At 67.8% G+C, this 48,520-nt stretch carries 43 protein-coding genes (1 of these 43 cut by a window edge); 29 read left to right on the top strand and 14 right to left on the bottom strand.

All coding sequences use genetic code 11. The features are described 5' to 3' along the window. The 3 genes from E0L93_RS00560 to rpiA form a co-directional block, all read left to right on the top strand. Nucleotides 1–621: the 3' portion of a LuxR C-terminal-related transcriptional regulator gene (locus E0L93_RS00560; RefSeq protein WP_132687202.1), read on the top strand. Its footprint begins 60 nt before the window's first position; only the last 621 of its 681 coding nucleotides appear in the window; its start codon lies beyond the left edge, outside the window; its stop codon occupies nt 619–621. A gap of 67 nt (nt 622–688) precedes the next feature. Next, nucleotides 689–898, top strand: a complete 210-nt coding sequence (locus tag E0L93_RS00565) for a cold-shock protein (protein WP_243638039.1) — start codon at nt 689–691, stop codon at nt 896–898. Beyond that, the gene (gene rpiA, locus E0L93_RS00570) at nt 895–1,578 is read left to right on the top strand and encodes a ribose-5-phosphate isomerase RpiA (protein WP_132687205.1); all 684 of its coding nucleotides are present in this window, start codon (nt 895–897) and stop codon (nt 1,576–1,578) included. Before E0L93_RS00565 ends, rpiA begins: the two co-directional genes overlap by 4 nt. A gap of 4 nt (nt 1,579–1,582) precedes the next feature. On the opposite strand, the gene E0L93_RS00575 is transcribed toward rpiA, so the two are convergent. Continuing rightward, nucleotides 1,583–1,849 (bottom strand): hypothetical protein, encoded by a 267-nt coding sequence (locus E0L93_RS00575; protein ID WP_132687207.1) that lies wholly within the window; start codon nt 1,847–1,849, stop codon nt 1,583–1,585. A 181-nt stretch (nt 1,850–2,030) separates the two neighbouring features. On the opposite strand from E0L93_RS00575, the gene E0L93_RS00580 reads away from it, so the two are divergent. The 4 genes from E0L93_RS00580 to E0L93_RS00595 are packed head-to-tail and all read left to right on the top strand — an operon-like array spanning nt 2,031 to nt 5,750. Beyond that, the gene (locus E0L93_RS00580) at nt 2,031–2,978 is read left to right on the top strand and encodes a metal ABC transporter solute-binding protein, Zn/Mn family (RefSeq protein ID WP_132687209.1); all 948 of its coding nucleotides are present in this window, start codon (nt 2,031–2,033) and stop codon (nt 2,976–2,978) included. Then, on the top strand, nt 2,975–3,739 hold the full coding sequence (locus tag E0L93_RS00585) for a metal ABC transporter ATP-binding protein (protein ID WP_279387428.1): 765 nt from the start codon (nt 2,975–2,977) through the stop codon (nt 3,737–3,739). Before E0L93_RS00580 ends, E0L93_RS00585 begins: the two co-directional genes overlap by 4 nt. Beyond that, nucleotides 3,739–4,635: a metal ABC transporter permease gene (locus E0L93_RS00590; RefSeq protein ID WP_243638041.1), complete on the top strand. Its 897-nt coding sequence runs from the start codon at nt 3,739–3,741 to the stop codon at nt 4,633–4,635. Before E0L93_RS00585 ends, E0L93_RS00590 begins: the two co-directional genes overlap by 1 nt. Further along, nucleotides 4,632–5,750 carry a metal ABC transporter permease gene (locus tag E0L93_RS00595; protein ID WP_132687211.1) on the top strand — a complete coding sequence of 373 codons (1,119 nt, stop codon included), beginning with the start codon at nt 4,632–4,634 and terminating at the stop codon, nt 5,748–5,750. Before E0L93_RS00590 ends, E0L93_RS00595 begins: the two co-directional genes overlap by 4 nt. Here E0L93_RS00595 and E0L93_RS00600 read toward each other — a convergent pair. Next, nucleotides 5,668–6,498 (bottom strand): ABC transporter permease, encoded by an 831-nt coding sequence (locus E0L93_RS00600; RefSeq protein ID WP_132687213.1) that lies wholly within the window; start codon nt 6,496–6,498, stop codon nt 5,668–5,670. The two genes, E0L93_RS00595 and E0L93_RS00600, sit on opposite strands and share 83 nt — an antisense overlap. After that, complete coding sequence (locus E0L93_RS00605; RefSeq protein ID WP_132687214.1) at nt 6,488–7,510, bottom strand: ABC transporter ATP-binding protein; 1,023 nt, start codon at nt 7,508–7,510, stop codon at nt 6,488–6,490. Before E0L93_RS00605 ends, E0L93_RS00600 begins: the two co-directional genes overlap by 11 nt. 122 nt (nt 7,511–7,632) lie before the next feature. Between E0L93_RS00605 and E0L93_RS00610 the strand changes: the two genes are divergently transcribed. Continuing rightward, nucleotides 7,633–8,157: a phosphatase PAP2 family protein gene (locus tag E0L93_RS00610; RefSeq protein WP_165874061.1), complete on the top strand. Its 525-nt coding sequence runs from the start codon at nt 7,633–7,635 to the stop codon at nt 8,155–8,157. A 45-nt stretch (nt 8,158–8,202) separates the two neighbouring features. After that, nucleotides 8,203–8,727 (top strand): hypothetical protein, encoded by a 525-nt coding sequence (locus E0L93_RS00615; RefSeq protein WP_132687218.1) that lies wholly within the window; start codon nt 8,203–8,205, stop codon nt 8,725–8,727. A 43-nt stretch (nt 8,728–8,770) separates the two neighbouring features. On the opposite strand, the gene E0L93_RS00620 is transcribed toward E0L93_RS00615, so the two are convergent. Together E0L93_RS00620 and E0L93_RS00625 are read right to left on the bottom strand one after the other, a co-directional pair. Beyond that, nucleotides 8,771–9,271 (bottom strand): Rieske (2Fe-2S) protein, encoded by a 501-nt coding sequence (locus E0L93_RS00620; RefSeq protein WP_132687219.1) that lies wholly within the window; start codon nt 9,269–9,271, stop codon nt 8,771–8,773. Nucleotides 9,272–9,424: 153 nt separating this feature from the next. Beyond that, nucleotides 9,425–10,114: a helix-turn-helix transcriptional regulator gene (locus E0L93_RS00625; RefSeq protein WP_243638042.1), complete on the bottom strand. Its 690-nt coding sequence runs from the start codon at nt 10,112–10,114 to the stop codon at nt 9,425–9,427. 156 nt (nt 10,115–10,270) lie between these two features. Between E0L93_RS00625 and E0L93_RS00630 the strand changes: the two genes are divergently transcribed. From E0L93_RS00630 to E0L93_RS00680, 11 genes are all read left to right on the top strand, one after another. Continuing rightward, a complete protein-coding gene (locus tag E0L93_RS00630; protein WP_132687221.1) occupies nt 10,271–11,545 on the top strand; it encodes an alpha-amylase family glycosyl hydrolase in 1,275 nt (424 codons plus the stop codon). 23 nt (nt 11,546–11,568) lie between these two features. Then, nucleotides 11,569–13,524 carry an alpha-1,4-glucan--maltose-1-phosphate maltosyltransferase gene (locus E0L93_RS00635; protein ID WP_132687223.1) on the top strand — a complete coding sequence of 652 codons (1,956 nt, stop codon included), beginning with the start codon at nt 11,569–11,571 and terminating at the stop codon, nt 13,522–13,524. A 10-nt stretch (nt 13,525–13,534) separates the two neighbouring features. Continuing rightward, nucleotides 13,535–16,819 (top strand): maltose alpha-D-glucosyltransferase, encoded by a 3,285-nt coding sequence (gene treS, locus E0L93_RS00640; protein WP_132687225.1) that lies wholly within the window; start codon nt 13,535–13,537, stop codon nt 16,817–16,819. After that, a complete protein-coding gene (gene glgB, locus E0L93_RS00645) occupies nt 16,816–18,993 on the top strand; it encodes a 1,4-alpha-glucan branching protein GlgB (protein WP_132687227.1) in 2,178 nt (725 codons plus the stop codon). Before treS ends, glgB begins: the two co-directional genes overlap by 4 nt. Before the next feature lie 78 nt (nt 18,994–19,071). Continuing rightward, nucleotides 19,072–21,243: a glycogen debranching protein GlgX gene (gene glgX, locus E0L93_RS00650; protein WP_132687229.1), complete on the top strand. Its 2,172-nt coding sequence runs from the start codon at nt 19,072–19,074 to the stop codon at nt 21,241–21,243. Beyond that, the gene (gene treZ, locus E0L93_RS00655) at nt 21,240–23,012 is read left to right on the top strand and encodes a malto-oligosyltrehalose trehalohydrolase (protein WP_132687231.1); all 1,773 of its coding nucleotides are present in this window, start codon (nt 21,240–21,242) and stop codon (nt 23,010–23,012) included. Before glgX ends, treZ begins: the two co-directional genes overlap by 4 nt. Further along, nucleotides 23,009–25,804 (top strand): malto-oligosyltrehalose synthase, encoded by a 2,796-nt coding sequence (gene treY, locus E0L93_RS00660; protein WP_132687233.1) that lies wholly within the window; start codon nt 23,009–23,011, stop codon nt 25,802–25,804. The genes treZ and treY overlap by 4 nt, the downstream gene beginning before the upstream one ends. A 32-nt stretch (nt 25,805–25,836) precedes the next feature. Next, entirely contained in the window at nt 25,837–26,895 is a 1,059-nt protein-coding gene (locus E0L93_RS00665) for a M42 family metallopeptidase (protein ID WP_132687235.1), read from the top strand. A 69-nt stretch (nt 26,896–26,964) separates the two neighbouring features. Next, nucleotides 26,965–27,606: a DUF5612 domain-containing protein gene (locus E0L93_RS00670; protein ID WP_132687270.1), complete on the top strand. Its 642-nt coding sequence runs from the start codon at nt 26,965–26,967 to the stop codon at nt 27,604–27,606. Nucleotides 27,607–27,669: 63 nt separating this feature from the next. Then, nucleotides 27,670–28,551: a DMT family transporter gene (locus E0L93_RS00675; RefSeq protein WP_132687236.1), complete on the top strand. Its 882-nt coding sequence runs from the start codon at nt 27,670–27,672 to the stop codon at nt 28,549–28,551. A 41-nt stretch (nt 28,552–28,592) separates the two neighbouring features. After that, on the top strand, nt 28,593–28,937 hold the full coding sequence (locus E0L93_RS00680) for a histidine triad nucleotide-binding protein (protein WP_132687237.1): 345 nt from the start codon (nt 28,593–28,595) through the stop codon (nt 28,935–28,937). A 1-nt stretch (nt 28,938) separates the two neighbouring features. On the opposite strand, the gene E0L93_RS00685 is transcribed toward E0L93_RS00680, so the two are convergent. The 6 genes from E0L93_RS00685 to E0L93_RS00710 form a co-directional block, all read right to left on the bottom strand. Then, on the bottom strand, nt 28,939–30,594 hold the full coding sequence (locus E0L93_RS00685; RefSeq protein WP_132687239.1) for an FAD-binding dehydrogenase: 1,656 nt from the start codon (nt 30,592–30,594) through the stop codon (nt 28,939–28,941). Nucleotides 30,595–30,634: 40 nt separating this feature from the next. After that, nucleotides 30,635–31,273, bottom strand: a complete 639-nt coding sequence (locus E0L93_RS00690; RefSeq protein WP_132687240.1) for a M23 family metallopeptidase — start codon at nt 31,271–31,273, stop codon at nt 30,635–30,637. A gap of 98 nt (nt 31,274–31,371) precedes the next feature. After that, nucleotides 31,372–32,559, bottom strand: a complete 1,188-nt coding sequence (gene moeB, locus E0L93_RS00695) for a molybdopterin-synthase adenylyltransferase MoeB (protein WP_165874062.1) — start codon at nt 32,557–32,559, stop codon at nt 31,372–31,374. 52 nt (nt 32,560–32,611) lie between these two features. After that, complete coding sequence (locus E0L93_RS00700; RefSeq protein WP_132687241.1) at nt 32,612–32,890, bottom strand: ubiquitin-like small modifier protein 1; 279 nt, start codon at nt 32,888–32,890, stop codon at nt 32,612–32,614. 26 nt (nt 32,891–32,916) lie between these two features. Beyond that, nucleotides 32,917–33,336, bottom strand: coding sequence for a M67 family metallopeptidase (locus tag E0L93_RS00705; RefSeq protein ID WP_165874063.1), 420 nt, complete (start codon nt 33,334–33,336; stop codon nt 32,917–32,919). A gap of 2 nt (nt 33,337–33,338) precedes the next feature. Further along, on the bottom strand, nt 33,339–34,220 hold the full coding sequence (locus tag E0L93_RS00710) for a PLP-dependent cysteine synthase family protein (protein WP_243638044.1): 882 nt from the start codon (nt 34,218–34,220) through the stop codon (nt 33,339–33,341). Nucleotides 34,221–34,442: 222 nt separating this feature from the next. On the opposite strand from E0L93_RS00710, the gene E0L93_RS00715 reads away from it, so the two are divergent. The 6 genes from E0L93_RS00715 to E0L93_RS00740 all read left to right on the top strand — a co-directional run bounded on the left by E0L93_RS00715 (nt 34,443) and on the right by E0L93_RS00740 (nt 42,891). Further along, nucleotides 34,443–36,977 carry a glycosyltransferase gene (locus E0L93_RS00715; RefSeq protein WP_165874064.1) on the top strand — a complete coding sequence of 845 codons (2,535 nt, stop codon included), beginning with the start codon at nt 34,443–34,445 and terminating at the stop codon, nt 36,975–36,977. Then, the gene (locus tag E0L93_RS00720; protein ID WP_132687247.1) at nt 36,977–38,743 is read left to right on the top strand and encodes an ABC transporter ATP-binding protein; all 1,767 of its coding nucleotides are present in this window, start codon (nt 36,977–36,979) and stop codon (nt 38,741–38,743) included. Before E0L93_RS00715 ends, E0L93_RS00720 begins: the two co-directional genes overlap by 1 nt. Beyond that, nucleotides 38,740–39,711 carry an aminoglycoside phosphotransferase family protein gene (locus E0L93_RS00725; protein WP_132687248.1) on the top strand — a complete coding sequence of 324 codons (972 nt, stop codon included), beginning with the start codon at nt 38,740–38,742 and terminating at the stop codon, nt 39,709–39,711. Before E0L93_RS00720 ends, E0L93_RS00725 begins: the two co-directional genes overlap by 4 nt. Then, on the top strand, nt 39,704–40,765 hold the full coding sequence (locus E0L93_RS00730; protein WP_132687250.1) for a glycosyltransferase family 4 protein: 1,062 nt from the start codon (nt 39,704–39,706) through the stop codon (nt 40,763–40,765). Before E0L93_RS00725 ends, E0L93_RS00730 begins: the two co-directional genes overlap by 8 nt. Before the next feature lie 165 nt (nt 40,766–40,930). Next, on the top strand, nt 40,931–42,124 hold the full coding sequence (locus E0L93_RS00735; RefSeq protein WP_132687251.1) for a glycosyltransferase family 1 protein: 1,194 nt from the start codon (nt 40,931–40,933) through the stop codon (nt 42,122–42,124). After that, the gene (locus tag E0L93_RS00740; RefSeq protein ID WP_132687252.1) at nt 42,121–42,891 is read left to right on the top strand and encodes a sulfotransferase family protein; all 771 of its coding nucleotides are present in this window, start codon (nt 42,121–42,123) and stop codon (nt 42,889–42,891) included. The genes E0L93_RS00735 and E0L93_RS00740 overlap by 4 nt, the downstream gene beginning before the upstream one ends. A 301-nt stretch (nt 42,892–43,192) precedes the next feature. On the opposite strand, the gene E0L93_RS00745 is transcribed toward E0L93_RS00740, so the two are convergent. Continuing rightward, nucleotides 43,193–43,915: a chlorite dismutase family protein gene (locus E0L93_RS00745; RefSeq protein WP_132687254.1), complete on the bottom strand. Its 723-nt coding sequence runs from the start codon at nt 43,913–43,915 to the stop codon at nt 43,193–43,195. A gap of 29 nt (nt 43,916–43,944) precedes the next feature. Continuing rightward, nucleotides 43,945–44,952, bottom strand: coding sequence for an aldo/keto reductase (locus tag E0L93_RS00750; protein ID WP_132687255.1), 1,008 nt, complete (start codon nt 44,950–44,952; stop codon nt 43,945–43,947). A 384-nt stretch (nt 44,953–45,336) separates the two neighbouring features. On the opposite strand from E0L93_RS00750, the gene E0L93_RS16385 reads away from it, so the two are divergent. Then, nucleotides 45,337–46,473 (top strand): septal ring lytic transglycosylase RlpA family protein, encoded by a 1,137-nt coding sequence (locus E0L93_RS16385; protein ID WP_279387429.1) that lies wholly within the window; start codon nt 45,337–45,339, stop codon nt 46,471–46,473. 66 nt (nt 46,474–46,539) lie between these two features. Here E0L93_RS16385 and E0L93_RS00760 read toward each other — a convergent pair whose 3' ends face one another. Next, nucleotides 46,540–47,157 (bottom strand): helix-turn-helix domain-containing protein, encoded by a 618-nt coding sequence (locus E0L93_RS00760; RefSeq protein WP_132687256.1) that lies wholly within the window; start codon nt 47,155–47,157, stop codon nt 46,540–46,542. Between the two features lie 246 nt (nt 47,158–47,403). On the opposite strand from E0L93_RS00760, the gene E0L93_RS15620 reads away from it, so the two are divergent. Further along, nucleotides 47,404–47,964, top strand: a complete 561-nt coding sequence (locus tag E0L93_RS15620) for a septal ring lytic transglycosylase RlpA family protein (RefSeq protein WP_243638045.1) — start codon at nt 47,404–47,406, stop codon at nt 47,962–47,964. A gap of 123 nt (nt 47,965–48,087) precedes the next feature. Beyond that, nucleotides 48,088–48,291, top strand: a complete 204-nt coding sequence (locus E0L93_RS00770) for a hypothetical protein (RefSeq protein ID WP_132687257.1) — start codon at nt 48,088–48,090, stop codon at nt 48,289–48,291. Nucleotides 48,292–48,520: the final 229 nt, after the last annotated feature.

Here is a 48,520-nt window from a genome sequence, read left to right on the forward strand (position 1 = left end):
GCCTACCTGATCGGCCAGGAGCCGGAGCTCGAGGTCGTCTGGCAGGCGGGCACCCTCGCCGAAGCCCGAGAGATCATAGATCTCGCCGCCGATGTGGCGCTGGTGGATCTGGGGCTGCCCGACGGCGAAGGGACCCCGCTCATCCGGAAACTGCGCGAGGTCAACCCCCGCATCACGATACTGGTCCTTACCGCGAGCGTGGACCGCGAGCGAATCGCCCGGGCCGTGGAGGCCGGAGCCGCGGGCGTCTTGCACAAGTCCTCCAGCCTGGAGGAGATCCTGGACGCCCTCCGGCGGCTGCTGGCAGGCGAGACCCTCATGCCGCCGAACGAGGTCGCGGAGCTCGTGCGGCTGGCCGGCAGGAGGCGCGACCAGGAATACGAGGCCCGGCTCGCCATCCGCAGGCTCACCCCGCGCGAGCGGGAGGTTCTTCAGGTGCTGGCCGAAGGGCTCTCCAACAGGGAGATCGCCCGGAGACTGCACATAACGGTCGAGACCGAACGTACCCACATGGTACACATACTGGAGAAGCTGGGAGTCCACTCCCGGCTGGAGGCCCTGGTCTTCGCCGTGCGCCACGGGCTGGTGGAGATCCCACGCTCCCCGGCCGACCCCCCTTAGTTGCCCCGCACCCCTCCGAATGCTACATTTCCCGCCTGTCCGGTGCTTATACCTTGCGGGAGGTGGCTTGGCACGCGGCAGGGTAAAGTGGTTCTCCGACGAGAAGGGGTACGGCTTCATCGAGAGCGAGAGCGGCGAGGCCCTCTTCGTCCACTACTCGCAGATCGTGGCCGACGGTTTTAAGACCCTCAGGGAGGGAGCCCCCGTGGAGTTCGAGGTCGTGGACGGCAGCCGGCGCCGGGAGGCGGCCAGGGTCCGGGAGCTGAAGCAGGACTGATCTTGGAGGAACTGAAGCGCAACGCGGCCTGCAAGGCCGTCGAGGAGTACGTCAAGAGCGGCATGGTGGTCGGACTGGGCACGGGCACCACGGCCTCCTGGGTGATCCGGCACCTCGGAGAGCTCCTTGCCCGCGGCGAACTGCAGAACATCCGGGGCATCTCCACCTCCCACCGCTCAACCTCCCTGGCCCTCGAGTCGGGCATCCCCCTCGTCACGCTCACCGAAGCCCGCCCGGATCTGACCATAGACGGGGCGGACGAGATCTCGCCGGACCTCGACCTCGTCAAAGGACGCGGCGGAGCCCTGCTGCGGGAGAAGATAGTAGCAGCCGCCAGCGACGCCCTCATAGTGGTCGCCGACGAGACCAAGCTCTTCGAGCAGCTCGGACATACCCGGCTCCCGGTAGAGGTGGAGCCGTTCGGCTGGGAAACCACCCTGGAAGCCCTGTCCTCCCTGGGCAGCGAACCCGAACTCCGCACCCTCGCCGGAGAGCCCGTCAGAACCGACGGCAACCACTACACGATAGACTGCGCCTTCGGCCTCATCGAAGACCCGGCCGCCCTGGAAGCGGAGATAAAACGTATCCCAGGCGCCCTGGAATGCGGCCTCTTCGTGAACATGGCCCGCGCCGCCGTGATCGGCAGCCGGGAGGGAACCCGCATCCTGAAACCGAGATAGCGCCCTACCCCTCGACCCGAACCCCGAACCCGGCCCGCGGACCGCTCTTCCGACCCCCCTTCTCCCGCTCTACCACCAGCTTGTAGATGTGGCCGTACTCCACATACACAACGGCCTTCCCATCCTCCATCTCCACCCTGAGATACTCGTCCTCCAGCGATACCTCAAACCCCGGCTCGATAACGAACGTGTCCCGCCGGTCCCAGATGACCAGATTCGCCTCCTGCTCCCGCGCCTCTCCCAGCGCCCGCTCCACGATCTCTCTCCTCATGACTCACACTCCTGATGGTGGCGGTCTTATGAAAACTCCAGCAGTTCTCCCCCGCCATTTTACTCGACGCGCAAACCAGGCGACCCGCAGAGATTTTAGACCTCCCAACCTTGTATTTGAGATCTGCCACAGGTATATTTTAGCCATGGCTAAAAAGTACGCGTATCGGATGGGGGTATCTATGGCATCTATTGGGGCGAGGTTGCGGTGGTTCTTTCTGGCGTTAACGGTGGTTGTAGCGCTGGCTCTGGCTGTGGGGTGTGGTGGGGACGGGGAGGCTGGGGCTTCTGAGGAGGGCCTCCGGGTTACGACGACGACGACCATGATCACGGACCTTGTGGAGAGGATTGGGGGCGATCGGGTAGAGGTGACCGGGCTCATGGGGCCGGGGGTGGATCCGCACCTCTACCGGGCCAGCCAGAGCGACGTGGAGGCGCTCGCTGAGGCGGACGTGGTCTTCTACAACGGGCTCTTTCTGGAGGGCCGGATGCAGGATGTCCTGATCCGCACCGGCCAGCAGACCCCGACCGTGCAGGTCACCGGCGCCATTCCGGAGGGGCGGCTATTGGAGAGTGAGGAGTACGAGGGGCAGTACGATCCGCACGTCTGGTTCGACGTGGAGCTGTGGGCGATGACCGTGGATCCGGTGGTGGAGAAGCTCTCCGAGCTGGATCCGGAGAACGCGTCCTTCTATGAGCAGAACGGCGAGGCGTACAAGCGCGAGCTTGCGGAGCTGGATAGCTGGGTTCGGGAGCAGATAGAGACCATCCCTGCCGAGCGGCGGGTTCTCGTGACCGCTCACGACGCGTTCCGGTACTTCGGCCGGGCGTACGGCATTGAGGTCCGGGGCATCCAGGGCATCAGCACCGAGGTCGAGGCCGGGGCCCGGGACATTCAGGAGGTCGCGGAGTTTGTGGCCGAGAACGAGATACCGGCCATCTTCGTCGAGGGCAGCGTGCCGCCGCAGAACATAGAGGCCGTGCAGGCCGCCGCACGCGACCGGGGCTGGGAGGTCGAGATCGGCGGGGAGCTCTTCTCCGACGCCATGGGCGAGCCCGGCACCGAGGAGGGGACCTACGTCGGCATGGTCCGGCACAACGTGAACGCCATCGTGGAGGCGCTGGCGTGATCCACCTGAAGGAGACCGAGGCGCCTCCGGGCGCCTTCCCGCTGGAGGTTAGGGGGCTCACCGCCGCCTACCGGGAGAAGCCCGTCCTCTGGGATGTGAGCTTCACCATCCCGGAGGGACAGCTCGTCGGGGTAGTGGGGCCCAACGGCGCGGGCAAGACCACGCTGCTGAAGGTCGTGATGGGCGTGATGCGTCCGGCCGCCGGCCGGGCGCTCGTCTTCGGGCGGCCCTTCGAGAAGGCCCGCCGGTGGGTCGGATACGTGCCGCAGCGCGGGAGCGTGGACTGGGACTTCCCGACCGACGCGCTCGACGTGGTCATGATGGGGCTCTACGGGCGGCTCGGCTGGCTCCGCCGCCCCGGGCGGCGCGAGCGGGAGATTGCGCTGCAGTGTTTGGAGAAGGTGGGCATGAGCGAGTTCGCCCGCCGGCAGATCTCGCAGCTCTCCGGCGGCCAGCAGCAGCGGGTCTTCCTGGCCCGGGCGCTGGCGCAGGACGCCCGGCTCTACCTCATGGACGAGCCCTTCGCCGGCGTGGACTACAGGACCGAGCGGGCCATCGTGGCGCTTTTGCGGGAGCTCAAAGAGCGGGGCCGGACGGTGGTCTGTGTCCACCACGACCTCTCCACCGTGACCGAGTACTTCGACCGGGTCGTGCTTCTGAACGGCCGGCTCATCGCCGAGGGACCGGTTCAGGAGGTCTTCACACGCGAGAACGTGGAGGCCGCCTATGGGGGGAGCGTGGCTTTCGCGGGAGGCGGGTAGTGCCGGAGATCCTGCACGAGCTCGTCTTCGACTACACCATCCGTAACGTCGCTCTGGGCTCGGCGATTCTGGGCGTGGCGGGCGGGGTGCTGGGCTGCTTCGCCGTGCTGCGCCGGCAGAGCCTGATGGGCGATGCGCTGGCGCACGCCACCCTGCCCGGGGTGTGCGTGGCTTTCATGCTTTCAGGATCGAGGGCCTCCGTCTGGCTGCTTCTGGGGGCTGCGGTCTCGGCCTGGATCGGGGCGCTGGTCATACTCGCCATCGTGCGCGGCACCCGGATAAAGCAGGACGCGGCCCTCGGGATAGTCCTCTCCGTCTTCTTCGGGGCCGGGGTCGTGCTGCTGACCGCGATCGCGCGCAGCGGGGCTGCCGGGCAGAGCGGTCTGGACCGGTTCCTCTTCGGGCAGGCTGCGAGCCTCATCTGGCCCGATGTGGTCACGATGGGGGCTCTGGCGGGGGCGGCTCTGCTGGCCGTGGCGGTCCTCTTCAAGGAGTTCAAGCTGCTCGCCTTCGATCCCGCGTTCGCGGCCAGCCTCGGCTACCCGGTGCGGGTGCTGGATGTGCTGCTCACCTCGCTCATCGTGGTGGCCGTGATCGTGGGCATCCAGGCCGTCGGGGTCGTGCTGGTCGTCGCCCTGCTCATCATCCCAGCCGCCTCCGCCCGGCAGTGGACCGACCGGCTCTCCGTAATGGTCCTGATCTCCGCGCTCTTCGGCGCGGCGAGCGGCGTGGCGGGCGCACTCATCAGCGCCTCGGGCGCGAACCTGCCCACCGGCCCGCTCATCGTGCTCGTCGCGACCGGCATCTTCCTCCTCTCGCTGGTCACGGGGAGGCGGCGCGGTCTTCTCTGGAGCTTCCTGCGCGATCGGCGGGCTGCACCGGAGGGGTTGCGGTGAGCGCGGACCTCGTGATCATCGTGACCGGCATACTGGTCGCCGTGCCCTGCGCGCTGCTGGGGACGCTGCTGGTGCTGCGGCAGATGGCGATGGTGGGGGACGCCATAAGCCACGCCGTGCTGCCCGGCATAGTCCTTGCGTTCTTCATCTCCGGGTCGTTGGGACCGCTCACCGCGCTGGCGGGGGCCGGGGTCTTCGGGGTGCTAACGGCCGTGCTCATACAGGCCCTGCGGGACACCGGACGGGTGAGGGAAGACTCCTCCATCGGGATCGTGTTCACGGCTCTGTTCGCGCTGGGGGTCTTCCTGATCTCCAAGTTCGCCTCCAGCGTGCATCTGGATCTGGAGCACGTTCTCTACGGCGAGATCGCCTACGCTCCCATAAACCCGCTCGTCGTCGGCGGCACCTACCTGGGGCCGCGCACCTTCTGGACGCTCGGGATAGTGACCGTGCTGGCCGCCGGACTTGTGCTCGCGCTGTATAAGGAGCTGAAGGTCTCCACCTTCGACCCGGCCCTCGCCACGGCCCTTGGGCTCTCCCCGGCGCTCGTTCACTACCTGCTCATGGGGGCGGTCTCGGTGACCGTGGTCGGGGCCTTCGACGCCGTCGGCGCGATACTGGTCGTGGCGTTTCTCATCGTACCGCCCGCCGCGGCCTACCTCGTGACCGAGCGGCTCTCGCACATGATGCTCGTGGCCGTGCTGCTCGGGACGGTCTCGGCGGTCGCAGGCTACTATCTGGCGGCGGCGCTCGACGTCGCCATCGCCGGAGCGATGACCGTGGTGGCCGGAGGGCTCTTCGCGCTCGCCGCCCTCCTCTCACCCGCACACGGCTTGCTGGCCCACGCCGCGCGCCGCTACCGCAGCCGGCGCGCCTTCGCCCGGGAGCTGGTCCTGGCCCGTCTCGCCGCCCTGGGCGGCTCCGCTCCGGAAGAAGAGCTGGCCCGCGCGCTGGGCTGGGAGCGCCGGGAGCTCGCCCGGACGCTCCGGAGCGCCGCGCGCGGCGGGCTGGTGGAGACCGCCGGGGGCGAGGTCAGAGTTCGGCGCGCTCGAAGCGGCGCAGGGCGAGAAAGACGAAGAGGGCGCTCCACAGCGCGGTGGCCGGGATGGAGATGATGCCGTACGTGGGGATAAATCCGTCCACCACCAGATAGAAGCCGGACTGGAAGAAGAGCCAGGGGAAGGCTGCCGTCAGCCAGGGGGCGTAGTTGGCGATCATGAACCCGGCGACCATGAACCCGAAGACGCAACCGGCCAGCGGCCCCCGGCTCTCGAAGACGGTGCCGAGGAAGAGGGAGAGGGACAGATAGAAGAAGAGCCCCAGCGCGAGAATGCCGAAGCCCGCGAGGAAGCGCAGCGGCGGCTGGGGGAGCGTGGAGATGCCCGCGCACAGGACGTAGAAGACGATCGCCGGGAAGAGCAGCGTGACCGTCAGCAGCCACCGGTAGTGGACCACGAGCTTGGCCAGCACGAAGGCCCGGCGCGAGGCCGGCTTCGAGAGGATCCACGGCGCGGTGCCGAGCTGTTTTTCACCGATGATCGCCCCCTGCGTCTTTGCGACCACGGCGATGACCGAGGCCACCGAGCCGAGGACGAAGAACATGAGGGCTCCGGCACGGTTTATATCTGCCGGGGAGTACGTCGGCTCCATCTCGCCCCGGATGAAGGCCACGGCGGCGGAGATGAGGGCGACTATGAGCATCCAGATCGCTCCGTGCGCGATGAGCGCCGGTCCCCGCTTCCACTCCAGGTTCTCCTTCTCGATGAGGTTCCGGAAGCCGTTCAGAGGCTCGTTCGCCGGCCTGAGAGCCGCGGAGTCCGCCGTCTCTCCCCGCAGGGTCTCTGCACGCTCGCTAGCTTCCACCGTCCCTCTCTATCAGGTTGAAGAAAGCGTCCTCCAGTCTCTGCCGCCTCTTGCCGAAGCTTAACACCCTGACGCCCCGGCCCGCGAGTATGAGCCGCAGCAGCTCCTCCTCGGCCGCTGCCTCGTCGGTCGTGCTTACCACCCAGCCGTGCTCGCCGCCCGGTCCCGGAGACTCCTCGAGCGCGGAGACCCACTCCCGGGAGCGGACCCGCTCCCGCGCCTCTCCGAGAGCCTTCTCGGAGACGCTCTTCAGGATCAGCTCGAAGACGGCGGTCCCGGCTCCTCCGGCCGTGAGGAGCTCTTCTATTGGGGCCTGGGCCAGGAGCCTGCCGTTCCGCAGCACGGCCACCGAATCCGAGACGCGCTGCACATCATCGAGGATGTGGGTGGAGTAGAAGATCGTGGTCCCCCGCTCGTCGCGCAGCCGCTCCATGATCTCGAGCACGTCCCGCCGGCCCATCGGGTCGAGAGAGGCGGCGGGCTCGTCGAGGATGAGGAGCTCGGGGTCGTTGATCTGGGCCTGCGCCAGCCCGAGCCGCTGCAGCTCTCCTCCGGAGAAACCCTTTATCTGGCGGTCTGCCCGGTCCGAGAGTCCGACGAGATCTAGCGACTCCCCAACGCGGCGCTCGATAGCCTCCTCCGGGCCGGAGTAGAAGAAACGGGCGGCGAACCGGAGCGTCTCGCGGGCCGTCATGTAGCCGTAATAGCGCGGGTCCTGTGCGAGGTAGCCGACCCTCCGGCGGATCTCGAAGCTCTCCCTGACGATGTCCTTCCCGAAGACCGACCCGGAGCCCGAGCTCGGGCGTGCCAGGCCCAGGAGCAGCTTCATGGTCGTGGTCTTGCCCGCTCCGTTCGGACCGAGGAAGCCGAAGATGGAGTTCCTGCGCACGCTGAGGTCGAGCTCCTTCAACGCCACCACCGGTCCGTAGGTCTTCGTGAGCCCCCTCGTCTCGATGACGAGGGGTTCCGGCCGGGAGTCGGAGGCCCGCCTGTGATCCCTTGAAGTCTTCATGCTCCGGGCGAGATTATATAAGCGGTCGGGGCGACCGGGGCGTAAACCCGTTCCCAAAACCCGTCCGGAGCGGCTAGAATGAACGCCCGCCGGTCGTAATGAGGACAGAAGACAGAGGTGGCTTGAAGGGCGTAGCTCGTACCGTCCGGGACGTCGATCGCCGGTTATTCAATCTGCTGTTCCGCGTAAAGTGGACCCCGCTCACGCCCGTCATGAAGTGGGCGACGCGGCTGGGGACGGCCGGGTTCGTCTGGGGTGTTACGGCGGGGGTGGCCTTCCTCTTCTCCGGGCCGCGGCTCGTTAACCTGCTGGTGCCCTGGTTCGCCATAGCGCTCTCCTGGCTCATCGCCGAGGGGTCGAAGTACCTCTTCAACCGGGCACGCCCCTTCCTCAAGAACACCGAGATAGAGCCCCTCATCCGCACGCCCAGCTCCAGCTCGTTCCCCTCCGGGCACTCGGCCACCGCCGCCGCGGGGGCCATCACGCTCTCGATCCTCTATCCCCTCTGGGCGCCGCTCTTCCTGCCGGGCGGGCTTATCATAGCCTTCTCCCGCATCTACCTCGGCGTCCACTACCCGCTGGACGTGCTGGCCGGGGCGCTCATCGGGGCTGCGGTCGCTGCGGTCCTGCTCCTGATCTTTGCGTGATGCTTGCCGGAGGCCGGGCCGGAACGATATAAAACTTAAGGTGCAATGAGCGTAGCAGGCTATTACACGCTGGGAGCGCTGGTCCGGGATCTCGGGTCTCTTAAGGCGCTTGAGGAGCGGCTGGAACCGGACGGCCCGGTAGTGCTCGTGCGCCGCCGGGACCGGCGGGTGGTGGAGGCTACCCTGCCCGGAGCCCGGGTCGCGAAGGTCGAGGGCAGCCTCTCCCGCATGCAGTGGATCGAGTTCGGGAGCATGTACTTCGCCGCTTCGGCCGCTATCTTCCTGATCGGTGCGATCCACCCGATGACCGGAATAGTGGTGCAGGCGCTCCTCACCGTCGGCTGCCTCACCGGGCTCTTCCTCTACCACCGCAGACCCCGGCTGCGGCAGAAGCTCACTGCCATGGCACTGCCGGACGGGATCATCGACGAGTGGGAGGCGCGCTTCGGGACCTCCTTCGCCGTGGCCCTGGTCACCGTGCCCGGAGAGAGATTCGAGGACGCCCAGGAGGCCTTTCTCGAAGACGGCCTCGAAGAGCCGTTCGCCATGAACCGGCGGCTGGTCCTGTAGCCGGACCGCTCCGGGGACCGGGATGCTGCGCTCCTTACCTCGCCTAATCCCTGAATATCCGGCCGTCCCGGATCCTGATCGGCAGCCGTGGCAGCGGTTCCCGGGCGGGACCGGAGACTGCCTCGCCGCTTGCGGCGTCGAAAACGGAGTTGTGACAGGGACAGACGAGATACCGGCCGCGCCGGAGATCTTCTGAGACGGTACACCCTTGGTGCGTGCACTCTGCGGAGTAGGCCGCCAGCTCTCCTCGTTGCGTCCGCGCCAGCACGTAGGGTTCTCCCGTCTCAGCGTCGGTGAAGATGAGGGCGGAGCCCGGTGCGATCTCGTCTTCGCGGGCGATGGCCTCTCCGCTCCCTACTATCGGTTCCCCGCTGCCTCCTCCGCAGGCCGTCAGCGCCGGCGCGGCGGCCGCACCCAGCCCCAGGGCCGCTCCGAGCCGCACGAACTTTGCGCGGGAGATCTTCCCACCCGGAGTGCTACCCCTTCCCTTTATCGTTTTTGTCTCGTGTCCCCTCCGCTCGCCGGTCCCTCCGGTGCCGCTCATTGCCGGATACCTCCTCTGTTCGCTCGCCTCTTGCAGGAATGGACCCTACGGCTGAACCGGTCGCAGAGGCATCGGCCGGAAGGCGGATTCGGGTGGTTCATCCGGGTTCATTCGCGGCTGAGAGTGGTGATTCACGCCGCCAGGGGAGGCCGGCTATGGGATGAGATTCAGCGCCCGGGCCCGCGCCAGGGCTTCGGCCCGGTTCTTCGCTCCCAGCTTGCGGTAGATGTTGCCCGTGTGGCTCTTGACCGTGCCGAGGGAGATGAAGAGCTCGCGGGCGACCTCGGAGTTGGTCCGGCCTAAGGCAAGGAGGTTCAGCACCTCCAGCTCCCGCTCGCTCAGCGGCTCGTCCAGTGCCTGGGGAGGCCGCCCGGCTTGCGGCGGCTCGTGGCGATCCCGCCCGCGCAGGGAGTAGACCACACCGCCTTCTTCCGCCCGCGGCTTCAGGTGGCCCTTGCCCGCCAGGTCTCCGAGCATCTTCTGGGCCTCGTCCACGGTTAGCGAGGTCTTCATGGCGGCCGCGGCGGGCGTTATCTCACCCAGCTCGGCCAGGGCTTCCAGCAGCTCGCGCTCCTTGAGCTTCCTGTCGTCCGGGCCCTTGCGGAGGCGTTCGGTGCGGTCGAGCAGGACCAGCACTAACGGGCCGGCCATCCCCAGCACCGGCACAACCCACCAGAAGCTCGTGAGGGGAGCCAGGAGGATGCAGACCGCGCCCAGCGCCAGCAGGTACAGTGTGGCCTGCCAGCCGAACCACGGGACAGCCTCCCGTTCGCGAGTCCGGGCTTCGGTGCTCCGGGACGGGACTCGGTCTTCGCTCTCGCTTGTGCCGCGATCTGACCCCACACTCTCCTCCGCGTGTCCGGCAACCAATTGTTTCATAGGCGGGTTCGTACATCCACCGGTTCCATTCTTCAGTTGGTCGCCTCCGGTTGGGGTTGGCCGGGGTTTTCCTGTACGATCTGCGGGAGTTCAGAACACGAGCTTCCTGGAGAAGATCGCATGAGCCCCGGAGCGCGCATCTACAACCTGTTCCCCCTGCTGGTGGGGAGCGTCGAGGACTGGAAAGAGCACCTGCCGCGCGTGGCGGCGATGGAGTTCGACTGGGTCTTTCTCAACCCGTTCCACTACCCAGGCTTCTCCGGCAGCCTCTACGCCGTGAAGGACTACTACCGCCTGCACCCGATGTTCCAGGGAGCGTCGCAGGCTCCCGCGGACGAGCTGCTGCGGGATTTCCTGGATCGGGCCGAAGAGCACGGCCTGCGGGTGATGATGGACCTGGTCATAAACCACACGGCGAAGGACTCGGTGCTGGTCGAGGAGCATCCGGAGTGGTTCGCGCGGGAGGAGGACGGCTCCATCCGCTCGCCGCGGGCCGTGGACCCGGACGATCCCTCCAACGTCACCGTTTGGGGGGATCTCGCGGAGATAGACTACGACAACCCGGAGGTGCGGGAGGAGGTCGTGGGCTACTGGTGTGAGCTGGTGCGCCACTATGCGGCTTTGGGCTTCCACGGCTTCCGCTGCGACGCGGCCTACCAGGTCCCGGCGGAGGTGTGGGCCGCGGTCATCTCCGCGGCCCGGGAGGTCGACCCCGGCGCACGGTTCTTCGCCGAGACTTTAGGCTGCACGCTGGAGCAGGTAGCGGCGCTGAGCGCGGCCGGCTTCGACTACCTCTTCAACAGCTCGAAGTGGTGGGACTTCCGGGAGGGCTGGCTGCTGGAGCAGTACGAGAGCTTCCGGAGAATAGCCCCCTCGGTCTCCTTCCCCGAGTCTCACGACACCGAACGCGTGGGGGCCGAGGCGAACGAGACGGTGGCCCGGTTGCGCTACCTCTTCGCGGCGTTCTTCTCCACGGGGGTGATGATGCCGGTGGGCTATGAGTTCGGGTTTTGCCGGCGGCTCGACGTGGTGCGCACCCGGCCGGAGGACTGGGAAGAGCCCCAGTACGACATCTCGGACTTCATCCGGGAGACGAACCGGATGAAGTCCGAGTGCGCGCTGCTGAACCAGGAGGGGCCGCAGGAGATGATCTCCGGCCGGGACTCGCCGGTTACGGTCCTCCTCCGGCGTTCGGAGAGCGGCGGCGGGGTGGCCGTGGGGCTCGTGAACCACGACCCCTGGAGCGCCCACTCCTTCCCGGCGGTCCGGATCGTGCAGGCGGCCGGGACCTACGGGCTCTCCGAGATCACGCCCTACTCGGAGCACTCCCCGCTGCGCGGCGACGTGCATTTGAATCCGCAGGAGATGCGGGTATTCTACGCGGAAGGCGGCTAGAGCGTACGGTGAGGTGTTGAGGTTTGCAAGAGGGGTTCGAGACCGTCGTCATCGAGAACGTATACCCGGAGCTGGACTGCGGGCGCTATCCCGTCAAACGCGAGGTCGGCGACCGGCTGGAGGTCTACGCGGACATCTTCAAGGAGGGCCACGATCTCATAGCCGCGGTCCTCAAACACCGCGAGAAGGGCGGCGAGTGGCACGAGACCCGGATGCGCTTCGTGGACAACGACCGCTGGTGCGGCGGCTTCCCGCTGGAGAAGAACACCCGCTACGAGTACACCATCGAGGCGTGGCCGGACGAGTTCGCGTCCTGGCGCGAGGAGGTGCGGAAGAAGCTCGCTGCCGGGCAGAACGTGGAGCTGGAGCTGCTGGAGGGACGCGAGCTGCTAAAGAGCGCGGCCGCCCGCAGCAAGGACCCGGCGCTCCGGGAGGCGCTCGAGGTCTTCGACGCCGGCGGTTACGAAGAGCGGGTGGACCTGATGCTCTCCGGTGCGACCGGGGAGCTCATGGCCCGCCACCCGGACCGCTCCAGAGCCACCCGCTACGGCAAGGTGCTGGAGGTGGTCGTGGACCGGGTGAAGGCCCGCTACGCCGCCTGGTACGAGATGTTCCACCGCTCGCAGGGCACCGAGCCCGGCAGGAGCGCCACGTTCGCTGACTGCGAGGCGCGGCTGCCGTACGTCAAGGAGCTGGGCTTCGACGTGGTGTACCTGGTCCCGATCCACCCCATCGGCCGGACGCACCGCAAGGGACCGAACAACACCTTAGAGGCCGGGCCGGGGGACCCGGGCAGCCCCTACGCCATCGGCAGCGAGGAGGGCGGGCACAGGTCCGTGCACCCGGATCTCGGGACGCTGGAGGACTTCCGCTCCTTCGTGCGGGCGGCGGAGGGGTTGGGCCTGGAGGTGGCTCTAGACTTCGCCATCCAGTGCTCGCCGGACCACCCGTACATAAGGGAGCACCCCGAGTGGTTCAGGTTCCGCCCGGACGGGAGCATCAAGTACGCCGAGAACCCGCCCAAGAAATACCAGGACATCGTGAACGTGGACTTCTACTGCGAGGACTGGCAGAACCTCTGGCGCGAATGGCGGGACGTGCTGCTGTTCTGGATCGAGCAGGGCGTGAAGATCTTCCGGGTGGACAACCCGCACACCAAGCCGTTCGCCTTCTGGGAGTGGGTGATCCGGGAGATCCAGCGCGACCACCCGGAGGTGATCTTCCTCTCCGAAGCCTTCACCCGCCCGAAAGTGATGAAGGCTTTGGCCAAGCTCGGGTTCACCCAGTCCTACACCTACTTCACCTGGCGCAACTTCAAGCAGGAGCTCACCGAGTACCTGGAGGAGCTTACCCGGAGCGAGGTCAAAGAGTACCTGCGGCCCAACTTCTTCACCAACACGCCGGACATCCTGCCGCCGATCCTGGTCGCCGGCGGGCGGCCCGCCTTCCAGATGCGGCTCGTGCTCGCCGCCACGCTCTCCAGCGTCTACGGCATCTACAACGGCTTCGAGCTGTGCGAGAACACGCCCGTGCCCGGCAAGGAGGAGTACCTAAACTCCGAGAAGTACGAGTACAAGGTCTGGGACTGGGACCGGCCCGGCAACATCAAGGACTACGTGGCGAAGGTGAACCGGATCCGCAAGGAGAACCCGGCGCTGCACGAGCTGGAGAATCTGCGCTTCTACCGCGCGGATGATGACAACATCATCTTCTACGGCAAGAGCGCCGGGGACAACACCGTGCTCGTGGCGGTGAACCTGGACCCGTTCGAACCTCACGAGACGACGTTGCACCTCCCGCTGGAGGAGCTCGGGATCGGAGAGGACGAGAACTACCAGGTCGAAGAGCTGCTCACGGAGACGCGGCGGTTGTGGAGGGGCCGGGAGCAGCGGGTGCGGCTGGACCCGCAGGAGAACCCGGCCGAGATCTACCGCGTGCAGCGCTGGGCTTACCGCGACTACGACGAGCCCTGCTTCTAGGGGGGAGTGCATGCTGGAGAGAGATCCGCTCTGGTACAAGGACGCCGTCATCTACCAGCTCCACGTCAAGGCCTTCTTCGACTCCAACGACGACGGGATGGGGGACTTCCGGGGCCTCACCGAGAAGCTGGATTACGTGCAGGATCTGGGCGTGAACGCCATCTGGCTCATGCCTTTCTACCCCTCGCCCATGCGCGACGACGGCTACGACATCGCCGAGTACAAGAACGTGCACCCGGCCTACGGCAACATGCGGGATTTCCGCCGCTTCGTGCGCGAGGCGCACCGGCGCGGCATCCGGGTTATCACGGAGCTGGTTATCAACCACACCTCCGATGCGCACCCCTGGTTCCAGCGCGCCCGCCGGGCCCCGAAGGGCAGCGCCTGGCGCAACTTCTACGTCTGGAGCGACACGGACCAGAAGTACGCCGGGACCCGCATAATCTTCACCGACACCGAGAGCAGCAACTGGGCCTGGGACCCGGTCGCGCAGCAGTACTACTGGCACCGCTTCTTCAGCCACCAGCCGGACCTCAACCACGACAACCCGCGGGTCTTCCGGGCCATGATGAGCGTGCTGCGCTTCTGGCTGGACGCCGGGGTGGACGGGCTCCGGCTGGACGCCATCCCGTACCTCATCGAGCGCGAGGGGACGGAGAACGAGAACCTGCCGGAGACACACGAGATCCTCAAGCGGATGCGGGCGGAGATGGACGCCCGCTACGAGGACCGGATGTTCCTGGCCGAGGCCAACCAGTGGCCGGAGGACGTGCTGCCGTACTTCGGGGACGGGGACGAGTGCCACATGGCGTTCCACTTCCCGCTCATGCCCCGCATCTATATGGCGCTTGCGCAGGAAGACCGCCACCCCATAACCGAGATCATGTACCAGACACCCGAGATCCCGGAGATCTGCCAGTGGGCGATCTTCCTGCGCAACCACGACGAGCTTACCCTGGAGATGGTCACCGACCGCGAGCGGGACTACATGTACCAGGTCTACGCCTCAGACCCCCGGATGCGGATCAACCTCGGCATCCGGCGGCGGCTCGCTCCCCTGGTGGACAACGACCGGGACCGGATGGAGCTCTTGAACAGCCTGCTGATGAGCATGCCCGGCACGCCCGTCATCTACTACGGGGACGAGCTTGGGATGGGAGACAATATCTTCCTGGGAGACAGGGACTCGGTGCGCACCCCCATGCAGTGGTCCGGCGACCGCAACGCCGGGTTCTCCCGCGCCGACCCGGCCCGGCTCTACCTCCCGCCCATCATGGACCCCGTCTACGGCTACGGGGGCCTGAACGTGGAGGCCCAGAGCCGCAACCCGGGCTCGCTGTTGAACTGGATGAAGCGCATCATCTCCGTGCGCAAGCGGCACAGGGCCTTCGGCAGCGGGACGCTGGAGTTTTTGCACCCGGGCAACCGCAAGATCCTGGCCTACCTGCGCGAGTACGAGGACGAGTCAATCCTGTGCGTGGCCAACCTCTCGCGCTCGGCGCAGCCGGTGGAGCTTGACCTCTCGCGCTTCCGGGGCCGGGTGCCGGTGGAGCTGATGGGCGGGAGCCACTTCCCGCCCATCGGCGACCTGCCGTACCTGCTCACCCTGCCCGGGCACGGCTTCTACTGGTTCCAGCTGGAGAGAGAGGCCGCGATCCCGAGCTGGCACGAGGACGTCTCGCTGCCGCCGCCCGAGCTGCCGGTGCTCGTCCTCTCCCACGGACCGCAGGGGCAGCTCACCGCCCGCCAGCGGGCCGCCCTGGAGCGCGAGGCGCTGCCGGAGTTCCTGAGCAACCGGCGCTGGTTCGCCGCCAAGGGCCGGGGCGTGCAGCGGGTCAAGATCATCGCCCAGGCTACCCTGAACGGGGAGGGCGGCGAGAGCTGGCTTCTGGTCCTGATCCGGGCCTACCTCTCCCGAAAGGAGTCCCAGCTCTACCTCCTGCCGCTCGCCGTCGCCTGGGAGGACGGCGACTACGACCCCCTGCAGGCGCTGATGCAGCACGTGCTGGCCAAGGTCCGGCGCAAGGCGCGGGTCGGCGTGCTCTACGACGCCTTCGCCGACGACGGGTTTTGCCGGGCGGCGGTCGCTGCCATCGGGGAGGGGCGCGAGATCCCGTTCCTGAACGGGACGCTGCGCTTCTCGCCCACCTCGGTGTACGAGGAGCCCGGCGGGGGAGAGCTTTCGGTGCGCCGGGCCGGGGAGCAGACGAACACCTCCGTGATCCTGGGAGAGCGGATGATCCTCAAGGCGTACCGCCTGCTGCGTGAGGAGGGCGTCAATCCGGACCTGGAGATAGGGCGCTTCCTGACCGAGAAGGCCGGCTTCAGGAACACCCCCTCGCTGGCCGGCTACATCGAGTACGCCAGCCCCGACGTCGATCCGACCACCGTGGCTCTGCTGCAGTGGTTCGTGCCCAACCAGGGGGATGGCTGGTCCTACACCCTGGACTACCTGCAGCGCCACCTGGAGAACCGGCTGATGCTGCCGCAGGAGGAGTCCGAGACGGGTGAGGAGGAAGAGCACGCGTTCTTCATGAACCTGGTGCGCACCCTGGGGCTGCGCACCGGCGAGCTGTACTGCGCCTTCGCCGGTAAGACGCAGGACCCCGCCTTCGATCCCGAGCCGGTCTCCCGAAAGGACGTCGCCGCCTGGACCGGGAAGGTGGTAGAGGAGCTGGAGGAGACCTTCGAGCTCCTAAAGCAGCGCCGGGGAGAGCTGCAGGAGGAGACGCGCCCGGATGTGGAGCGCTTGCTGCAGAGGAAGGACGAGCTCGCCGGCCGCGTTGCGGCGGCCGGCGAGCTGAGCCCCCGGATCGTCAAGACCCGCCACCACGGCGACTATCACCTGGGGCAGGTGCTCGTGGTGAGCAACGACTTCCACATCATAGACTTCGAAGGCGAGCCCGCCCGGCCGCTCTCCGAGCGCCGGGCCAAGCACTGCCCCTTGAGGGACGTAGCCGGGATGCTGCGCTCGTTCAACTACGCCGCCTACTCGGCCCTCTTCGCCCTGAACGTCGAGCGCGAGGACCAGCTCAGGGAGCTGGAGGCCGCCTCGCGCGAGTGGGAGCGCCGCACGCGCGAGGCGTTCATGGAGGGGTACGTCGAGGGGATAGACGGCTGCCCCTCCTACCCGGATGACCCGGAGCAGGCGCAGAACCTCATAGACCTCTTCACGCTGGAGAAGGCGCTCTACGAGGTCCGCTACGAGCTGAACAACCGGCCGGACTGGATCGGCATCCCCGTCCGGGGCATCCTCGATCTTCTGGAGGCGGGCGCCGGGAAGGAGGAAGCATGAAGTTCGACGACGCCGTCCGCGCCATCGTCGCCGGGGACCACCCCGACCCGTTCTCGTTCCTGGGCATGCACCGCGACGCGAAGGGCGGGCCTGTGGTGCGAACCTTCCTCCCCGGAGCCGAATCCGTGGAGGTGGTCTCCCGCGCGGGCCGGCCGCTGGGGAAGCTGCGGCAGGTGCACCCGGACGGGCTCTTCGCCGGGCCCGTGGAGGAAGAAGACCGCGGCTACCGCCTGCGCGTCTCCTACGAAGAGGGAGGCGAGCTGGAGCTGGAGGACGCCTACCGCTTCGGTCCCACCCTGGGCGAGCTGGACGTCTATCTCCTCGGCGAGGGCAGCCACCTGCGCCTCTACGAGAAGCTGGGCGCGCATCTGACGGAGATCGGGGGCGTCCGGGGCGTGCGCTTCGCGGTCTGGGCCCCGAACGCCCGCCGGGTCAGCGTGGTCGGGGACTTCAACGCCTGGGACGGCCGCCGGCACGCCATGCGCCTGCACCCGGGAGTGGGGGTCTGGGAGATCTTCATCCCCGGCGTCGAGGAGGGCGCGCTGTACAAGTACGAGATCAAGGGCAAAAGCGGCGAGCTGCTGCCGCTCAAGGCCGATCCTTGCGGCTTCCGCGCCGAGCGCCCGCCCGGCACCGCCTCCATCGTCCACGACCTCTCGCGCTACGAGTGGGGGGACGGAGAGTGGATGGCGGGCCGCGCCGGGCGCAACGCCCTGGACGCTCCCATCGCCATCTACGAGGTGCACCTGGGCTCCTGGCGGCGGAAGGAGGGCAACCGCTACCTCACCTACCGGGAGCTAGCCGAGGAGCTCGTGCCCTACGTGCGCGAGATGGGCTACACGCACGTGGAGTTCCTGCCGCCGACCGAGCACCCGTTCGACGGCTCCTGGGGCTACCAGCCCGTCGGGCTCTTCGCGCCCACCAGCCGCTTCGGCACCCCCGACGACTTCAAATACCTGGTGGACAGCCTGCACCGGGCGGAGATAGGCGTGATCGTGGACTGGGTTCCGGCCCACTTCCCGGAGGACCCGCACGGACTCGGCTACTTCGACGGCACGCACCTCTACGAGCATGCAGACCCGCGGCGCGGGCGGCACATGGACTGGGGCACGCTCGTCTTTAACTACGGGCGCAACGAGGTGCGCAACTACCTGATCTCCAACGCCCTCTTCTGGCTCTCCGAATACCACATAGACGCTCTGCGGGTGGACGCCGTGGCCTCCATGCTCTACCTGGACTACTCGCGTGGAGAGGGCGAGTGGGTCCCCAACGAGTACGGGGGCAACGAGGATCTGGAGGCTGTGGCCTTCATCCGGCGCCTGAACGAGCTCGTCTACGAGCAGCACCCGGATGCCGCCACCATCGCCGAGGAGTCCACGGCCTGGCCGATGGTCTCCCGGCCCACCTACCTGGGCGGGCTCGGCTTCGGCTACAAGTGGAACATGGGCTGGATGCACGACACCCTGGAGTACATGAGCCGCGATCCCATCCACCGCTCCTACCACCACGACCGGCTCACCTTCGGGCTCATATATGCCTTCAACGAGAACTTCATCCTGCCTCTCTCGCACGACGAGGTGGTGCACGGCAAGGGCTCCCTCATAGGCAAGATGCCCGGTGACGAGTGGCAGCGGTTCGCGAACCTGAGGCTCTACTACGCCTTCATGTACGGTCATCCCGGCAAGCAGCTCCTCTTCATGGGCGGCGAGTTCGCCCAAAGTAGCGAGTGGGACCACGACCGGAGCCTGGACTGGCACCTGCTGGAGCACCCGAACCACCGGGGCGTGCAGGCGCTCGTGCGCGACCTGAACGAGCTGTACAGAACGGAGCCGGCCCTCCACGAGCAGGACTTCGTCCCCGAGGGTTTCGAGTGGGTGGACGCCTCCGATTCGGCTAACAGCGTCATCTCCTTTTTGCGCAAGAGCCGGAGCGGGGACCCCGTCCTCATCGTCTGCAACTTCACGCCCGTGGTGCGGCACGGCTACCGCGTCGGGGCACCGGCCGGCGGGTGCTACGCCGAGCTGCTGAACACCGACGCCGGAGAGTACGGCGGGAGCGGCGTGGGCAACGGCGGGGGCGTCGAGGCGGAGGCGGTGCCCGCGCACGGCCGCCCGTACTCCCTCGAGCTCACCCTGCCGCCGCTGGGGGCGCTGTTCCTGAAGCCGGCCGGCTAGGGGAGAAAAGCGGCCGGGCGGGTATAATCCTGCGAGTCGCTCTGAGCCGGCTACCCCTATCCGAAAGGATTGACAGCTTTGGGTGAGTTCGAGAACAGACAGAAGAGCACGGTCTGGCCGGGAGAGCCCTATCCTCTGGGGGCCACCTGGGACGGGGAGGGCATCAACTTCGCGCTCTTCTCCGAGAACGCCGAGCGGGTGGAGCTCTGCCTCTTTGACCCCTCGGGGAGGCACGAGGTGGAGCGCATAGAGATGCCCGAGCATACCGACCAGGTCTGGCATTGCTACCTGCCCTACGCCCGGCTGGGCCAGATCTACGGCTACCGCGTCCACGGTCCCTACGACCCGGAGAACGGCCACCGCTTCAACCCCAACAAGCTGCTCCTGGACCCCTATGCGAAGGCTACCGTCGGGCAGGTGGATTGGAGGGCGCCGCACTTCGGCTACGACGTAGAGAGCGAGGCGGCAGACCTCTCCTTCGACGCGCGGGACAACGCCTGGGGGGCTCCAAAGTGCCGCGTGGTGGACACGGCCTTCACCTGGGGCGACGACCGGCCGCCGCGCATCCCGTGGCACGACACGATCATCTACGAGCTGCACGTCAAGGGCTTCACCCGGCGGCACCCCGAGATCCCGCCCCACCTGCGCGGGACCTACGCCGGGCTGGCCACCCCGCCGGCCATAGAGCATCTCAAGCGGCTCGGCATAACGGCGGTGGAGCTGATGCCCGTGCACCTCTTCGTGGACGACAAGCACCTGGTAGACCGGGGCCTGAGAAACTACTGGGGCTACAACTCCATCGGCTTCTTCGCCCCGGACATGCGCTACTCGTCGACCGGCGAGATGAACGAGTTCAAGACCATGGTCAAGAGGCTGCACTCCGCCGGGATCGAGGTCATCCTGGATGTGGTGTACAACCACACCGCCGAGGGCAACCACCTGGGGCCTACCCTCTCGTTCCGCGGCATAGACAACGCCGCCTACTACCGGCTCGTCCCCGGCGATCCCCGGCACTACATGGACTACACCGGCACGGGCAACACCCTGAACATGATGCACCCGCGCGTGCTGCAGCTCATCATGGACTCCTTGAGGTACTGGATCCTGGAGATGCACGTGGACGGGTTCCGCTTCGATCTCGCCTCCGCGCTCGCCCGGGAGCTGCACGAGGTGGACCGGCTCGGGGCGTTCTTCGACATCATCCGCCAAGACCCCGTGATCTCCCAGGTCAAGCTCATAGCCGAGCCGTGGGACGTGGGGGAGGGGGGGTATCAGGTCGGGAACTTCCCGGTCGGCTGGACCGAGTGGAACGGCAAGTACCGCGACGCGGTGCGCGCCTACTGGAAGGGCGAGGGCGGGCTGGTCGGCGAGCTGGCCTACCGGCTCACCGGCTCCAGCGACCTCTACGAGCGCGGGGGACGGCGGCCCTACGCCTCCATCAACTTCGTCACCGCCCACGACGGCTTCACCCTCCAGGACCTGGTCAGCTACAACGAGAAACACAACTGGGAGAACGGCGAGGAGAACCGGGACGGGGAGGACCACAACCTGAGCTGGAACCACGGCGAGGAGGGGCCGACCAGGAGCCCGCAGATCCGCAGGCTCCGCAACCGCCAGAAGCGGAACTTCTTCGCCACTCTGCTGCTCTCCCAGGGTGTGCCCATGATAGTAGCCGGCGACGAGATGGGCCGCACCCAGCGCGGCAACAACAACGCCTACTGCCAGGACAACGAGATCTCCTGGCTCGACTGGAGCCTCACCCGCGATCAGCGCCGGCTCTTCGCCTTCGTGCGGCGCATGATCCAGCTCCGCAAGGACCACCCCGTCTTCCGCCGCCGCCGCTTCTTCCAGGGCCGCAGGCTGCGCGGCGCGGACGCCAAGGACATCACCTGGCTCACCCCCCAGGGACGCGAGATGACCGACGAGGAGTGGAACAACACCTTCGCCCGCTCGCTGGGCCTGCAGATGTCCGGGACGCTGGAGGACGAGTACACGCCGGAGGGCCGGCGCGTGATCGACGACGACTTCCTCCTGCTCTTCAACGCCCATCACGAGGAGGTCCCGTTCACGGTTCCCGCCTATCCGGAGGACGCCCGCTGGCGGCTCGTCATGGACACCGCCCACGCCGCCGGGCTCAAGCCCGGCGGCTTCTACAAGCCGGGCGACGTCTACCCCCTGCAGGCCCGCTCGATGGCCGTCCTGACCCACGAACGGCCGGACGCTAACGGCGAGGAGGACGACGAAGAATGAGACGCCGCCATGACATGCCGTTCGGGGCCCAGCTGGCGGAGAGCGGCGAGGCGCGCTTCAACCTCTGGGCCCCCGGCACCGGGAGCGTGCAGCTGCTGCTCGGCGGCGAGGAGCACCCCATGCAGCCCGCCCCGGACGGCCTCTTTACCCTCACCGCTCCCGCCCGGCCCGGCGACCGCTACAGCTTCCGGATCGGCAGCCAGGAGGTCCCCGATCCCGCCTCTCGCTACCAGCCGGAGGACGTGCACGGCCCGAGCCAGCTTGTGGACCCCGAAGCCTTCGAGTGGCGGGACGGCGACTGGCGGGGCCGCCCGTGGGAGGAGACCGTTCTCTACGAGCTGCACGTCGGCACCTTCACGCCGGAGGGCACCTTCGCCGGGGTGCGGGAGCGGCTGGACTATCTGGCCGGCCTCGGCGTAACCGCGATAGAGCTGATGCCCCTCTCGGACTTCCCCGGAGGGCGCAACTGGGGCTACGACGGCGTACTGCCGTTCGCTCCCGAGAGCCGCTACGGGACGCCGGAGGAGCTGAAGGAGCTGGTGCAGGCCGCCCACGAGCGGGGCCTGATGGTCTTTCTGGACGTGGTCTACAACCACTTCGGGCCGGAGGGGAACTACCTGCACCTCTACGCCCCGCAGTTCTTTACCGACCGGCACCGGACGCCCTGGGGCGCGGCCATCAACTTCGACGGCGAGCTGAGCGGGTGGGTGCGCGGGTTCTTCATCCACAACGCGCTCTACTGGCTGGAGGAGTACCACCTGGACGGGCTGCGCCTCGACGCCGTACACGCCATAGCCGACGGCTCGGAGAAGCACTTCCTCATTGAGCTGGCCGAGCGGGTGCGCAGGAGGTTCGATTCCGAACGGCACGTGCACCTGGTTCTGGAGAACGACGCGAACGAAGCGCGCTACCTGGGCCGCGGACGCTACGATGCGCAGTGGAACGACGATCTCCACCACGCGCTGCACGTAACCGTCACCGGCGAGAGCGGCGGCTACTACGCGGACTACGCGGACGACGCCATCGGGCATCTGGGACGCTGCCTGGCCGAGGGGTTCGCCTACCAGGGCGAGCCTTCGGCGTACCGCGGCGGGGTGAGCCGGGGCGAGCCGAGCGCCGGACTGCCGCCTGTCTGCTTCGTGTCGTTCCTCCAGAACCACGATCAGGTCGGCAACCGGGCGTTCGGGGAGAGGATCACGGAGCTGGGGGCTCCGGAGGCCGTGCGGGCCGCGGCCGCAATCTACCTGCTCGCTCCGCAGATACCCATGATCTTCATGGGCGAGGAGTGGAGCACAGAACAGCCCTTCCCCTTCTTCTGCGACTTCGGGCCCGAGCTGGCGCGGGCCGTGACGGAGGGCCGCCGGGAGGAGTTCGCCCGGTTCCCCGAGTTCTCCGACCCGGAGATGCGCGAGAAGATCCCGGACCCCAACGACCCGGAGACCTTCCGGAGCGCCGTCCTGGAGCCGGAGCGCAACGGCCGGCCGGAGCTCTACCGGGAGCTGCTGAGGCTCCGCCGCGAAGAGATAGCCCCGCGCCTGAGGGGCATCTCTGGCGGCGCGGCGGAGTACCGCCGGATCGGGGAGCGCGGGCTGCGGGTCCGCTGGGCGCTCGGCGACGGCTCGACCCTGACGCTGCTCGCCAACCTCGGGCCGGAGCCCGCGCGCGGCTTCGGACGCCCGGAGGGCGAACCGCTGTACTCGACGGTCCGCGGGATGGAGGACGCTATGCCGCCCTGGAGCGTGGCGTGGTACCTGGAGGGGGTTGGGTGAGGGTTCCCCGGGCGACTTACCGGCTGCAGCTCAGCGGGAATTTCACCTTCCGGGATGCGGCGGAGATCGTCCCGTATCTCGACGAGCTGGGCATAAGCCACCTCTACGCCTCGCCCTACCTGAAGGCCCGGCCCGGCAGCGCCCACGGCTACGACATCATAGACCACGGCGCGCTGAACCCCGAGATCGGGAGCGAGGAAGACTACGAGCGTCTGGCAGAGGCGCTGCGCGGGCGCGGGATGGGGCAGGTGCTCGATCTCGTGCCCAACCACATGGGCGTCTTCGGGCGGGACAACGGGTGGTGGCTGGACGTGCTGGAGAACGGTCCCGCCTCCCGCTACGCCCGCTACTTCGACATAGACTGGTACCCGACCAACCGCGCGGTGCTGCACGGCAGGGTGCTGCTGCCCGTCCTCGGCGACCACTACCGCAGGGTGCTAGAGGGCGGGGAGCTCGGTCTGACGTTCGAGCCGGAGTCCGGCTCCTTCCACGTGGACTACTACGAGCACCGCTGCCCGCTGGACCCCGGCACCTACCCCATGATCCTGGCCCGCGGCGTGGAGCGTCTGGAGCGGCGGCTGGGAGAAGACGACCCGCGCCTGCTGGAGCTGCAGAGCATCGTTACCGCGTTCGAGAACCTGCCGGGCCGGGACGAGCCGGACGCAGAACGGCTGGAGGAACGCCGGCGCGAGAGCGTCGTGAACAAGGGTCGCCTCGCGCGGCTCTGCGGGGAGTCGCCGGAGGTGCGGCGCTTCGTAGAAGAGAACGCGCGGCGCGTGGGCGGGGACTTCGGGGCTCTGCACGAGCTGCTGGAGTCGCAGGCGTATCGGCTGGCGTACTGGCGCGTAGCCAGCGACGAGATCAACTACCGCCGCTTCTTCTCCATCAACGAGCTCGCCGGGATCAGGATGGAGGACGAGGAGGTCTTCGAGGCGACGCACGGGCTCGTCCTGGAGCTGCTCAAACGGGGGAGGGTGGAGGGGCTGCGCATAGACCACCCGGACGGCCTCTACGACCCGGCAGGCTACTTCCGGCGATTGCAGGAGGCGGCCGAGGAGGTCCGCGGCGAGCCGGTGTACCTGCTGGCCGAGAAGATCCTGGCCCACCACGAGCGGCTGCCCGAGGACTGGCCGGTGCACGGCACGACCGGCTACGAGTTCGCGAACCTGATCACCGGCCTCTTCGTGGACCGGGCGGCCGAGAGCCACCTCGACCGCACCTACCGCCGCTTCACCGGGCGGGACGAGCCGTTCAAGGAGTTGGTCTACCGCTGTAAGAAGCACATCATGCGCACCGCCTTGAGCAGCGAGCTGAACGTGCTCTCCCGCCGGCTGCTCGCCATCTCCGAGGCGAACCGGCGCGCCTTCGACTTCACCATCAACGGGCTGCGCGACGCGATCAGCGAGGTCGTGGCCTGCTTCCCGGTCTACCGCACCTACATCACCGGGGCGGACGTCTCCGGGCAGGACCGGCGCTACGTGGAGTGGGCGCTCGCCCAGGCCCGGAAGCGGAGCCTGGCGGCGGACACGAGCATCTTCGACTTCCTGCGCGGCATCCTGCTGCTGGAGGTGGGGGAGGAGATGCGGGAGCCGGCCGTCGGGTTCGTCATGAAGTTCCAGCAGTACACCGGCCCGGTCATGGCCAAGGGGCTGGAGGACACCGCCCTCTACATCTACAACCGGCTCGTCTCGCTAAACGAGGTGGGCGGGGAGCCGGACCGGTTCGGCGCTTCGCCCGAGGCCTTCCACTACCTGAACTCCGAGCGGGCGGAGAGGTGGCCGCACGCCATGCTCTCCACCTCCACTCACGACACCAAGCGCAGCGAGGACGTGCGCGCCCGGATAGACGCCCTCTCCGAGCTGCCGCGGGAGTGGCGGGAGAACCTGCTGCGCTGGGGCCGCCTGAACCGGAGCAAGAAGCTCGTGGTCGACGGCGAGCCCGCCCCGGACCGCAACGACGAGTACCTGCTCTACCAAACGCTGCTCGGGGCCTGGCCGCCGGGAGAATTCGGCCTGGAAGGCTTCCGGAAGCGCGTCGAGGAGTACATGCTCAAGGCGGCGCGGGAGGCTCAGGTGCACACCTCCTGGATCAACGCCAACGAGGAGTACGAGGCGGCCGTCTCGCATTTCGTGCGGGAGCTGCTCTCCGATCCCGAGAGCTACTTCCTGCGGGAGTTCCTGCCGTTCCAGAAGAAGGTAGCGATGATCGGGGCGCTCAACAGCCTCTCCTCGACCCTGCTCAAGCTCACCGCCCCCGGCGTCCCGGACATCTACCAGGGCAACGAGATCCCGGACTTCAGCCTCGTGGACCCGGACAACCGCCGCCCGGTAGACTACGAGCTCAGGAAGAGGCTGCTGGCGGAGCTCAAAGCCCTGCCGCCGGAGAGGGCCCCCTCGCTGCTGGAGGACCCGGACGACCCCCGCGCCAAGCTCTACGTGACCTGGAAGGCGCTGGCGTTCCGCCGGGAGAGGCCGGATCTCTTCGAGGCGGGGGAGTACCTGCCGCTGGAGGTGGAGGGGGAGCGCGCGGATCACGTGGTCGCCTTCGCCCGGCGTTCGGGGGAGGGGGTTGCGGTCGTGGTCGCGCCCCGGCTGTGCGCCGGGTTCCCGGAGGGACGGGGGTTGCTGATCCCGCCCCGGGCGTGGGACGATACGCGGGTGGCGCTCTCCACCCCGGGGCGCCGGTTCCGGAACCTCTTCACGGGCGGGATCGTGCTGTCCGGGAGGCGGCATCTCTCCGTCGCGGAGGCGCTGGCGGACTTCCCCGTCGCGCTGCTGGAGCCGGCCGGATAGAAACACGCCAACGAGCATCTAAGGAGGAAGCCTTGAGAGAGGAGTCGCTGAGCTTTCTGAAGGCCCTGCTCTCCACGCCGGGCCCGAGCGGCTACGAGGAGGACGCGGCCCGTCTCTGGCGAGAGGAGGCGGCGAAGTTCTCCGGGGTGCGCGGCGACCGGATGGGCAACTCTTTCGCCACGCTGAACGCGGGCGGTCGGCCGCGCATCATGCTCTCCGGACACATAGACGAGATCGGGCTCATCGTCACCCACATCGGCGACGACGGCCGCGTCTACTTCAAGGGCATCGGGGGCTGGGACTCGCAGGTTCTGGTCGGCCAGCGCGTGCTCATCAGGGGCCGCAGCGGCGATGTGCGCGGCGTTATCGGCAAGAAGGCCGTCCACACCATGAGCGCCGAGGAGCGTAAGAAGGTCTCCGAGATCAAAGACCTCTGGATAGACGTCGGTGCGAGGGACGGCGAGGAGGCGAGGGAGATGGTGCGCGTCGGGGACGCTGCCGTGCTCGATCACGGCCTCCTGGAGCTCCCGAACGGCAGGATCGCCTCCCGCTCGGTAGACGACCGCATCGGGGCGTTTATCGTGCTGGAGGCGTTGCGGCTGCTCGCGGAGTCCGGCGGGTTCTCCGCCGAAGTCGTGGCGGTGGCCAGCGTGCAGGAGGAGATCGGGGCCTACGGAGCGCGCGGCTCGGCCTACGGCCTCGACCCCGACGCGGCTGTGGCCGTAGACGTCACCCACGCCACCGATATCACCGGCGTCTCCAGGCAGGAGCACGGCGATCACTCTCTGGGAAGCGGGCCGGTTATCACGCGGGCGTCGGTTTTGAGCCCGGTCGTGACGGCCGGGCTCATGGAGGCGGCGGAGAGGGAGGGTATCCCGTACACGCTGGAGGCGGACTCCGGCCGCACCGGCACGGACGCGGACGCCATCCATCTCTCCCGCGCCGGGATCGCCTGCGGGGTGGTCTCTGCGCCCAACCGCTACATGCACTCGCCCAACGAGATGGTTGAGCTCCGGGACCTGGAGAACTGCGCCCGCCTGATAGCGGCCTGGGTCCGCACCCTGACCCCGGAGACGGACTTTATCCGGTAAGATGACCCCGTGCCGCCTGAGCGTTTCGAGGTGGAAGGACCGTTGAGCGGGACCGGCGTGGTGGCCTTCATGGTCCGGAGCCTGGACGAGCCCGGAGTGCTGCACCTGCTCACCCGGGTCATCTTCGAGCACGGGGCGAACATCACCTACGTGGATATCTCCGACCGGCGGGAGGGGCTCTCCACCGTATACTTCGAACTGGAGGACATCGCTCCGGCAGACGCCGAAGTCCTGATCTCCGACCTCAGGACGCTCGCGCCTGTGCGCCGGGTCGAGCGGGCGCCTTCGTTCGCCAAGATCTACGGCAAGCGGATCATCGTCATCGGCGGCGGGGCGCAGGTCGGACAGGTGGTGCTCGGCGCGGCCTCGGAGGCCGACCGGCACAACATCCGGGGGGAGAAGATCTCGGTAGACACCATACCGCTCGTGGGCGAGGAGGAGCTGGCCGCCGCCACCCGTGCCGTGGCCCGGCTGCCGCGCGCCGTGGCCCTGGTGCTGGCGGGCTCGCTGATGGGGGGCGAGGTGGCTCGGGCCGTGCGCGAGGTGCGAAAGCAGGGGATCATCGTGCTCTCGCTGAACATGGCCGGCAGCGTCCCGGACGCCGCCGACCTGGTCGTCAGCGATCCGGTGCAGTGCGGCGTGATGGCGGTGATGGCCGTCTCCTCCTCCGCCCGCTTCGACATCCGCCTCCAGCGCGGCCGCCGCTACTGAGCTGTACGTTCGTTCACCTGCACGCTCCCCGCAACTGCCGGCGGCGGCGTAGAATCCGGGGCTGTGAAGAGGCGCGGGCGGACATCGCTGCTGGTCGAGGGGTCGCTGCTTCTGACCGTCTTCTTCTTCGGGACCAACTTCGTGGCCGTGAAGCTGGCCGTGGAGGAGATCCCCCCGCTGCCGTTCGCCGCGTTCCGGTTCACGCTGGCCGGGCTTCTGCTCTGGGGGCTGCTGCGCCTGCTGGAGCCGGAGAGCCGGCTGCGCCGCGGGGATCTGCTGCCCATGCTCGGCCTCGGGGTCGTGGGGATAACCCTCACCCAGTCGGTCTTCACCATCGGGGTCAGCCTCACCACCGCCTCCAACACCGCGCTGGTCTACACCACCTCGCCGGTGTGGGGGATGCTGGTCGGCATGGCGCTCGGCCTGGAACGGCCGCGGCTGCGGGGCATCCTCGGGCTGGCGCTGGCGCTGTCCGGGGTCGGGCTCATCGTGCGCGGCGGGCTGGAGGTGAGCGGCACGAGCCTGGTGGGGGATCTGCTGATCCTGGCCGCCGCCGTCTGCTGGGGCTCGTACACGATGCTCTCGCTCTCGCTGCTGCGGGGCTACACGCCGCTGGCCGTGACCGCCTACCCGATGGTGCTGGGCGGGCTGGCGATCTTCCCGCTGGCCGCCTTCCAGTTCCCGAGCCTGGACCCCGGGGGGGTGGCGGCAGAGGCGTGGGCGGCCGCCGCTTACTCCCTGCTCTTCTCTTCCGCGTTCGGGTTTGCGGGCTGGGTGCGGGGCGTCTCGCACATCGGGGCGAACCGGGTGCTGGTCTACCAGTACCTCGTTACCCTGATCGGGGTCGCCTCCGGCATCGTGCTGCTGGGCGAGAGTTTCGGGCCCTCGCGGCTGCTGGGGGCGCTGATCCTGCTCTGCGGGGTCTATCTGGCGCGGCGGCAGTAGCGGACGTTGAACGGGGCCCCGCCACCCGTTAATCTGACTTCATGGCCGAGAAGACGCTCTTTCAGAAGATCATGGACGGCGAGCTGGACGGGGACATCGTCTACGAGGACGAGCAGTGCGTGGTGCTGCGGGACATCAACCCGCAGGCTCCTACGCACGTCCTCGTGGTGCCGCGCAAGCCGATCCCCTCGCTCAACGATCTGACCGAAGAGGACGAGGCTCTCGTCGGGCACCTCTTCGTGGTCGCGAAGAAGATCGCGGCCGCCGAGGGCCTGGACGGCGGATACCGCACGGTCTTCAACTGCGGCCCGGACGCCAACCAGACCGTGCCGCACATCCACCTGCACGTGCTCGGCGGCCGGCGGATGGGCTGGCCGCCGGGCTAGCCTACCCCACGGCGGCGGCCGCCGCCCTTCCCGCCACCCGGCCGGAGAAGAGGCAGCCGCCGAGGAAGGTGCCCTCGAGCGCCCGGTAGCCGTGCATCCCGCCGCCTCCGAAGCCGCTGGCCTCTCCTGCGGCGTACAGTCCGGGCACCGGCTCCCCGTCCTCTCCGAGTACCCTTCCCGCGAGGTCGGTCTCTATCCCTCCCAGGGTCTTGCGGGTGAGGATGGAGAGTCTGACGGCCACCAGAGGCCCCGCGGCAGGATCTAGCAGCCGGTGGGGTCTTGCCACCCGGATCAGGCGGTCCCCCACAAAGCGCCGGGCGGAGCGGATGGCGGCGAGCTGCGGGTCCTTGCCGAGCCCGGAGGCGGCCTGCCGGTCGCGCGCCTCGATGACCTCCCGCAGCTTTGCCGGATCTACGAGCCCCTCGCCGGTGAGCGCGTTCATGCGCCGGGCGAGCTCCTCGGGAGCCTGGGCCTCGATGAACTCCGGCGAGCGCCGGGCGAACTCCTCCACCGGCGCCGGGGCGCCGGGCAGAGCCCGCCGGAGGACCGCGGGCCAGCTGCGGCCGGTGAGGTCCGGGTTCTGTTCCGAGCCGGAGAGGGCGAACTCCTTGCCCAGGATGCGCCGGTTGAGCACGAACCATGAGTAGCCGTGGCCGCTCTTTGCGATGTGCTCCAGCGCCCCGAGCGCGTCGGCCCCGGGGATGAGGGGGAAGGGCAGCGGCTCACCGGCAGCGTCCAGCCACAGCGAAGAGGGGCCGGGCAGGATGCGGATGCCGTGCCGGCTCCAGATGGGCGAGTGGTTAGCCACCCCCTCCGGGTAGTTCCACATCCGGTCTTCGCCGATGATGCTCCCCCCGGCTCTGCGGACCACCCCGAGCATCAGCCCGTCTACGTGGTCCGGAACGCCGGAGAGCATCTCCTGCGGCGGCTCGCCGTAGCGCTCCGGCCAGTTGCGCCGGATGAGGTCGTGGTTGGCCCCGATGCCGCCCGAGGCCACGACGGCGGCCTGCGCCCGCAGCTCGAAGGTTCCGCGCACCGCCCGCGAGCTAGGAGCACCGCGCCGCGTGGAGTCCGGCTTGAGCACCTCCCCACCCACCCCACAGAGCGCCCCTCCCTCCCGGATTAGCTCCGTCACCCGGTGGCGGTAGCGGAGCTCGACCAGGCCCCTCTCCTCCGCCGCCCGCACCCGGCGGACGAACGGCTCCAGCACCCCCGGCCCCGTCCCCCAGGCGATATGGAAGCGCGGCACGCTGTTGCCGGGACCGCGGGCTCCGTAGCCCCCGCGCTCGGCCCACTGGACGAGCGGGAACAGCCGCACGCCCTGCTCGCGGAGCCAGGCGTGCTTCTCTCCGGCGGCGAAGGCCACGTAGGCCTCGGCCCAGCGGCGCGGCCAGCGGTCCTCCTCCCGGTCGAAGCCCGCGGTGCACATCCAGTCTGAGAGTGCCAGCTCGTATGAGTCCCGCACCCCGAGCCGCCGCTGCTCCGGCGTGTCCACCATGAAGAGCCCGCCCAGCGACCAGAAGGCCTGCCCGCCAAGGGCCCGCTCCGGCTCCTGGTCCAGCAGTATCACGCGCCGTCCCGCGTCCGCCAGCTCCGCCGCGGCGACCAGCCCCGCGAGCCCGGCCCCGACTACTATCGCGTCCGCGTCGTAGGCCATCGCCTACATACTACCGCCGGAGGACTGGCAGCCGCCAGCGTTACTCCGGTGTCACCCTCCCGCCGCCGCTCTCGATCCAGCGCAGGAGCGGGTAGGGGTTCATCGCACCGCTCTCGGCCTGCGCGCGGCTCTCTCCGAAGAGGCTGAAGCCCTCGTACCATCCGAGGTGCAGGTGCGGCGGGAAGCCCGCAACGGTCCCTTCCTCTTCTCCGGCGGTTCTTCCGGCCTCCCCGATCTTCTGCCCGGCTACTACTTCGTCTCCCGGCTCCAGCGGCGAGGGTTCGCGCAGGTGAGCGTAGTACAAAAGGTCGCCACGCTCCACGGGACCGATACCGTAGGCGGCCCGGACCATGACCGTATAGCCGCCTAAAGTGTTCCAGCCGCTCCCCGTTACCGTGCCGCCGGTGATGGCGTAGATGGGGGTCCCCTCGGGAGCGTAGATGTCCGTGCCCTCGTGCGGCCCCTGCGGCCGGGGCGCGCCCCAGTCGTTCGTGTATTCCGCCTCCTGCAGGGGCAGCGGGAAGACCGCCTCCCGCGGTCCGTCGTAGGTGAGGGCGTCCTGCAGCCAGATCCCCCCGATCAAGATCAGCGCGGCCAGCAGCAGGATGCCGGCGCCCCGCCGGGGCTTGCGCCTCTCCGGCGGGTGTTCGGCCGCGTGCGATGAGGTTCGGGTATCCATTCGTCTTCCGAGTCTACCGCCCGCCGGAGGCGCAGGTTGTGAAACGGGCACGGAAAAGCGGGCCGGAAGATCCCGGCCCGCTCCTCCGAAGCCTTTCTCTAGTACTTCGGGACGCTCGGGTCTATCTCCTCGCTCCAGGCGGTGATGCCGCCCTTCACGTTGTAGACGTTCGCAAACCCTGCGTCCTTGAGCAGCTTCACCGCCTTCGCGCTGCGGCCGCCGGTCTTGCAGTGGACGGCGATCTCGGCGTTCTGGTCCAGCTCGTGCAGCCGCTCGGGCAGCTCGCCGAGCGGAAGGAGGCGGGCGCCGAGGTTTGCGATCTCGTACTCGTGCGGCTCGCGCACGTCCAGCACGTAAACGTTCTCTCCTCTGTCCAGCTTCTCCTTCAGCTCCCGGACGGAGATCTCCGGCACCGCATTCTGCTGCGCGGCGGCCTGCGCCTGCGGGATGCCGCAGAACTCCTGGTAGTCGATGAGTTCCGTGACCGTCGGGTTCTCACCGCAGATGGGGCAGTTCGGGTCCTTGCGCAGCTTCATCTCCCGGAAGCGCATGCCGAGGGCGTCATACAGCAGCAGACGCCCGATCAGAGGCTCGCCGATCCCGAGGATGAGCTTGACCGTCTCGGTGGCCTGGATCGTCCCGATAGCGCCCGGCAGTATCCCCAGCACCCCGCCCTCGGCGCAGCTCGGCACCAGACCCGGGGGCGGCGGTTCGGGGTAGAGGCAGCGGTAGCACGGCCCCTCTTCGGCCCAGAAGACGCTCGCCTGCCCCTCGAAGCGGAAGATGGAGCCGTAGACGTTCGGCTTGCCCGTAAGCACGCACGCGTCGTTGACCAGATAGCGGGTCGGGAAGTTGTCCGTCCCGTCCACGATGATGTCGAAGTCGCGGAAGATGTCCAGCGCGTTCTCGGAGCTGAGCGCCTCCTCGAAGGTCTCTACCTTCACGTTGGGATTGATATCCTCCAGCTTCTCCTTCGCGCTCTGGAGCTTCGGCCGCCCCAGGTCCGAGGTGCCGTGGATGATCTGGCGCTGCAGGTTGGACTCATCCACCACGTCGAAGTCCACAACGCCGATGGTGCCGACGCCCGCCGCCGCCAGATACATCGCGAGCGGGCTCCCGAGCCCTCCGGCCCCGATGGTCAGCACGCGGGCCGCCTTCAGCTTCTTCTGGCCCTCCAGCGCCACCTCGGGCATGATGAGGTGGCGGCTGTAGCGCCGGATCTCTTCCTGAGACAGCTCCACCTGCCCGTTCTCCGAGATCCTGTGCGAGATCGCCGACTCTCTCACGTTTGCAACACTCCTTCCGGTAACCGGCGCGGTCTCTCCCCGGCGCCGGGTTTCACGACTCTCCGCCGGCTATGGACGGGATGATGGAGAGCTCGTCCCCTTCGGAGATCTCGGTCTCTTGCCCGTCCAGGTAGCGGATGTCCTCATCGCCCTTATACACGTTCACGAACGACCGCAGCTTGCCGTCGCCGGTGTAGAGGTGATTCCTGAGCTCCGGGTGCCGCTCGGTGAGATCCCTGAGCGCCTCCCCGGCGGTGCTCCCGGAGACCTCAACCTCGGCGTTACCGCCCGCGTACTGGCGGAGGGGGGTGGGAATCTTGACCTTCGGCATCTCTGAAACTCCTCTCGTCTTAAAGATTACCTGACCAGCTCTTCCTGCTCGTACCCCGAGCGGTCGTCGCGCAGCACCCAGGACTTGACGTCCTTCACCCCTTCCTGGGTCACGGAGGCTATGACGTACGAGTAGTAAGGCCAGGCGTGCTCCCGGTCGTACTCGGAGGGTTCGGCCGGGTGATCCGGGTGGGAGTGGTAGAAACCCAGAACATCCATGTCCCGCTCCCGGGCACGCTCCTCGAACTCCCGTACCTGCTCGGGCCGGATGAGGAAGCGCCGGCTGCGTTCCTCCTCGTGGGTGTTCTCCGCGCGCCAGACGTCGACTACTATCTTCACCTCTCCCACATCCATGCCCACCAGAGCGCCCGCACACTCCTCGGGATAGGCCTCCTCGGCGTGGCGGTGGATGTTCCGGAGATCCCCCTGCCCGATCTTCAGCGCCAACCTTACTCGTCCTCCCAGAACTGCTCGCTCAGGTACTTGTCCGCCGCGTCGGGCAGGATCGTGACCACGACGCCCGACTCCAGCCCCCGCGCCACCTTCAGTGCGGTTGCAACAGCCGCCCCGGCGGAGATGCCCGCCAGGACGCCCTCCTCGCGCGCCAGCCGCTTTACCATCGCGTACGCCTCCTCGGTCGAGGTGCGCAGGTTGGCGTCCGCGAGGGTCGGGTCGTAGATCTCAGGCACCAGGGCGCTCTGCATGTGCTTCATCCCCTCCAGACCGTGGAAGGGGGAGTCCGGCTCGAAGGAGACGCACCGGACGGCCGGGTTGAGCTCCTTGAGGCGCCGGGCCGTGCCCACGAATGTGCCGCTCGTTCCCAGACCCGCCACGAAGTGCGTGACCTCGCCCGCGGTCTGATCCCAGATCTCGTTCGCCGTCCCCTCGTAGTGCGCCCGGGGGTTGGCCGGATTGCTGTACTGGTCGGGGTAGAAGTACCGATCCGGCTCCTCCGCGTACAGCCGCCGCGCCTCCCGGATCGCCCCGTCGGAACCCTCGCCGGGATCGGTTAGAACCGTCTCTACCCCGTAGGCACGCAGGATCTTCTTCCGCTCCTCGCTGGCGTTTTTGGGCATGCAGAGCTTGACCCTGTACCCGAGCGCCGCCCCGATCCAGGCGTACGCTATCCCGGTGTTCCCGCTCGTGGCGTCCAGGATGACCTTGCCGGGCGCAAGCTCCCCGCTCCGCTCCCCTTCCCGGATCATCCACAACGCCGGCCGGTCCTTGACGGAACCACCAGGGTTGTACCACTCCGCCTTCGCCAGTATAGTGACCCCCGGAACCTCCTGAGAGATCTTCGGCAGCTCCAGAAGCGGAGTGCTTCCTACCATATCTACCATGCGCTCCCCGAGCGCCCGCTTAATCCGAGTAAACATATCGGGATTATTATACCGGTCGTTTGCCGCGAGTCCAGGAGATTAGAACTTGGTTAGAGTTCTCTTAGAAATGCATTAGAGTTCTCCTCCGGCCTCCCGCTGCACATTGACGCGCAGAGCGGAGAGTGTAAAAGGAGGTTAACTGCACGTTAAAGCTCTGCGGGGGATTGAGCTGAGTTGAGGAAGGAGGGCAGCCTTCTCCCGGGGACCTATGGTTCCCGACGGGGGGCTGGATCAGGACCCGCTACGGGACCGGCCGTCGATGGCAAATTCTTCAGCTTCGGCGGTCGCAGGTTTTACATGCGAGGAGTTACCTACGGCACGTTCGCGCCGGGGGAGCTGGGGCTCTTCCCCGCTCCGGAGCGGGTCGAGCGGGACTTCGCAACGATGGCTGCGGCGGGTGTAAACGCGGTGCGCGTCTACACGGTCCCGGACACGCGGCTCCTGAACCTGGCGGAGCAGCAGGGGCTGAAGCTCTTGGTCGGGGTGTGGTGGGAGGACCCGCTCTACACGGCCCGGCCGACGCGGGAGTTGCTGCGCGAGACGGCCGCTGCCGCCCGGGAGACCGTGCGGCGGACCGTGCGCGAGCTTGCCGGGCATCCGGCCGTCCTGGGCTTTATCCTGGGGAACGAGATCCCGGGCTCCATCGTGCGCTGGCACGGCCGGAAGAGGGTCGAGGAAGCATTGCGGGGCCTCTATGAGACCGGCAAGGAGGCGGCTCCGGAGGCGCTCTTCTCCTACGCCAACTACCCCACGACCGGGTACCTGGATACCTCCTGCTTCGACTTCGAGTGCTACAACATCTTCCTGGAGGAGGAGGGCGCCTTCCGGCGCTACCTCACCCAGCTACAGGTCTCGGCCGGTGGCCGCCCGCTGGTTCTGACCGAGCTGGGGCTGGACTCCAGGCTGCACGGCGAGGAGCGGCAGGCGGAAGTGCTGGACTGGCAGCTGCGCGCCGCGCGGGAGGCGGGGCTGGCCGGTACCTGCGTCTTCTCCTGGACCGACGACTGGTGGGTCAAGGAGCGGCGGGTAGAGGGGTGGAGCTTCGGTATCACGCGCGAGGACCGGGAGCCCAAGCCCGCCTTCGAGGTCGTGGCGAACCACTACCGGAGCGGGCTGCCGGATTTGCGGGAGGAGTGGCCGCGGGCCTCCGTGGTGGTCTGCGCCTACAACGCGGAGGCTACGCTGGGGGAGTGCCTGGAATCGTTGAAGCGGCTGGAGTACCCGGACTACGAGGTGCTGGTAGTGGACGATGGCTCCGAGGACGGCACGGCCGGGATAGCCCGGGAGTATCCGGTGCGCCTGATCCAGGGCGGCCGGCTCGGGCTGTCGGGGGCGCGGAACCTGGGGCTCCAGAACGCGACCGGCGAGATCGTCGCTTACATAGACGCCGATGCGCGGGCCGACCCGGACTGGCTGACCTACCTGGTGCTGGCGCTCGAAGCGCCGGACGCCGCGGGGGCCGGCGGGCCCAACCTCCCGCCGCCGGAGGACCCGCCGGTGGCGCAGTGCATCGCCCGCGCTCCGGGCGGGCCGGTCCACGTCCTCATAGACAACGAGCGAGCCGAGCACGTGCCGGGCTGCAACATGGCCTACCGGCGGGACCGGCTGTCGGAGATCGGGGGCTTCGACCCCATCTACCGGGCGGCCGGGGACGACGTGGACGTGTGCTGGAAGCTTTTGGACCTCGGGTACACCATCCGGTTCCACCCGGCGGCGCTGGTCTGGCACCACTCCCGCGGCCGGGTGCGGGACTTCTGGAGGCAGCAGGTCGGCTACGGCCGGGCGGAGGCGCTGGTGGCCCGAAACCACCCGGACAAGTTCAACGGCCTGGGGCGGGCGATCTGGCGCGGCGTCATCTACGGCCCCGCCTCCATAGTGCCGGGGCGGACCTTCGTCTATACGGGCCGGTTCGGCGAGGCGCCGTTCCAGCGGCTCTACCAGGAGCGCTCCGGGATCGGCGGCTCGCACTTCCTCTACGTCCTGCTCGCGCTCGTCCTGCTGGCCGCGCTGGACCCGCACCTGTGGCCCCTGCCCGTCTTCGCTGCGGGCGCGCTGCTGGCCGGTTGTCTGGTCCACGGCTGGCGGGTGGCCGGGCGGGAGGGCATCGAGCCTGCCTGGAAGTGGGGGAGCCTCATCGGCTGGCTCTATCTCCTGCAGCCGGTGGCCCGGGAGGTTGGGCGGCTCCGGTCCTGGAAGCTCGCCTACCCGCCGGTCTCGGCGCTGGCGGGACGCTTCCCGCCCTTGCGGCCCGCCGGAGGGGGCATGTTCGTAGCCGAAGGCGTGGGGGAGGCCGAGCGGACGGCCTTCCTCGAAGAGGTGTGCAACCGGCTGCGGGCGCAGCGCCTCAAGGCCCGGAGCGCTCCGGCCTGGGGCATGGAGGACCTGCTCTGCGACTCCTTCCTGTTCTGGCGGGTTCTGATCGTCTCCTGCCTTTACGGGGAGGCGGCCTATCTGCGCTCGAAGTGGCGGCCGCGGACAAAGCCCCTCCTCGCGGCCGCTCTGGTAGTCTTACTCGTGGGAGCCTGGCCGCCGAACCCGGTCGCCGGGGTCGCGGCCCTGAGAGACGGGACCTTCATCTGGTCGCCGGTCGCCGCGGCTGCTGTGGCCGCGGTCGTGGCAGCCGCCTTCCTGGTGGAGGGCTGGGTCTTCCGGCGCAGGGTACGCCGGGCCCTGAGCCTCGGAGCGGATGAGAAGCCGGGCGGACCGTAATGGAGCACAGCAAAGACTACAGCGCGCCGGAGATCTACCGCCGGGTATTCAAGGAGATCCGGCCCTACCGGCTGCACATGGTCGGCATCCTCCTCCTGAGCCTGCTCTCAACGCCCATCGCGCTGCTCAACCCGCTGCCGCTCAAGCTCGTCGTGGACTCGGTGCTCGGGGACGACCCGCTGCCGGCGTTCCTGGACGCGGCGCTCCCGGACTTCATGACCGGCTCTGCGACCGCGCTGCTGGTCCTGGCGGCCGCCCTGGTAGTGGCCATCGCCCTGCTCACCCAGGTCCAGGGGCTCTCCAGCTCCGTGCTGCGCACCTACACGGGCGAGATGCTGGTGATGGGCTTCCGCAGCCGGCTCTTCCGCCACGCGCAGAAGCTCTCGCTCTCCTACCACGACACCCGGGGCACCACCGACTCCACCTACCGCATCCAGTACGACGCCCCGGCGCTAAAGTGGATCGCCATAGACGGCATCGTACCGTTCATCTCCTCGACCGTCACGCTGGTCGGCATGATCTACGTCACCGCCCGGATAGACCTCCGGCTCGCGGCCATAGCCATGATCGTCGCGCCGCTGCTCCTGCTCGTGCTGCGGGTGTGGGGGCCGCGGCTGCGCAAGGGCTGGAAGGGGCAGAAGAAGCTGGAGAGCTCCTCGATGAAGGTGGTGCAGGAGACTTTAGGCGGCATCCGGGTGGTCAAGGCGTTCGGCCAGGAGAACCTCCAGCGCGAGCGCTTCCTCGGGCGGGCGCGGGAGAGCTTCCGGGCGCAGGTGCGGCTGGCCTTCCAGGAGAGCGGCCTCGGGCTGATGATCGGCGTCATCATGGCGGCGGGGATGGCCTCCGTCCTCTACCTCGGGGCGCTCAGCGTGCAGGCCGGCACGCTCACGCTCGGGAACCTGGTCCTGATCATGGGCTACATGGCCCAGCTCTACCAGCCGCTGGAGAAGATAAGCCAGAAGATCGGGGACCTCCAGAACTCGCTGGCTAGCGCCGAGCGGGCCTTCACGCTCCTGGACCACGAGCCCGAGGTCGAGGAGAAGGCGGACGCCCGGCCGGTCTCCCGCGCCCGCGGACACGTGAGCTTCGAGAGCGTCACCTTCGCCTACGATGGGGAGGCTAGCCCCGCGCTGGAGGACATCTCCTTCGAGGTCCCGCCCGGGACCCGGGTCGGCATCGCGGGCACGACCGGCGCGGGCAAGACGACCCTCGTGAGCCTCCTGACCCGCTTCTACGACCCCACTTCGGGCCGGATACTGCTCGACGGGGTGGACCTGCGGGACTACCGGCTGGCCGACCTGCGCAACCAGTTCGCCATCGTGCTGCAGGAGCCGGTGCTCTTCTCCACCAGCGTCTCGGAGAACATCGCCTACGCCCGGCCCGGGGCGAGCGAGCGTGAGATCGAGGCCGCCGCCCGCGCCGCCGGGGCCCACGACTTCATCCGCCGGCTGCCCGACGGCTACGACACCACGGTCGGGGAGCGCGGCATGCGCCTCTCGGGCGGCGAGCGCCAGCGCATCTCGCTCGCCCGCGCCTTCCTGAAGGACGCCCCCATCCTCATCCTCGACGAGCCCACCAGCTCCGTGGATACGAAGACCGAGGCGGCCATCATGGAGGCCATGGACCGGCTCATGCAGAACCGCACGGCGTTCATGATCGCCCACCGCCTCTCCACCCTGGAGCACTGCGACGCCCGGCTGCGCATAGAGGACGGCCGCCTCGTGGAGAGCACGCCGAACGTCCTTCGCCCGGAGCTGGCCGAATGACGGCGCGCCGCCTCGCCCGCGGCGCAGAGCCCGCGCCCGCCGGGGTGCTGGAGCGGGGCCTGAGCGAGAGACATAGGCGGCCGGTGCGCGTGACCGGCGTGGAGTGCGAACCGCTGGACACCTACAGCTCGCACCCCGTCTACCGCCTGCGGGCCACGCTGGAGAGCGGCGAGCCGCTCATCGCCATCTTCAAGCGGCTCCGGCGCGACGCGGACGGCCGGGAGCGGGAGGTGCTGCTCTACCGCCGCCTGCTGGCCGGCCGCCGGTTCGACGCCCCGGAGCTCTACGCCGCGCTCTACGACGAGGAGCGGGACCTCTACTGGCTCTTCCTGGAGGACGTGGGCAGGTGGAAGCTGGAGTGGTGCGAGGCGGAGGTGTGGCCGGCGGCCTTCCGGTGGATGGCCCGGATGCACGCCGAATGCCACGGCCGGGAGGAGGAGCTGCTCTCTTTAGGGTGCCTGCTCCCACACGGCCCGGAGTTCTGGCGGGCGCTCGCGGAGGAGGCCCGCCGCAGCCTGCACGAGCGCGGCACGCCGCGCTCTCTCGCCCGCTTCGACGCCCTGACCGGACGCTACCTCGGCCCCGCGGCGGAGTACCTGGCCCGGCGGCCGAAGACGCTGGTGCACGGCGACGCCTCCTGCCACAACCTCAACGTGCAGCCCGGCCCGCGCGTGCGGCCCATAGACTGGGAGTGGGCCGCCGTGGGGGTGGCGGCGTGGGACGTGGCGAAGCTGCTCTCCGGCTGGGGAGCTGAGAAGCCGCGCCTGCTCGCGGCGTACCTGGAGGAGTTCGAGCGCCGCGCGCCGCTCGACCGGGAGGGGTTCTACCGCGACCTGGAGCACTGCCGCGCCCTGCACCGGGTATGGTACCTGCGGTGGTGGGTCCGGGGGTGTGAGGAGCCGGAGTTCGTGGAGCGGCTGCTTGACGGCATGGAGGAGACCTGGGAGCGCCTGGAGGAAGATGTCTGAGCGGCTCAGGATCGCGCAGGTGGCCCCGCTCGCCGGACCGGTCGCGCCGGAGACGGGCAGCTCGATCGAGCAGATCGTCTGGCTGCTGACCGAGGAGCTGGTGCGCCGGGGCCACGAGGTCACGCTCTTCGCCACCGGCGACTCGCAGACCTCGGCCCGCCTGCACGCCGACTACCCCCACAGCTACAAGAAGGACTGGCGGATGTGGGACACCTGGCAGTACCACGAGCTGGTGCACCTGGGAGCCGCATTCGAGCGGGCGGGGGAGTTCGACGTGATCCACAGCCACGTCTACCACTTCGCTCCCCCCTTCGCCCGCCTGGTGGAGACGCCGGCCGTACACACCGACCACGTCCCGACCGGCGGCGACGTGCGCGAGTGCTACGCCCGCTACCCCGGGACGCGCTTCGTCGCCCTCTCCCGCTACCACCGCAGCAAGTTCGAGGGGCTGAAGAATATTCCCGTCATCTACAACGGCGTAGACGTGGAGAGCTTCCCGTTCAACCCGGAGGCCGGCGACTACCTGGTCTTCCTGGGGCACATGATCGAACGCAAGGGCCCGGTGGAGGCGATCCGGGCGGCGAGGAAGGTCGGCATGCCCCTCGTCCTGGCCGGGCCCCGGCCCGATGAAGCGTACTTCGAGGCCGAGGTCGCGCCCTTTGTGGACGGCCGGATCGTGGAGTACATCGGCCCGGTGAGCGCCGCGGAGCGCAACGAGCTGCTCTCCGGGGCCGGAGCGCTCCTGTTCACGAGCCTCTTCTCCGAGCCGTTCGGGCTGGTCATGGTCGAGGCGATGGCGTGCGGGACGCCGGTGGCGGCCCTGGAGCGCTGCGCCGTGCCCGAGATCGTGGACCGCGACGCGACCGGCTTCTACGCCCGGGACGCGGACGCCCTGGCCGCCATCATCCCCCGCACGGTAGCCCTCGACCGCCACCGCGTCCGCCGCCAGGCCGCCCGGCGCTTCGATTACCGGCGCATGGCCGCCGAGTACGAGGCCCTGTATCGCAGGATGGCCGGCCGCTCCGCCGGAGGGGAGGCGCTGTGGGTCTCGTGAGCCCCCCGTTGCCGGAGGCGCGGCCGTGACGGTCACCGCTTGGCTGGTGGCCAATACGCTCTACCACCCGGAGGGCGGCGGGCCTCCCGGTGGCGGACCCGTACCGGCTGCCGCGGCTGGCGATGGGCCCGGATACCGACCTGCGCGCGGCGCTGGAGTGTAGCGGTGGCTGAACGGCTGCGCGTCGCCGTCACCGGACTCGCCGCGACCTACCCGTACGGCGGGGTGTTCTGGGACTACATGCAGTATCCGCTCGGGTTGCGCCGGCTGGGGCACGACGTGCTCTACGTCGAGGACCCCGAGATCTGGTGCTACGACCCGGTGACACATACCTTCGTGGAGCACGGCGGGCGGCACGCGGACCTGCTCGCCCGCCGCATCGCGGCGCTCGACCCGGACCTGAAGGACCGCTGGTTCTTCCGGGACGCCACCGGACGGACCTACGGCCGTGAGTGGGGGGAGGTCGTCCGCTTCTGCCGGGGGGCGGACCTCTTCCTGCACCTCTCGGCCTCGTGCTGGATGCGGGAGGAGTACTTCGCGGCCCGCACCGTCGCCTTCGTGGACAGCGACCCCATGTACACCCAGGCCTCGGTCCCGGACTACCTCGCCGGCACGGCGGACGAGCTGGACCGGGCCCGGATCGAGATGCTCCGCCGCCACGACGCGTTCTTTACCTTCGGCGAGAACGTAGGAGCGCCGGACTGCCGCATCCCCGCCGCCCTCTTCGACTGGACCCCGACGCGCCAGCCCGTCGTCCTGGACCTCTTCCGGGACGCTCGCATCCCCGTCGCCGGGCGCCGCCCGGTGCTCACCACCGTGGCCTCCTGGGAGCCCTCGAAGCGGGAGCTGGTCGTGGACGGCGTGGCCTACGGCGGCAAGAGCCTGGAGCTTGAGCGCTTCCTGGACCTCCCGGCGCGCAGCGCGCTGCCCCTGGAGCTTGCGCTCAGCGGGGAGGCTCCCGTCGAGCGCCTGCGGGAGCGCGGCTGGCGGCTCACCGATCCCGGCGCCGTGTCGTGTGACCCGGGGGTCTACCGCAGCTACCTGGCGAGCTCCCTGGGCGAGTGGAGCGTCGCCAAGAACGCCTACGTGGAGAGCCGCAGCGGCTGGTTCTCCTGCCGCACGGCCTGCTACCTAGCCCTCGGCGTTCCGGCGGTCGTGCAGGACACGGGCTTCCCCATCCCCACCGGCGAGGGGTTGTTCGCGTTCGCCACGCCGGATGAAGCGGCGGCGGCCATAGAGGAACTGGCGAGCGACCCGGAGCGCCACGCGGCCGCGGCGGTCGAGCTGGCCGCGGAGTACTTCGGCTCCGACCGGGTGCTGAACGAGCTGATCGAGGCCGCGCTGAGGAACTCGGGATGAGCGCGAACGACCGCGGGCCGGACTTCATCATCATCGGGGCGCAGAAGAGCGGCACGACCTCGCTCTACCGCTACCTGACGGAGCACCCCCGCGTCGCGCCGGCCGCCACCAAACAGGTAGACTTCTTCGCCCACGAGAGCTTCCGGCGGGGCTACGGCTGGTACCTCGCGCAGTTCCCACAAGACCGGGGAAAGGAGACCCTGACCGGAGAGGCGTCCCCGTACTACATGTTCCACCCGCACGCCCCCCGGCGGGTCTTCGAGTTCGACCCCCGGATCAAGCTCATAGCCATCCTCCGCAACCCCGTGGACCGCACCTACTCCCACTACCAGCACCAGGTGCGCAACTGGCGCGAGCCGCTCGCCTTCGAGGAAGCCCTGGAGGCCGAAGAGGCGCGGCTGCGGGACGAGACCGCCCGGCTGCTCGCCGACGAGACCTACGACAGCAAGCTCCACCGCCGCCACTCCTACCTGGCCCGCAGCCGCTACGCCGAGCAACTGGAGCGGTGGTACGCGCACTTCCCGAGAGAGCAGCTCTTAGTCCTCAACAGCGAAGCGCTCTTCGAAGACCCGGAGGCCGCCCTGGACCGCGTGAGCGCCTTCCTCGACCTGCCGCCCCTGAGGCTGGACGAATACAACACCTACATGCCCGGCAGCTACTGGAAGGATATGCGCCCGGAGACCCGCCGGAGACTGATCGAGTACTTCCGCCCGCACAACCGGCGCCTGTACGAGCTGCTGGGGACGGAGTACCCCTGGGACGTCTGACAGCTCTCAGCCGGAACCAGACCAGATAAATGCGAGAGCGCAACTCCGGACGTCGACTCTCATGGCGCGGGCTAGATAGAGAGATTCACTGCCCGAAGAGGGGGATTATCCCTTTATCCGGTGTATCACCGCTAGACAAACACCCGGTATAACTCCCGGGACTCTGCGCTTCCTCCAGAGAGAGGCTGTGTTCCTGCAAGATTGCCGGGCTACTGTAAGAATTGCCAAACGAAAACCGGAGAGCCTCCGCACACAGACTCTCCGGCCTTTGGTTGGTGCGTGCACCCCAGTATAACTTGTTTCAGCCCAGGAAGTCCAGTATCTGGGGCATCGGCTTACTCCGGCAGGTGAAGATCGGGGTATCCAGTTCGGTATAGGAGCTGGCTTCGGATTCGCGCAGCTCCATCATCAGGTCCTGGAAGTGCCGGGGGCTTTCGGCTTCGAAGGAGAGGATGAACTCGTAGTCGTCGATACCGAATGAGTAGGCGGTGTTGTTCTTGATCGGGTAGTGCTTGCGGCCGATCTGCATGTGCTCGTTCATCATGCGCTGCCGCTCTTCGAGCGGGAGACTATACCACCGGCGGGTTTTCACGAAGGGGTAGACGAAGAGGTATTCGCCTTCACCGGGCACGATGTACTGCCGGTTCTCGAAGCCCGGGGTATGTTCTCCGACGTAGATCGAGCGCCGCGAGATGGCGAAGTACGAGTGGCTGACTTGCAGGTAGCGGCCCAGGCCGGTCTTCACGAGTTCGCCGGTCATCCGCTCGAAGTCCTCGAGGTCGTAGGAGATACGCCAGACCATGAAGTCTGCGTCGGCCCGCAGGCCCATCAGGGAGTACGAGCGCAGCAGCATGTTCTCCCGGTGGCGCTCGTAGACCTCCAGAAACTCCCGCTTACCGCGCTCGCGCTCGCCTTCCGGCAGCCGCCGCCACGCGGGGTCCAGCTTGAAGAAGACGTAGTTGATGTACTGGGCCGGGGCCTGCCGTTCCTCTCTGGACTGTGCTCTCTCCCGGGTTTCGGTCATCGTCGCTCCTCTGGTCCTCGAGCTGTTGCTCAGCTCTCCGCCGGCCGCCGGGCACCGACGGCGGTTTGCTCGCCGAGCCCGAAGTTGGACTCGTACAGCCCGGCTATCCGGTTCAGCTCTTCGGCGGTGAGGTCCGGGGTCTCGGGAGCCGCCGCGAACTCTTCGAGCTGCTCCTCGCCGTAGATGTTCGGCAGGGTGGAGGAGATCTCCGGCGAGGCCAGGACGAACTTGAGCGCGGCCTGCCCCAGCGTGCGCTCCTCCGTCAGGAACTGCAGCTTCTCGACCTTCTTGAGCCCCGTGAGGAGCCACTCCCGCGGCCGATGCCGCCGATGATCGTTTCTGGCGAAGGTCGTGTTCTCGTCGTATCTGCCCTCCAGCATCCCGCTGGAGTGGGGGACACGCACCACGAGACCGGCGCCGGTCTCGCCCGCCACCCGGATCAGTTCGCGGCCGGGGTCCTGCTCCAGCAGGTTGTAGATCATCTGCACCCCGTCCACCTTGCGCTCGCGCATGGCCCGGACGCCCTCCTCGAGCCAGCCTATCGCCGGCCCGAGCGCGACACCGTAGGAGCGGATCTTGCCCTCGCGCTTGAACTCCTCCAGCAGCTCGAAGAGCCGGTCGTCCTCTATGGCGTCCATCTTGGCGTTGTGAAGCTGCAAAAAATCTATGTAGTCCGTCTCCAGCCGCCGGAGGCTCTGCTCCAGCGCGAACCGGATGAACTTCTCCGACCAGTCCTGCGGCCGCTCCTGCTGCCCCCGGCGCTCGGGATGGTCGTAGAAGTTATAGCCGACCTTGGTCGAGATCACGACCTCATCCCGCCGCCCCCGGAAGGCGTCAGCGACCAGCGTCTCACCCCTGCCCGCACCGTAGGTGTCGGCGGTGTCGAAGTAGTTGATCCCGAGCTCGTGCGCACGGCGCATCAAGCGCACGGCCCGGCGGTCGTCTACCTCGCCCCACCAGCCCGTGCTCACAGTCCAGACACCGAAACCTACTTCGGAGACCTTAATGCCCGTGCTTCCAAGATCCCGGTACCTCATGCTCTCCTCTCGCATAGCCACCGCTGCAGAGAATCTGCGACATATCATAACCTACCGATACCCCGAATACTGTGGAGACCTTCTCAACTCCTCCTAACGGCAAAATTTTTGAGAAATTTTTGTCCCGGGTTAAGAAATCGTTAACGTCGAGCTCTTTTCGTATCTCAGCAAGATAATAATTGCGCTTTATCCCCGCATTCACAAGGTTTTTGCTTTATCTCGGCGAGATAAGACTGTATGCTCCGGTTTTGGAAAGCGGGGGGTGAAGGGGGAGGATTCCCGAGGAGCGGGCCGGCTCTGCGTCTTGACCCGGGCGTGGATGCTGGTAGGGTGGGCCGCTAGCAACGACAGGGTAGCAAACCACTCAAGCAGGAGGGGGATTGATTGGGTAGCTTACCTGGCATTTTCTCGCGCAGGTTTCTGATCCCGGCACTACTGGCTGTGGCGGCGGCGTTCGTTGCGGTCTTTCTGGCGGTAGGTTCGGTCGGCGCCCAGCAGCAGATGGTCGCCACCTGGTATGGTCCGGGTTTTGAGGGCAATCTCACTGCGAGCGGGGAGCCGTTCGATCCGAACGACTACACGGCCGCTCACCGGACGCTGGATTTCGGCACCAAGCTTCTGGTCACCTATGGCGGGAACTCGGTTGTGGTGCGCGTCAACGACCGGGGGCCTTTCTCCGGCGCGGATCTCGACCTCTCCCGCGCTGCGGCCGATGCCATAGGGCTAACGGCGGTTGGGACGGCCACGGTGGATGTTCAGTTTGTGGATCCCGGCACGCCCACCGGTCCGTACTCCGGTCCGGCGGGCGGCGGTGCTGCCGAGCCTCAGCAGCAGGCGGCCCCTGAGCCGCAGGCGGTGCAGCAACAGGAGGCTGCCCCTGAGCCGCAGGCGGTCGAGAGCGCCGCTGCGGTGTCTGCCGGTGCCGGGGTTCCGGATGATGATTCGCAATCGCGGGAGGTTGCGGCCGCTGTTCAGTACGAGGCTCCTGAGGAGCTGCTGCGGGAAGAGCAGCAGTATGCGGAGCCGGTAGAGGAGTCCGTGCAGGGCTACCAGTACGGTGGTGTGCAGAGCTACCAGTACGATGAGCCGGCGTCGGGGGCTGAGGAGGTTGCCCCTTCGGCGCGCGCAGAGGCGGGAGGCGAGCCGGTAGGCGTGCAGCAGTGCGTGGCCTTCTTCGGCGGGCAGGGGGCTCTCCAGTACCAGTACGGCACCGACGGTTCACTCCAGAACCTGACGCAGGCCCAGGTCCAGTACTGCCAGCAGATCATCCAGAACATCACCGTTCAGGAGAGGGTCGTGATCGAGGAACCGGCCGCCGCTGCGCAGGAGGAAGGGCCTGTCCGTGTCGAGACCGAAGAGCCGGCCGCGGCGGTGGGTACGGAGATCGAGCTTCCGGTCAACGAGCTCGGGATCGCCGTTCTGCCGGACACGGGGGGAGCGGCGCCGCTCCTGCCGCTGGCCGGCGGAGCTCTCGCTCTTCTTCTAGGCGGTGGCATACTGATCCGCCGGATCGCCGGCTAAGAACTCCGTAACCCGCAACGGAACGAACGCGGCTCCCGGCGCGAAGCCGGGAGCCGCGTCTTTTCTCTATTCAGCGCTCTGGCGGCGGCTGTTCGGCTTGAGCACGGAGGCCACGTTTACCAGATAGGTGGCCATCTCCATCAGGGACTCCATCTGTTCCGAGAGTTCGTCGAGCCGCCTCTCGAGAGAGGCGATGCGGTCTCCGGGCTCCTCCTGCGTGTTCGCCAGAAGGCTCTCTGAGATCTCGGTCAAGGTGAAGACGGCCGAGATCAGGGACTCCATCTGTTCCGAGAGGGTCTTCAGGGCGGAGGGCTCCACCGCTTCACGCCGCGAGACCCCCTCCCGCAGCTCGCGTACGGACTGCGAGATCTCGTCCAGCCGCTCCAGCAGCGTCCGGAAGTCCACCTCCCCCTCGCGCAGCCGCCGGCGTACGGACTCGATGCTCATGCCCTCCTCATGCAGCTCGCGCGCCTCCCGGATGAGGTCCACGGAGTCCTCCGGGATCGCGATCCGGCCCGCCTGCCGAACATGGGGTATGGAATACTCTCTCAAGTATCGGTAAAGGGTCGGCCGGGGAACCCCGAGCAGGCTGCTGACCTCGTCTACGGTGTAAATTTCCTTCCCTCCGCTCTTATCACGCAGATATTTGCAAAATTCCCGATCGAACCCGAAACATTGTAGCACCGATCGTAGGCTGCATCACGGCGCAATAAATGCCCCGTTCTCCCCCATTCCCACGCGACTCCCGACGAAGCGCCCGGGATAATCAGAGGGAGAGAAAGCACGAAACGATCGCTGCTTGAGCGGCGCAGCGAGATAAGCCGCCCCAGCCCCCTTGAACTCCCCGCCGGGAAGACTAGAATGCCGGCGAAACCTTCACGATCTAGTACAGATAGACGCAAAGGTTTGCTTCAGGAGGGGGTAGACATATTGTTTAGGTTGAGTGTTTTGAAGATAGTGGTGGCGCTGCTGATCGCCGCTACTGCTGTCTTTGGTACGGAGGGCCGGGCCGAGGCGCAGACCATGCTTGCTTCCTGGTACGGTCCGGGTTTCGAGGGAAATCCCACGGCCAGCGGCGAGATCTATAACCCGTGGGGTTATACGGCGGCGCACAAGACGCTGCCGCTGGGCACGCAGCTACTGGTCAGCTACGGGGGCCGGAGCGTACAGGTTACGGTCAACGACCGGGGGCCGTATGTGGGGAGCAGGGAGCTGGATCTGTCGCAGGGTGCGGCTGAGGCTCTGGGGCTTACGGCTGCCGGCGTTGATTACGTAACGGTTACGCCCGTGGGAGGCGGCGGTTACCCGGCGGCTTCCGGCGGTTATTCGGGGGACGTTTACACTCCTTCTGGGGGAGGGTATGTGGTACAGCCGGGGGACACTCTGAGTGGCATCGCTGCCAGACTGGGGGTGTCCGTCGGCTATCTCGCCGGCGTCAACGGCATAGCCGACCCCGACTTCATCTACGGAGGGCAGACGCTCTACTACTAGGGTCTCCCGGGCCACCAACAATTTTCTTGACATCCGGTGGTGGCGCCTATAACCTGAGGGCAGGCTGGCGGACAAAAGTTACAATATCCGCCAAACAGGGCCCAGGAAGGAGGTGAGGTACGAGTGACCACCACGATCTCTCACGAGAAGACTCGGGAGCTCACCCGCGAGGATGTGGATCGGGCGATCGACGTGATCGAGCGTCACCTGGAGAAGGAGGCCCGGACCCGCAATCTGCTGGACGAGCAGGCGATTATGCGCCCCAAGGATCTGTGCAAGCAGCAGGGGCTGGACATGGTCGCCGAGCTGCGCGGGATGCTCTCCTGAGGTCTTGTGAAGGGGGATGCACAGTAAGGTACGACCCTCTCGACTCTCAAAAAGCGGGCTGTTCATCCCCCTTCATGATGACTGAGAAGAGGGAGCCGGAGTCTGACCGGCTCCCTCTTTACGTTCTCCGGTACCGCTCTACTAGGGCGAATCGACATATAGGCAAATGTCTGCTTCACTCGGAGGGCAAGCCAACGACCGAGGTGGAGATATGCCCGCACGCTACGAA

Origin of the sequence: Rubrobacter taiwanensis (assembly GCF_004337705.1) — a bacterium.
In the GTDB taxonomy this organism is placed as follows: Bacteria; Actinomycetota; Rubrobacteria; order Rubrobacterales; family Rubrobacteraceae; genus Rubrobacter_C; species Rubrobacter_C taiwanensis.

What these genes read in the sequence shown, in the direction of transcription:
- E0L93_RS00575 (WP_132687207.1), bottom strand. Translation starts at nt 1,849, where the DNA reads ATGAGGAGAGAGATCGTGGAGCGGGCGCTGGGAGAGGCGCGGGAGCAG.
- E0L93_RS00580 (WP_132687209.1), top strand. Translation starts at nt 2,031, where the DNA reads ATGGCATCTATTGGGGCGAGGTTGCGGTGGTTCTTTCTGGCGTTAACG.
- E0L93_RS00605 (WP_132687214.1), bottom strand. Translation starts at nt 7,510, where the DNA reads ATGAAGACTTCAAGGGATCACAGGCGGGCCTCCGACTCCCGGCCGGAA.
- E0L93_RS00615 (WP_132687218.1), top strand. Translation starts at nt 8,203, where the DNA reads ATGAGCGTAGCAGGCTATTACACGCTGGGAGCGCTGGTCCGGGATCTC.
- E0L93_RS00620 (WP_132687219.1), bottom strand. Translation starts at nt 9,271, where the DNA reads ATGAGCGGCACCGGAGGGACCGGCGAGCGGAGGGGACACGAGACAAAA.
- E0L93_RS00630 (WP_132687221.1), top strand. Translation starts at nt 10,271, where the DNA reads ATGAGCCCCGGAGCGCGCATCTACAACCTGTTCCCCCTGCTGGTGGGG.
- treS (WP_132687225.1), top strand. Translation starts at nt 13,535, where the DNA reads ATGCTGGAGAGAGATCCGCTCTGGTACAAGGACGCCGTCATCTACCAG.
- glgB (WP_132687227.1), top strand. Translation starts at nt 16,816, where the DNA reads ATGAAGTTCGACGACGCCGTCCGCGCCATCGTCGCCGGGGACCACCCC.
- treZ (WP_132687231.1), top strand. Translation starts at nt 21,240, where the DNA reads ATGAGACGCCGCCATGACATGCCGTTCGGGGCCCAGCTGGCGGAGAGC.
- E0L93_RS00670 (WP_132687270.1), top strand. Translation starts at nt 26,965, where the DNA reads ATGGTCCGGAGCCTGGACGAGCCCGGAGTGCTGCACCTGCTCACCCGG.
- E0L93_RS00680 (WP_132687237.1), top strand. Translation starts at nt 28,593, where the DNA reads ATGGCCGAGAAGACGCTCTTTCAGAAGATCATGGACGGCGAGCTGGAC.
- E0L93_RS00685 (WP_132687239.1), bottom strand. Translation starts at nt 30,594, where the DNA reads ATGGCCTACGACGCGGACGCGATAGTAGTCGGGGCCGGGCTCGCGGGG.
- E0L93_RS00690 (WP_132687240.1), bottom strand. Translation starts at nt 31,273, where the DNA reads ATGGATACCCGAACCTCATCGCACGCGGCCGAACACCCGCCGGAGAGG.
- E0L93_RS00700 (WP_132687241.1), bottom strand. Translation starts at nt 32,890, where the DNA reads ATGCCGAAGGTCAAGATTCCCACCCCCCTCCGCCAGTACGCGGGCGGT.
- E0L93_RS00710 (WP_243638044.1), bottom strand. Translation starts at nt 34,220, where the DNA reads ATGGTAGGAAGCACTCCGCTTCTGGAGCTGCCGAAGATCTCTCAGGAG.
- E0L93_RS00720 (WP_132687247.1), top strand. Translation starts at nt 36,977, where the DNA reads ATGGAGCACAGCAAAGACTACAGCGCGCCGGAGATCTACCGCCGGGTA.
- E0L93_RS00725 (WP_132687248.1), top strand. Translation starts at nt 38,740, where the DNA reads ATGACGGCGCGCCGCCTCGCCCGCGGCGCAGAGCCCGCGCCCGCCGGG.
- E0L93_RS00730 (WP_132687250.1), top strand. Translation starts at nt 39,704, where the DNA reads ATGTCTGAGCGGCTCAGGATCGCGCAGGTGGCCCCGCTCGCCGGACCG.
- E0L93_RS00740 (WP_132687252.1), top strand. Translation starts at nt 42,121, where the DNA reads ATGAGCGCGAACGACCGCGGGCCGGACTTCATCATCATCGGGGCGCAG.
- E0L93_RS00745 (WP_132687254.1), bottom strand. Translation starts at nt 43,915, where the DNA reads ATGACCGAAACCCGGGAGAGAGCACAGTCCAGAGAGGAACGGCAGGCC.
- E0L93_RS00750 (WP_132687255.1), bottom strand. Translation starts at nt 44,952, where the DNA reads ATGAGGTACCGGGATCTTGGAAGCACGGGCATTAAGGTCTCCGAAGTA.